This is a genomic window from Streptomyces sp. NPDC001153, assembly GCF_053598315.1.
Genome location: NZ_JBSFJZ010000022.1, coordinates 1 through 56,823, shown reverse-complemented (window position 1 = coordinate 56,823; position 56,823 = coordinate 1). Strand labels below are relative to the sequence as shown.

The window sequence follows — 56,823 nt, the reverse complement described above, 5'->3', positions numbered from 1 at the left end:
GGCCATGGACGTGTCCGCGAGCAGCCGTCCCTGCCCGATGACGACGAGGTGATCGGCGGTCAGCGCCATCTCGCTCATCAGATGACTCGACACGAACACCGTCCGCCCCTGCGCGGCCAGCGATTTCATCAGGTTCCGGATCCAGTGGATGCCCTCCGGGTCCAGCCCGTTGACCGGCTCGTCGAACATGAGGATCCGCGGATCCCCGAGCAGCGCCGCCGCGATCCCCAGCCGCTGCCCCATGCCGTACGAGAACCCCTTGGCCTTCTTGCGCGCCACGGCGGTGAGCCCGACGGTGTCCAGCACCTGCGCCACCCGGGACTCCGGGATGCCGTTGCTCTGCGCGAGACACAGCAGGTGGTTGTAGGCGCTGCGCCCACCGTGCACGGCCTTGGCGTCCAGCAGCGCGCCGATGTACGTCAGCGGGTCCTTCAGCTGCTGGTAGTGCCGGCCGTCGATCCGGACGTCGCCGGCGGTGGGGTGATCGAGCCCGAGGATCATCCGCATGGTCGTCGACTTCCCGGCGCCGTTGGGCCCGAGGAACCCGGTCACCATCCCGGGCCGCACGGCGAAGGTGAGCCCGTCGACCGCCACCTTCTCGCCGTACCGCTTGGTCAGTCCCTCCAGCTCGATCATGCGGCCACGCTAGAACGGCACGAAGCCCCCTGCCACCGGAGTGGCAGGGGGCTTCCCCAAGCTCGGTGAACGTACGCGTTCCAGCAGCGCACGCCCAGGCGTTACCGGGTCTGCTGCGCCGGCACCCCACGAGAGATGGGCTCGTCGTCGGCCGTCGTGCCGGCGGCGGCCACAGCCGCACCGGTCAGCGTCGCCAGCATCTCGCGGACGTTCGTCAGCTGGGCGTTGATCGAGTCGCGGCGGTTGGTCAGCGCGGCGAGCTCGCGCTCGGATTCCGAGCGGATGCGGTCGGCCTTGGCGTTGGCGTCGGCCACGATGTCCTCGGCCTGGCGCTGGGCGGTCTCCACCGTCTGGCGGGCGCGGCGCTCGGCGTCGGTGCGCAGCTTCTCCGCCTCCAGGCGCAGCTGCTCGGCGCGGTGTTCGATCTCCGCCAGCCGCTTCTCGGCCTTCTGCTGACGCGAGGCCAGGTCGCGCTCGGACTGCTCGCGGCGCTTGGCGAGGTTCGTCTCGAAGTCGGCGGCGGCCTGCGCGGCCTTGGCGCGGGTCTCCTCGAAGAGGGCGTCCGCCTCCTCGCGCTTGGACTGCGCGTCCTTCTGCGCCTCGGTACGCAGCTGGGCGGCGTCGCCCTTCGCCTTCTCGACGATCCGGATGCCCTCGTCCTCGGCCTTGGCCTTGCGCTCGGCGGCGTAGGACTCGGCGTCGTTGCGGACCTGCTGGGCCGCGGACTCGGCGAGGTCGCGGTGCTGTTCGGCCGCCCGCCGGGCCTCCTCACGCAGCTCCTTGGCCTCTTCCTCGGCCAGGCGCAGGATCTTCTCGACCCGGGCACCGAGACCCGCGTACGACGGCTCGGCGTCGGTGACCTGGGCCTGGGCGTTCTGCGTCTCGAGGTGGAGCTCCTCGATGCGCTTCTCCAGGGCGGTGATGCGGGCGAGAGCGCTGTCACGGTCGGAGACGAGCTTGGAGATACGTTCGTCCACCTGAGCGCGGTCGTACCCACGCCGCACAAGCTCGAAGCCGTAGGGGGAAGTGTCGCTCATGGGGTTCCTGTCAATGAGACCGGTGAGGTGATAAGGGGAATCCTAGGGGCCGAAGCGGTGTGTCATCGAGCGGATACGGTTTTGATCTGGAGAATGGCACCTCTTTTGGGTGGCTGACCGCAGGAGGGCTTGCCAAGGAGTCGGGCAAAGCCCCCAGACGTTACCGGAACGCACCGCTCGCACTAGCCGTCTGACGACTTGCCACCCGATCGGGGGGCGCCCACCGTCGCGCCCGCCTTGACCGAGCCCTCCTTGCCGGACGACGGTGCCTCGAAGGACTCGAGCGCCTCCAGGACGTCCTGGACCCGGGAGATCTCGGCGTTGATGTCCTCGCGCCGGCGCACCAGGATCTCCAGCTCGCGCTTGCCCTCCTCGACCGTGCGCCGGGCCTCGCGGATCGCCTCGGCCTTGAGCTCCTCGGCCTCCTTGACGAGGCTGGCCTTCTTCTGCTCGGCCTCCTTGAGCAGCCCCTCCGCCTTCTTGACGGCGGCGATACGCACCTTGCCCGCCTCGGAGTTGGCGTCCGACACCAGCTCCTTGGCCTTCGCCTCCGCCTTGGCCAGCTGCTCCTCGGCGGCCTTGATGAGCGCGTCGCAGCGGTCGCCGGTGGACTTCATCGTCTCGGCGGCCTCGCGCCGGGCCCGCTCGTGCAGCTCCTCGATCTCGGTCGTGATGCGGTCGCGCAGCTCCTCCGCGCGCTCCCGGATCGCGGTGGCGTCGCGGCGGGCGCCGACCAGCAGCTCGTCGGCGTCCGTGCGGGCCTTCTCCACCAGCGAGTTGCCCTCGATCGTGGACTCGGAGACGATCCGCTCGGCCTCGCTGCGGGCCGCGCCGACCATCGTGTCGGCCTGCGACTCCGCGTCCGCGGTGGTCTTCAGCGCCTGCTCCTGCGCCTCGCTGAGCAGCTTGTCGACCTCGGCCGTGGTCTCGGTGATGAGCGTGTCGACCTGCTCGGCCGCCTCCGAACGCCGCTTGTTGGCGTCCTTGCGGGCCTCGTCCATGGTCCGCTCGGCCTCCTCGCGGGCGGAGTTGACCAGCCGTTCGGCCGTGGCTTCCGCGTCCGCCTTGAGCTGCTCGGCCTCCGCCCGCACCCGCTCGGCGTGCGCCTGTGCCGAGCCGACCGTCTCCGCGGCCTCCGCGCGCAGCCGCTCGGCCTCGCCGGTGGCGTCCCCGAGGAGTTGCTCGGCCGCCGCCAGGGCCTCCGCGCGCACCCGCTCGGCCTCGGCCGCGGTCTCCGTCTGGAGCCGGTCCGCCTCGGCGACCGTCTCGTTCTGCAGGCGCTCGGCCTCGTTGCGGGCCTCGGTGATGAGGGTGTCCGCCTGGGTCGCCGCGTCGGAGCGGATCCGGTTGGCGTCCTCGCGGGCGTCCGCCCGGGTCCGGGCGGCCGCCTGGTCGGCCTCGGCGAGCGCGTCCGAGGCCTCGGTGCGCACCCGCTGGGCGTACTCGCCGGCGTCCGCGCGCAGCCGCTCGGCCTCCGCCATCGCCTCCACGACCGTACGCTCGGCCAGCGCCTTGGCGGCCTCCGACTCCTCGTTCGCCTCGCGACGTACGCGGCTCGCGTCCTCGCTCGCCCGCTCCCGCTCGGCGTAGGCGTCGGCGCGGACCCGGTCCGCCTCCTCCTCGGCCTCCCGGCGCGTACGGTCCGCCGCGTGCTCGGCGGCCGAACGCAGCCCGGTGATCTCCTCCTGCGCCTGCTCGTGCAGCCCGGCGACGGAGTCCCGCACCTGCTGGGCGTGCTGCTCGGCGGCCGACACCATCTCGGTGGCCCGCCGGTCGGCCTCCTCGACCAGCCGGACCGCCTCGGCCTGTGCGTCCTCGACCCGCTTGCGGGCGGAGGCCAGCAGCTCCTCGCTCTGCTCGCGGGCCCGAAGCCGCTCCTGGTCGGCCTCTTCGCGGGCGGACCCGAGGGTCTCCTCGGCCTCACGGCGGCGCCGGGCGGCCTCCTCCTGAGCGGCGGCCAGCGTCTCGGACGCCTCCGTGCCGAGCCGTTCGGCGGCGGCCTGCGCCTCCGCGCGCACCCGGTCGGCGGTGTCCTGGGCCTCCGCCTTCAGCCGCTCGGCCTCGGCGGCGGCCTCGGAGCGCAGCCGTACGGCGACGGCCTCGCCCTCGGCACGCGAGGCGGACGCGTCGGACGCGGCCTCGTTGCGCAGCCGGTCGGCCTCGGCCTCGGCCTGCTGCTGGAGGGTACGGATGCGTTCGGCGGCCTCGGCGCGCAGCCGCTCGGTCTCCTCGGCGGCCTCGCGGCGGATCCGGGCGGCCTCCCCGCGGGCGTCCGTGAGCGCCTGCTCGGCCGACTCCAGCCGGTCCTGCGCCTCGGTCTGCAGCCGCGTCAGCTCCTCGGCGGCCTCGGCGCGGCGGGCCTCGACGGCGCGCTCGGTCTCCGCGCGCAGCTCGCGCGCGGCGGTCTCGGCGTCCGCCCTGACCGCCTCGGCCTGCTCCTCGGCCTCCGCCCGCAGCCGTTCGGCCTCCTTGCGGGCCCGGTCCAGGGTCTCCTCGGCCTGCCGGCGCAGGCTGGTCGCCCGCTCGATCGCCTCGGTGCGGACCTTCTCGCTGTCGGTGGTCGCCTTCTGCCGCAGCTCGTCGGCGTCCACCTTCGCCTTGGCCAGCAGCTCCTCGGCGGACCTGGCGGCCTCCTCGATCTGCGCGACCGCCTCCCGGCGGGCCTCCGCGCGGATCGACTCGCCCTCGGCGACCGCGTCGGCGCGCAGCTGCTCGGCCTCGCCGCGCAGCCGGCGGGCCTCCTCCTGCAGCTCGACCGTCTTGGCGCGGTACTCCTTGGTGTCGTCCTTCGCCGCGCCCTTGAGCTGCTCGGCGATGTCGTGCGCCTCGGCGCGCAGCCGGTCGGCCTCGGTCTCGGCCTCCGTGCGGATCCGCTCGGCCTCCTCGGCGGCGGCCCTGGTGGTCCGCTTGGCTTCCTCGGACGCCTTGTTCAGCACGTCCTCGGCGGTCCTGGCCGCCTTGGACAGCTGGGTCGCCGTCTCCTCGGCGGTGATCGAGCTGGCCTTCTCGGCGGCCTCGGCGAGGATCTTCTCGGCCTCGGCACGGGCGTCCGCCACCAGCTGCTCGGCCTCGGACCTGGTGGTCTCGGCCTCCTTGGTGGCCTCCTCGACCAGCCGGGCGACCTGCTCCTTCGCGGTGCGCGTGCGTGCCTCGCCCGCGGCCTCGGCGCTGGAGAGGGTCTTGGCGGCGGCCTCCTTGGCCTCCGTGACCAGCTTCTCGGCCTCGGTCTGCGCCTTGCGCAGGGCCTCCTCGGCCGCCGCCATCCGCTCCTCGGCGGCCCGGCTCAGCTCGGTGGCCTGCCGGCGGGCGGCGTCCGACTCGCCGACCGCGTCGGTGCGCAGCTGCTCGGCGTGGTCGGTGGCCTCCTGAGCCTGCTGGGAGGCGGCGTTCAGCAGGCGTTCGGCGTCGGTGCGGGCGCGGCGCAGGGTCTCCTGGGCCTCCGCGCGGGCCGTCTCGGCGTCGCTCTGGAGCCGCTCGCGGGCCTCCCGGGTCAGCCGCTCGGCCTCCGCGCGGGCGGCGGCCAGCGCCTGCTCGGCCTCGGCGCGGGACTCGTCGAGGAGACGGCGGGCCTGCTGTTCGGTGCGGGCGCGCAGCTGCTCGGCCCAGGCCACGTTCTCGTTGACGTGCGACTCGACGGTGGCGCGGCGCTCGGCCAGCTCCTGGTCGAGCTGCTGGCGCCGGGTCACCGCCTCCTGGTGCAGCTCCGCCTGGAGCCTGGCGGCCTGCTCGGCGTGCTCCTGCAGGATCCGCTGGGTCTGCGCGCGCGCCTCGGCGGCCATCCGCTCCGCGTCCTGGCGCAGCTGGTCGGCCTGCATCTGGGCATTGCGGAGCAACTGCTCGGCCTGATAGCCGATGTCACCGCCGTCGAAGGCGGGCCTGGTCATCAGGGTGCGGCGCGCCTCGTGCAGCTTGGCGCGCAGCACCTCGACCTGGTAGCCGAGGTCCTCGGCGTGCTGGATCGCCTTTTCCCGCTCGGTCTTCAGCCGCTTCATCTCGGCCTCGAACCGAGAGAGGTGGTCGACGTCAGCCGCCGGCTCTCGCTCCTGGCTCTCGTAGCCCCGCACTGCGCGGTCCCATCCGTCCCCTGGTCAGCTTCTCCAACGAGCTCCGTCCATCCGCCGAACGGGGCCCCCGGGGAATGGTGTCAGATCAACGGCGGAGCACGGGCTGCTGCCCCGACGCTCGTCCCCCGAAACCCGGACCCCGGCTCGGTCCTGCCGTCAAAGGCAGGACCCGGTCATCCCGGTTTGAGGGACGACCGCCCCCAACCCTACCGGCCCTTATGTACGGGGGTCAGTGCTCGGGCGACTCAACAGGGGCCGAAGTGACCAGTTCCGTGAGGACGCCATGGCAATCCTTGGGGTGCAGGAAGGTGATCCGCGACCCCATGGAACCACGCCGTGGCTCGTCGTACAGGACGCGTACGCCCTTGTCGCGGATGTCGGCGGCGTCCCCGTCCACGTCCGCCGTGCCGAAGGCGATGTGGTGGACGCCCTCCCCGTTCTTCGCGAGCCACTTGCCGACCGCGGAGTCCTCGCGGGTCGGCTCCAGCAGCTGGAGGTAGGAGGCGCCGCCGTCCGAGGTCTCGTTGATCTTGAGCATGGCCTCGCGCACGCCCTGCTCCTCGTTGACCTCGGTGTGGAACACCTCGAAGCCGTACGTGGCCCGGTAGAACTCGACGGTCGCGTCGAGGTCGTGGCAGGCGATCCCGATGTGGTCGATTCGCGTCAGCATGGATTCAGTGCAGCGCTCATCGGGTGGTTACGCAACGTGCGCGCGATCACACCGACGGCCCGATGACGGCACGGAGTGCCACTCAGTACATTCGAAGTAAACCCTCGTTCACTCCTCGGCCTGGGCAGGCCGGTAAGGGGATCGCAGCTCATGCCTTCTGGAACGAACAGCTCGGTGATCGTCGCGGGTGCACGCACCCCCATGGGACGACTGCTCGGCTCCCTCAAGTCCTTCTCCGGAGCCGATCTGGGCGGCTTCGCGATCAAGGCCGCCCTCGACCGTGCGGGGATCGGCGGCGACCAGGTGCAGTACGTGATCATGGGCCAGGTGCTCCAGGCCGGCGCCGGCCAGATCCCGGCCCGCCAGGCCGCCGTGAAGGCCGGCATCCCGATGAACGTCCCGGCGCTCACCATCAACAAGGTGTGCCTCTCCGGCCTCGACGCCATCGCCCTGGCCGACCAGCTGATCCGCGCCGGCGAGTTCGACATCGTCGTGGCGGGCGGCCAGGAGTCCATGACCAACGCCCCGCACCTGCTGCCGAAGTCCCGCGAGGGCTTCAAGTACGGCGCGGTCCAGATGATCGACGCCATGGCCTACGACGGCCTCACCGACGCCTTCGAGGGCATCGCCATGGGCGAGTCCACGGAGAAGCACAACACCCGCCTCGGCATCGGCCGCGCCGAGCAGGACGAGATCGCCGCGCTGTCCCACCAGCGGGCCGCCGCCGCGCAGAAGAACGGCCTGTTCGAGGCCGAGATCACCCCGGTGGAGATCCCGCAGCGCAAGGGCGACCCGGTCCTGTTCAGCAAGGACGAGGGCATCCGCGGCGACACCACCGCGGAGTCCCTGGGCAAGCTGCGCCCGGCCTTCAGCAAGGACGGCACGATCACCGCGGGGTCGAGCTCCCAGATCTCGGACGGCGCGGCCGCCGTGGTCGTGATGAGCAAGGCCAAGGCCGAGGAGCTGGGCCTGACCTGGCTCGCCGAGATCGGCGCGCACGGCAATGTGGCCGGACCGGACAACAGCCTGCAGTCCCAGCCGTCCAACGCCATCCTGCACGCCCTGAAGAAGGACGGCCTGGAGGTCTCCGACCTCGACCTCATCGAGATCAACGAGGCCTTCGCCGCCGTCGCCGTGCAGTCAATGAAGGACCTCGGCGTGTCCACGGAAAAGGTGAACGTCAACGGCGGCGCGATCGCGCTGGGCCACCCGATCGGCATGTCCGGCGCCCGTCTCGTCCTCCACCTGGCGCTGGAGCTCAAGCGGCGCGGAGGCGGCGTCGGCGCGGCCGCGCTGTGCGGTGGCGGCGGCCAGGGTGACGCGCTGATCGTGCGGGTACCGAAGGCGTAAGCATCCTCGTTGTGCGTGTCTGTACGTCTGTGAACTGAACGGAGCTGTTTGATGCAGGACGTCTCCTCTCTGGTGGCCCAGGCCAGGGAAGGCCGGCCGCGGGCCGTGGCCCGGCTGATCTCCCTCGTGGAGGGGGCGTCCCCGCAGCTCAGGGAGGTCATGGCGGCCCTGGCCCCGCTGACCGGCAACGCCTATGTGGTCGGTCTGACGGGCTCCCCGGGCGTCGGCAAGTCGACCTCCACCTCCGCGCTGGTCACGGCGTACCGCAAGCAGGGCAGGCGGGTCGGCGTCCTGGCCGTCGACCCGTCCTCGCCGTTCTCGGGCGGCGCCCTGCTCGGCGACCGCGTCCGCATGTCGGACCACGCCTCCGACCCGGGCGTCTACATCCGCTCGATGGCGACCCGCGGCCACCTGGGCGGCCTGGCCTGGGCCGCCCCGCAGGCGATCCGCGTCCTGGACGCGGCGGGCTGTGACGTGATCCTGGTGGAGACGGTCGGCGTCGGCCAGTCGGAGGTCGAGATCGCCTCCCAGGCCGATACGAGCGTGGTGCTGCTGGCCCCGGGCATGGGCGACGGCATCCAGGCGGCCAAGGCGGGCATCCTGGAGATCGGCGACGTGTACGTCGTCAACAAGGCGGACCGGGACGGCGCCGACGCCACCGCCCGCGAACTGAACCACATGCTGGGCCTCGGCGAGTCCCGCGGCCCCGGCGACTGGCGCCCGCCGATCGTGAAGACGGTCGCGGCCCGCGCCGAGGGCGTCGACGAGGTCGTGGAGGCCCTGGAGAAGCACCGCGCGTGGATGGAGGAGCGCGGTGTCCTCGCGGAGCGCCGGAAGGCCCGGGCGGCCCGCGAGGTGGAGACCATCGCGGTGACGGCCCTGCGCGAACGCATCGGCGACCTCCACGGCGACCGCCGCCTCAGCGCGCTCGCGGAGCGCATCGTCGCGGGCGAGCTGGACCCCTACCGCGCGGCGGACGAGCTGGTCGCGGGCCTGACACAGGGGTGAACGGGTCGCCGAGCCCGACGCCGGCACCGCTGGTTCGAGGGGCATGGATACAGGCCCGCACCCCTGAGAGCGGCAATTCCGTCAGCGCCGGGCCGCGCGACCCACCCCCCGCCCAGCTGTGCCACCCGCACCCGTCAGGGGCGCCCCCGCTGCCCTCTCAGATGCTCGGCGATCGGCTTCAGGGCCTTGTCCAGTTCCGTCAACGCCTCCGGCGACAGCAGATCGATGAAGTGCCGCCGCACGGAGGCGACATGATGTGGCGCCACCTTCTTCATCGTGTCCATGCCATGCTCGGTCAGCACGGCGTACAGCCCCCGCCGGTCGGACTCGCAGTTCTCACGGCGCACCAGGTTCGCGTTCTCCATCCGCGTGATCTGGTGCGACAGCCGGCTCTTGGACTGAAGAGTCGCGGAGGCGAGGTCGCTCATCCGCATCCGGTGGTCCTCCGACTCGGACAGATTCACGAGAATCTCGTAGTCGTTCATAGTCAGGCCGAACGGCTGCAGATCCTTCTCCAGCTGGTACGTCAACAGCCTGTTGACCTCCAGGTGGGTGCGCCAGGCGCACTGCTCCGCATCGGTCAGCCAGCGCGTGGCCGTCTCGGTCTCCATGAATGAAGTCTACCTAAAAAGTTGAATTCCGAACTACATTGGATGGTGTGACAGTGCGCACGCGTTCGATGTCACCCTCCGCAGACTACCGCTCACAGCCCGAAGCGGCGCTGGAGGTCTCCGAGCTGTCCGGGAAGACGCGGTCCAGCAGATGGTTGCTGACCGTGTCCGCCCGGTGCCGCTCCGCCACCTCCGGGCACCCCTGGTTCGGACGGAACGACACCCGTCGCCGCCTCCTCCATGAGGGACTCCGTCGACTGCAGCAGGACCGTCCCGGCGCCCACGAACTCGAACTGGTGCTCCTCCCCGGATACCCCGCCGAGGCCCGTCATCGCACGTAGACCGCCCAGCACACCCGTCAGATACCCGTGGTCGTAGTGATGACACGGCGACGGGCAGTCGGCCCACCCGACGAGCGCCTGCGGGTCGACCCGGATCGGGGGTTCCATGAACACCACCGGACCGTTAGATGCGGCGACAAACTTTCCGGTTCCGATAAGGGTCAGAAAACCCGGCACGATCGATTGCTTGAGCGCGAGACTTGGCTGAAAAGCGAGCAGGTTGCCCGCGCGAATGGTCAAGTTCCCGTCGTCCAGGTCGTAGGAGTTGACGTCGAAGGCCCGGTCGGCGAGCAGCATCTTGCCCGAGCCCTCCGCCACGACCCAGTCGCTCGCGTGCAGTGGCGAATGGAACGAGGTACGGACAAGTCGGTCGAGTCGCCCGTGCCCGATGCCGTTGAACTCGATCGCCCCGTAGTAGGCGATCATCTTCCCCTTCTGCAGGAACCACTGCCCGCTCTTGAGCTCGACGCAGAACGTGTACTTGTTCACGTTGTCGTCGGCGGGCAGCGTCATCGGGTCGTACACCACCGGGCCGCCGGGGGTGCCGTACGTGCTTCCGTAGGCGCTCACAGCTTCTCCTCCGACGCCTGGACGTACACCGTGCCGTTGCCGCTCAGCTCCAGCTGGAAGGCCTCTCCGGAGCCACGGCCCACCATCTCGCGCCAGCCCAGCGCGGCGGACAGCTTGTTGCGGACCTCGCCGTGGTGGGCGACGTAGGCCTGCGGGTCGACGTGGACCGGGCGCTGGGGGGTGATCGGGATCTCGAAGACGCCGCCGTGCGCCATCACCGCGACGGAGCCCTGCCCCTGGAGGGTGGTGGTGAACAGGCCCTGCCCGGTGACCTGGCCGCGGACCAGGCCCATCACCCCGCCCTGCGAGCCCATGAACATCGTGCCCTGCCGGAGCGTGCCCTCGAAGGCCAGCAGGCGGTCGGCCTCCACGTAGAGGGTGTCGCCGGAGAGGTTGATGACGTGGACGTGGTGGCCGCCGTGCCCGAAGAAGACCGTGCCGCTGCCCTCGACGGTCATCAGCGGGGTCGCCTCGCCCGTCACCCGGCGCCCGATCATGGACATCAGCCCGCCCTGGCCGCCCTGGATGTTCGGAGTGAAGGACACGTCCCCCTTGTAGGCGAGCATCGCCCCGCGCTGACTGAACAGCCGCTGCCCGGGCAGCACGGTCGCCTCGACCATCTTGGAGTTGATCTCCCGGAACGCCATGGCTACAGATCCCCCGCGATCGTGTTCCGCTCGCTCGGCTGCACGTACACCAGTCCGTCGCCCTCGAAGCGGATCTGGAAGGCCTCGCCGCCGCCCTCCCCGAAGAACGTGCGGAACGTCACGCCGGACTGGAAGGACTGCCGGACATTGCCCTGGTGGGCGATGTAGGCACCCGGATCGACGATCAGCGGGTACTGCGGGCTGACCCGGAGCACGACCGCCGGCCCGTCGGACATGATCGCCGCCTGTCCGTGCCCCTCGACGGTCGTCGTGAACAGGCCGTTGCCCTGCGAGGCGCCGCGCAGCCCGGTGAACGTCGTGCCCGTGCGCAGGCCCGCGTCCGTCACGAGCAGGTTGCTCGACTCCACGTACAGCTTGTCGCCCTGGAGGCTCACGAGGTTGATCTCGGTCGCCCGGTCCGCGAACCAGCAGGTGCCGTGCCCCTTCACCTCCATCACCGTCATCTGCTCGCCGGTGAGCCGCCGGGTCACCATCCCGCGCAGCCCCTCGCCCCCACCCGTGAGCTTCTTGAAACTCATCTGCCCGTCGTACGCGACCATCGAGCCGTTCTTCGCCTTCACGGCGTCCCCGGTCATGTCGACGGCGAGCACCTTGCTGCCTTGCAGTCGGAACATCGCCACGCAGCGAAAGTAGCGGCGCCGCGGGTGGACGGAACAGAGCCCGTGGGTGGACACGCACCCTGAGCGGACCCCTAGGGCCGTCGTTTGCCACAATGGGGGACGCTTGTGCCTCCGTTCACAAACTGTGGACGTCTCTCCCACCGAAGGTGACCAGTGGACCTCAAGACAGCCTCCGCCATCCGCCGCCTCCGCCTCATCTCCGTGCCGGAGGGCATTTCCTGGATCGTTCTCGCGACCTGCACGGTCATCAAGTACACGGTCGACTCCGGAGTGAACGTCGCCCCGGTGCTGGGCCCGATCCACGGCGTGCTGTTCATCCTCTACGTGATCTTCTGGGCCGACGCCTGGAACCGCACCAAGTGGAACAAGGGCAAGGCAGCCCTCTACTTCGCCTACTCGATCATCCCGTTCGGCGGCTTCATCATCGAGCGTGCGCTGCGCCGCGAGGCCGAGGACGCCGTCATCGCGGCCCGCGCCCGCAAGGAAGGAGTCGTGAACGCATGATCGTCGCCTTCTCCGTGACACCCCTCGGCGTCGGCGAGGACGTGGGGGAGTACGTCGCCGAGGCCGTCCGCGTCGTCCGTGAGTCGGGGCTGCCCAACCGCACCGACGCCATGTTCACGTCCATCGAGGGCGAGTCGTGGGACGAGGTCATGGACGTCGTCAAGCGTGCCGTCGCCGCCGTGGAGAAGCGCGCCCCACGCGTGTCGCTCGTCCTCAAGGCCGACATCCGCCCCGGCGTGACCGACGGGCTCACCTCCAAGGTCGAGACCGTCGAACGGCACCTGGCGGGGTAGTCGGCCCCCTTTTGAGCGGTCGTCGGCGGAGGTGTACGTTCCCCTCCTGATCATCCGAGCGATCGCTCGACTTCACCCGTTCTGGCCTGGGGGAACACCATGCGTCTCTACAGAGAGACACACATACGCGCCGATCTCGACGAACTGTGGGCGCGCACCCAGGACCCCGTCACGCGCCTGCGCTGGGACCTCCGCTTCACGTCGATCGACCCCCTGCCGGCCGTGGAGGGCGAGCCGCGGCGCTTCACCTGCACCTGGCGCGTGCTGCCGCTCCTCACCGTTCCCGGCACCGGGGTCGCCGCCGGCGAGAAGGACCGCCCCGACGGCACGCGCGTGTGCGCCCTGCGCTTCTCCTCCTCGCACCCGCTCTCCCCGGTCGCCGAGGCGAGCGCCTACTGGCGTTACATGCCCGACGCGCAGGGCGTGCGCCTGCTCACCGGGTACGAGTACCGCGCCCGCGGGGGCGCCTTCGGGACGGTCGCGGACCGCCTGGTGCTCCGGCCGCTGACCGGCTGGGCGACGGGGTGGTCCTTCGACCGGCTCCGGCTCTGGCTGGAGCGTGGGATCACCCCCGAGCGTGCCCTGGTCAACTGGATCGTCGAGCTGGCGGTCCGCGCGGTCGTCCTCACGGTGTGCCTGACCGGACTGGGGCTGCAGTCGCTGCTGCGGCTCTTCGGGACCTTCGCCGACACCGTGGCGTATCTGTGCCCGCTGCTCCTGGTGGTCGCCGGGTCCCTCGCGGTCTTCAAGGCGCCGCTGGCGGGGACACCCGCCGCCCGGCGGTGTCTGCGCGCGCCGGTCACCCAGGCACGCGCGCCCCGGGTGCTGCGCCGGCTCGAGGCGTATGGATGAGGGTGCGGGCGACCGGGAACGAGAGGCGACCGAAACCCGAGACGGGGCTGCCCGGAATATGACCGGCCGGTAGGGTCTGATGACGTGCCGAAGCCACTCAGCCTCCCGTTCGACCCCATCGCCCGCGCCGACGAGCTCTGGAAGCAGCGCTGGGGAAACGTGCCGTCCATGGCCGCGATCACCTCGATCATGCGGGCCCAGCAGATCCTGCTCGCCGAGGTGGACGCGGTGGTCAAGCCGTACGGACTGACGTTCGCGCGGTACGAGGCACTGGTGCTGCTCACCTTCTCCAAGGCCGGCGAGCTGCCCATGTCCAAGATCGGCGAGCGCCTGATGGTGCATCCCACCTCCGTGACGAACACCGTCGACCGGCTGGTGAGGTCCGGGCTGGTCGCCAAGCGTCCCAATCCCAACGACGGCCGCGGCACCCTCGCCGTCATCACCGACAAGGGCCGCGAGGTGGTCGACGCGGCCACCCGCGACCTGATGGCGATGGACTTCGGGCTCGGCGTGTACGACGCGGAGGAGTGCGCGGAGATCTTCGCGATGCTCCGCCCGCTGCGCATCGCGGCACACGACTTCGACGAGGACTGAGCCCGGGGACCGGGCCGGGGACCGACCCCGGACAAGATCTCCCGGAACGGGTGGCTACGCTCGACTCCATGAAGAAGAGCGTGCTGACCCGCTACCGCGTCATGGCCTACACCACCGGTGTCCTGCTGGTGCTGCTGTGCCTGAGCATGATCGCGAAGTACGGGCTGGACATCAGCGGTGCCGCCGACGTCACCAGGGTCGTCGCCATCGCCCACGGCTGGCTGTACGTCGTCTATCTCGTCGTCGCCTTCGACCTGGGGTCCAAGACGAAGATGCCGATCGGCAAGCAGCTGTGGGTGCTGCTCGCGGGGACGATCCCGACGGCCGCCTTCTTCGTCGAGCGGCGGATCAGCCGCGAGCTGGAGGCCACGGTGGCCGACCAGGCCCCGGCCGTCGCCAAGGTGTAACGCGTCTCACCGCCGTACGGACACCGTGCGGCGGTCAGCCATCGACATTTACTAGGACGTCCAAGTAAATTCGATGGTATGGACGCTCACGCCATCGAGGAGGGCCGCCGGCGCTGGCAGGCCCGCTACGACGCAGCGCGCAAGCGCGACGCAGACTTCACCACGCTCTCCGGCGATCCCGTGGAGCCGGTGTACGGGCCCCGACCGGGCGACACGTACGAGGGATTCGAGCGGATCGGCTGGCCCGGGGAGTACCCCTTCACGCGCGGGCTCCATCCGACCGGCTACCGCGGGCGTACCTGGACGATCCGGCAGTTCGCCGGGTTCGGCAACGCCGAGCAGACCAACGAGCGCTACAAGATGATCCTGGCCGCCGGTGGCGGCGGCCTGTCCGTCGCCTTCGACATGCCGACGCTCATGGGCCGCGACTCCGACGACCCCCGCTCGCTCGGCGAGGTCGGGCACTGCGGGGTCGCCATCGACTCGGCCGCCGACATGGAGGTCCTGTTCAAGGACATCCCGCTGGGCGATGTGACGACGTCGATGACCATCAGCGGCCCGGCCGTGCCCGTCTTCTGCATGTACCTGGTCGCCGCGGAGCGGCAGGGCGTGGACCCGTCGGTGCTCAACGGCACGCTCCAGACCGACATCTTCAAGGAGTACATCGCGCAGAAGGAGTGGCTCTTCCAGCCCGAGCCGCATCTGCGTCTGATCGGCGACCTCATGGAGTACTGCGCGGCCGGTATTCCCGCCTACAAGCCGCTGTCCGTGTCCGGCTACCACATCCGTGAGGCCGGGGCCACGGCCGCGCAGGAGCTGGCGTACACCCTGGCCGACGGCTTCGGGTACGTCGAACTGGGGCTCAGCCGCGGCCTGGACGTGGACGTCTTCGCGCCCGGCCTGTCCTTCTTCTTCGACGCGCACGTCGACTTCTTCGAGGAGATCGCCAAGTTCCGTGCGGCGCGCCGGATCTGGGCGCGCTGGATGCGGGACGTGTACGGCGCGAAGAGCGACAAGGCGCAGTGGCTGCGGTTCCACACCCAGACCGCCGGTGTGTCGCTGACGGCCCAGCAGCCGTACAACAACGTCGTCCGTACGGCCGTGGAGGCGCTGGCGGCCGTTCTCGGTGGCACCAACTCCCTGCACACCAACGCGCTGGACGAGACCCTCGCGCTGCCCAGCGAGCAGGCCGCGGAGATCGCGCTGCGCACCCAGCAGGTGCTGATGGAGGAGACCGGGGTCGCCAACGTGGCGGATCCGCTGGGCGGTTCCTGGTACGTCGAGCAGCTGACGGACCGGATCGAGGCCGACGCGGAGAAGATCTTCGAGCAGATCAAGGAGCGGGGCCTGAGGGCCCATCCGGACGGGCGGCACCCGATCGGGCCGGTCACCTCCGGGATCCTGCGCGGGATCGAGGACGGCTGGTTCACCGGGGAGATCGCCGAGTCCGCCTTCCGCTACCAGCAGGCCCTGGAGAAGGGCGACAAGAAGGTCGTCGGCGTCAATGTCCACACCGGGTCCGTCACCGGGGATCTGGAGATCCTGCGGGTCAGCCACGAGGTGGAGCGGGAGCAGGTGCGGGTGCTCGCCGACCGGAAGGCCGGGCGCGACGAGGCCGCGGTGCGGTCCGCGCTGGACGCGATGCTGGGCGCGGCCCGGGACGGGTCCAACATGATCGAGCCGATGCTGGACGCGGTGCGCGCGGAGGCCACCCTGGGGGAGATCTGCGGGGTGCTGCGGGACGAGTGGGGGGTGTACACCGAGCCGGCGGGCTTCTGAGCGGGCTCAGGCGGACGAGGTCAGGCCCAGGAGCAGCACGCGCGTGAAGTCGCGCACCCACCCCTCGTCCGCCGGTTTGCCGCTCACCAGGGTGCGGTGGACCACCGCGCCCGCCACCATGTCGAAAATGAGGTCGACCGTGCGGGCGGCTTCCTCCGGGCCGGGCTCGGGCGGGAGTTCGCCACGTGCCTGAGCCCGTGCCCGGCCCGCCAGGACCAGCCGCTTCTGGCGTTCCACGACCGATGCGCGGATGCGCTCGCGCAGCGCGTCGTCCCGGGTGGACTCGGCGACCACCGCCATCAGGCCGCTCTTGGCCTCCGGACGGGCCAGGATGGCCGCGAACTGCAGGACCACGCCCTCGATGTCGGCGGCCAGGCTGCCGCGGTCGGGCAGCTCCAGCTCGTCGAAGAGTTCCGCCACCGCGTCGCACACCAGCTCGGGCTTGCCGGCCCAGCGGCGGTACAGCGTCGTCTTCGCGACTCCGGCCCGCGTCGCCACGTCTCCCAGGGTGAGCTTGGACCAGCCCAGCTCCACCAGCGCCTCCCGGGTCGCGGCCAGGATCGCGGTGTCCGCGGCGGCGTTGCGGGGGCGCCCCGTGCGGCTGGCGGGAGTGCGGCTCTGCATCCCTTGACCATAACCGGCGGGATCTGTGCGGTCGTGAGGGAGATCACCGGCGGGTGGTGTCGCGCGGGGTCCGCATGGCATTACGCTACGAGTCGTAGCGAAAGCTCGTGAGGGCTCGTGACGGACGTACACGAGGCGTGCGCGGGCGGTGCCCACGGGGGCGTGGGGTGGGGACCCGGCGCCCACTGCACACGGTTTTTCATTTCGACGCGGTAACGGGGGAGGATAGACGCATGCAGCCACGGAACATGTCCATGAGCGGCGTCGTCGACCTCGCCGCGGTGAAGGCGGCCCAGGAGGCCAAGGCCAAGGCCGAGCAGACGCGCGCCGAGGTCGCCCGGCAGGGTGGTACGGGTGCCGTCGCCCCGGCCGATCTCGTCATCGACGTCGATGAGGCGGGCTTCGAGAGGGACGTCCTCCAGCGGTCCGCCGAAGTGCCCGTAGTGATCGACTTCTGGGCCGAGTGGTGTCAGCCCTGCAAGCAGCTGAGCCCGGTCCTGGAGCGGCTGGCCGTCGAGTACGACGGGCGCATCCTCCTCGCGAAGATCGACGTCGACGCCAACCAGATGCTGATGCAGCAGTTCGGGGTGCAGGGCATCCCGGCCGTGTTCGCCGTCGTGGCGGGACAGGCGCTGCCGCTGTTCCAGGGGGCGGCCGGCGAGCAGCAGATCCGGCAGACGCTGGACCAGCTGGTGCAGGTCGCCGAGCAGCGGTTCGGCATCACCGGCCTGACCGTCGATGCGGACGCGCAGCCCGGCGGTGCGGCCGTACAGGAGCAGGTGGGGCCGCACGAGGTGGCGCTGAACGCCGCCGCCGAGGCGCTGGACGCGGGCGACCTGGGCGGCGCCATCCAGGCCTACACGAACGTGCTGGCCGACGACCCGGCCCACCCCGAGGCCAAACTGGGGCTCGCGCAGGCCGAGTTGCTGCAGCGGGTGCAGGGCTTCGACCCGCAGAAGGTCCGCCGGGAGGCCGCCGAGAAGCCGAAGGACGTCGACGCGCAGATCGCCGCCGCCGATCTGGACCTGGTGGGCGGGCATGTCGAGGACGCCTTCGGGCGGCTGATCGAGACCGTGCAGCGCACGGTCGGTGACGACCGGGACACGGTACGCCGACGGCTGCTGGAGCTGTTCGAGGTCGTGGGGCCCGAGGACCCGCGGGTGGTGGGCGCCCGAAGGGCCCTCGCCCGGGCCTTGTTCTGACCAGTCGCTAAACGCCACGGCTTGTGATGCCGGGGTGAAAGGTTTGCCGACGAGTCGTCACGGTGACAGTGCTTTACCAAATCTTGGTAATCGCACCGTCTGTTACTCGGAGTAAGTCGAGGCCGTTGATCTGTCTGGTTTCGTCCAGAGATCAACGGCTTTGCTTTGCCCTTGGATGCCACCCAGCGTCGCGCTCCGAGATCGGTCGGTCGTCCTCCGGTTATCCGGCCGTTACTAGCCAGTAACGAACCCCCTTGTGCCCGGGCCGAGAATGCACCACGATCGGCGACGCTCGGTCCATTCCCGCACCCCGGCAGCCGGTCGGGTCACGGGAGAATCTGGGTCCCCACCGAGCAGAGCCGGCGGCAGTGGCGCCGGCTCTTGGGCAGGGGGGTCTTCGCCCACCCGGCGAAGCCTGTCCAGCAAGGTTGTGCGTGATGCGTGTCAGGCGCGACCAGTGGTTGTCGCTCGGGGGTGATCGCCGGTGATTCGGGCGCGGTTCGCGCCACCGAGCGCGGGCGCTCTCCTTCCCGAGGACGTAGCACTTCTCCCATCCCTGCCTGGCCGAGCCGCCGACGGTGGCGAGTCCGGGCCAGGAGATGTACGTCCGAGAAGGAGGAAATATGGAGTCCCAGGTGCGTGGCGGGACCAGATGGAAGCGGTTCGCTGTGGTCATGGTGCCCAGCGTGGCCGCCACGGCGTGCATAGGTGTCGCCCTCGCGCAGGGCGCTCTCGCCGCGTCGTTCAGTGTGTCGGGTCAGTCGTTCAAGGTGACGGCGGACAAGCTGGTCGGTCAGGGCTTCGAGCAGTACGGAGCGATCGACAGCGGGTACACCCTCAGCGGACAGAAGACGGCGCACCCGGTTGCGGTCTCGGCCTTCAAGTCGGCCACGATCAACAACATGTGCCAGTCCGTCGTCACGCCGGACATCCCGGTGTTCGGCTCGGTGAGCCTGATCCTGAAGGCGGGCGCGGACAAGCCGGTCGAGGCTGACAACCTCTACATCGACGTCTCCGACCTCAACGCCGACGCCACCTTCAACAACATCGACATCGGTGTGGCCGGCAAGGACGCCAGCAAGGGTCCGGGCATGAAGGGCGGCGGCGAGCAGGCCAACCCGTACGGGTTCGCCCAGCAGGCCGACTCGGCCACGCTGACGGACGTGAAGCAGACGGCCTGGGCGACCACGGCCGGAACCTTCAAGCTCAGCGGCTTGCACATGTCGCTGCAGACGGGTACGCACGAGTGCTACTGAGCACGCGTTGATGGGCGGGGGAGCCGGTGGCGCCCCCGCCCGTCCACTCTCCGGCCGTGTTTCACACGCGGCACACATCACCACCACAGCAACGCCGCACCAGGGAGCTGTTTTCCATGAGCGCCGAGACCTCTGCCGCCGCGCCCGGCCAGTTCACCCGCCGGAGGCTGCAGTTCCGCGCCTGGCGGGGCACCCGTCCGTTCTGGGCCGGACTGTTCACCATGCTCGGCGGATTTCTCATCCTGTACTTTCCGTACGCACACCTGCAGCTGGGCCACCTCACGATGACGATGGGGACGCCGGGCGGCTCCAGTTCCCTGATCATCGGCGCGCTGCTCATGGTCCTCGGCATCACCCTCTGGTTCCAGCTGCACACCCGGGTCTTCGCGGGTGTCGCGGCGATTCTGCTGGCGCTGGTGTCCATTCCGCTGTCCAACATCGGCGGCTTCATCGTCGGCTTCCTGTTCTCGCTGATCGGCGGAGCGATGGCCGTGGCCTGGGCGCCGGGCGCTCCGCCGCAGCCGCAGCCGCCGGCCGAGGCGGCCCCGGGCGAGGGCGGTGCCCCGGACACCGCGGAGCCGCCGCTGCAGTACCCGGACGCGGTGGAGTCGAACGACCTGTCAGGAACGAGCCCGGCCAACGGGGCGAACGGGAGGCACAGTGCCGGCTGACGAGGTGACCCGCGGGACCGATGTGGACGGGTCCCGCGCGAGAACCGGGCCCCGCCACGCGGCCCCCAGGAAGCCGCTGTTCACCAGGTTCCACATGCCGGCCGGCAAGGCGATCGCCTCCGTGGCGATGCCGACGGCGGTGCTGATGGGCATGGGCTTCACGTCCACGCTGGCCCTCGCGGCCGGCAACGGCGGCAGCCCGTCCCCGTCGACGACGGCCAAGAGCCTGACGGCGGACGAGTACAAGAACTGCGTCAAGGCGCTGCACGGCTCCAAGGACCCCTCGTCCTCGCCCTCGCCGTCCGCCTCGAAGAGCGCGGCCACGGCCACGCCGTCGCCCTCGGCGAGCACCGGCGCGAAGGACTCGAAGTCCGGCGGCACGGGCACCTCCTCTTCGCCGGATTCAGGTTCCGGCGACCAGGCCACGCCCAAGCCGACCGCGACCTCCGGCTCGTCCGGTTCCGGCTCGGACGCGGGCTCCGGCTCGTCGGGTTCGTCCTCGCCCTCCGGCGGTGCCACGGCCTCGCCCACCCCGTCGGCCTCCAAGAGCAGCGGCGGTCTGCTGGGCACCCTCGGCGACACGCTCGGCGGGATCCTCGGCGGCGGCAGCTCGGACTCGGGCAGCTCCTCCGCGAGCCCCACGCCGTCGGCGAGCGCGTCCTCGGGATCCTCGTCCCCCTCGGGTACGTCGTCGTCCGGGTCCAAGGTCACCGGCACCGTGGGCGGCACCGTCGCCAAGGCCACCAAGACGGTCGGCGACACGGTGAAGAGGACCACCGACACGGTCTCCAAGACGGCCGGGGACGTCACCAAGACGGTCCAGGGCGCGGCCGCGTCGGCCACGCCGAGCCCGTCGGCGAGCTCCTCCGCCTCGGCGCAAAACTGCCCGGCGGCCACGACCGACCAGGGCGGCGTCGACAACAAGGTGCCGGTGGCGGACGACCCCTGGTACCTCAGCGCCAGCTCGCTGCTGCTCAAGGGCGCCGACTACCAGGGCATCGTGGAGGTGAAGACGGCGTCCGGCACCACCAAGAAGGTGCTGAAGTACGTCATCTCCGACGGCACGGACATCGGCGACCTGCACCAGACGGTGAACGACAAGCTCTCCGGCAAGACCTACCACGTGCAGGCGGCCCAGGGCTCGACGTCCACCATCCGGGGCGGCGCCACGACGATGTACACCGAGAGCATCTCGGGCAACCTGTTCGGTCTGATCCCGATGACCTTCACGCCCGACAGCCCGCCCCCGCTGAACCTGCCGCTGATCTACTTCACCAACGTCAAGGTGGTCCAGGCGGCACAGTTCGGCGGCAACCTGCACGTGCCCGGCATGCATGTGTACACGACCGGCTGACCGGTCCTGCAAAGCCCGTTCGGGAGCCGCACACAGCTGAGGGCGCCCCCTGGTCCAGGGGGCGCCCTCAGCGCCGTACAAGGCCCTTGTGGGGCTTGTCAGTTGTTCTGGGTGCCACCGAGGTGGTGGACGCGCAGCATGTTCGTGGTGCCGGGGACGCCGGGGGGCGAGCCGGCGGTGATGATGACCGTGTCGCCCGCGTCGAAGCGGTCCAGCCGGGCGACCTCCTGGTCCACCAGGTCGACCATCTCGTCCGTGGTGTTCACGAACGGCACGACGTGCGGCTCCACGCCCCAGCTGAGGGTGAGCTGGTTGCGGGTGCCCTCGTCCGTGGTGAAGGCGATGATCGGCTGGACCGCGCGGTAGCGGGACAGGCGGCGCGCGGTGTCACCGGACTGGGTGAAGGCGATCAGGCCCCGGCCGCCGAGGAAGTCGGCGATCTCGCAGGCCGCGCGGGCCACCGAACCGCCCTGGGTGCGCGGCTTCTTGCCCGGCACCAGCGGCTGCAGGCCCTTGGAGAGCAGCTCCTGCTCGGCCGCCTGGACGATCTTCGACATGGTCTTGACCGTCTCGACCGGGTACGCGCCCACGCTGGACTCGGCCGACAGCATGACCGCGTCGGCGCCGTCGAGGATCGCGTTGGCCACGTCGGAGGCCTCGGCGCGGGTCGGACGGGAGTTGGTGATCATCGACTCCATCATCTGGGTCGCGACGATCACCGGCTTGGCGTTGCGCCGGCACAGCTCGATCAGGCGCTTCTGCACCATGGGGACCTTCTCGAGCGGGTACTCGACGGCGAGGTCACCGCGGGCGACCATCACACCGTCGAACGCCATCACGACGTCCTCCATGTTCTCCACCGCCTGCGGCTTCTCCACCTTGGCGATGACCGGGACCCGGCGGCCCTCCTCGTCCATGACGCGGTGCACGTCGTGGACGTCCTTGGCGTCCCGCACGAAGGACAGGGCGACCAGGTCGCAGCCCATGCGGAGGGCGAAGCGCAGGTCCTCGACGTCCTTCTCGCTCAGCGCGGGCACGTTGACGGCCGCGCCGGGCAGGTTGATGCCCTTGTGGTCGGAGACGACACCGCCCTCGATGACGATCGTCTTCACCCGGGGGCCCTCGACGTCCAGGACCTTCAGCTCGACGTTGCCGTCGTTGATCAGGATCTGGTCGCCGCGCGAGACGTCGCCCGGCAGTCCCTTGTACGTCGTACCGCAGATGTGCTTGTCGCCGGGCACGTCCTCGATCGTGATGACGAACTCGTCACCGCGCTCGAGCTCGACCGGGCCCTCGGCGAAGGTCTCCAGGCGGATCTTCGGGCCCTGCAGGTCGGCGAGGACGCCGATGGGCCGGCCGGTCTCCTTGGACGCGGCCCGGACGCGGTCGTACCGCGCCTGGTGCTCGGCGTGGGAGCCGTGGCTGAAGTTGAACCGGGCCACATTCATGCCCGCCTCGATCATGGCGACGAGCATCTCGTGGGAGTCGACCGCGGGGCCGAGAGTACAGACGATTTTCGAACGGCGCATGGGGCGATCCTATCGGTTTGTTTCGCTACGGAATATTCCGTCTGGCGGAAGATACAAATGAGTGCCGCACCGCTCAGGTGCTGCTATTCAGTTGTTCTTTCCGACCAGTGCGTAGGTCTGCGTCGCGATCTCCAGTTCTTCATCCGTCGGAACCACGGCGACTGCGACACGCGCACCCTTCGGCGAGATGATCCTGGCCCGGTCCGCTCGCACGGCGTTCAGCTCCGGGTCGACCGCCAGGCCCAGGGACTCCAGGCCCGTGATCGCCGCCTCCCGCACGGGCGCCGCGTTCTCGCCGACCCCCGCCGTGAACGCGACGGCGTCCACCTCCCCGAGCACGGCGTAATAGGCGCCGATGTACTTCTTGAGCCGGTGAATGTAAATGTCGAACGCGAGAGCGGCCGCTTCGTCACCCTCGTCGATCCGGCGGCGGATCTCCCGCATGTCGTTGTCCCCGCACAGACCGAACAGGCCGCTCCTCTTGTTGAGAAGAGTGTCGATCTCGTCCATGGACATTTCGCCAACCCGGGCCAAATGGAAGATGACGGCCGGATCCACATCACCGGAGCGCGTACCCATCACCAGCCCCTCCAAAGGAGTGAGCCCCATGGAGGTGTCCACGCACCGGCCCCCGGCCACCGCGGACGCCGAGGCGCCGTTGCCCAGGTGCAGCACGATGACGTTGACCTCGGACGGGTCCTTGCCCAGCAGCCGCGCGGTCTCCCGGGAGACGTAGGCGTGCGAGGTGCCGTGGAAGCCGTAGCGGCGGATGCGGTGCCGGTCGGCGATCTTCGGGTCGATCGCGTAGCGCGCCGCCGACTCCGGCATCGTCGTGTGGAACGCGGTGTCGAAGACGGCGACCTGGGGCAGGTCGGGGCGCAGCCCCCGGGCGGTGCGGATGCCGGTCAGGTTGGCCGGGTTGTGCAGCGGGGCGACCGGGATCAGCCGCTCGATCTCGCTGAGCACCTCGTCGTCGATGACGGTCGGCTCGGTGAAGAACATGCCGCCGTGCACCACCCGGTGCCCGATCGCGGCCAGCTCCGGCGAGTCCAGGCCCAGGCCGTCCCGGCTCAGCTCCTCGGCGACCGCCTTGAGGGCGGCGTCGTGGTCGGCGATCGGCCCGGTGTGCTCGCGGGTGTCGCCGGTGGTGAGGCAGGTGTGCTTGAACCGGGAGGTCTGCTCGCCGATGCGCTCCACCAGACCGACGGCGAGCCGGCCGGCGTCGCGCATGTCGAGCAGCTGGTACTTCACCGACGAGGAGCCGGAGTTGAGGACGAGGACGCGAGTCGCCGCGCGGGTTGCTGTCACGGTGATTGTGGGCTCTCTGTGGTCAGTTGGCGGGCGTCTGGGCCTGGATCGCCGTGATGGCGACGGTGTTGACGATGTCCTGGACGAGCGCGCCCCGGGACAGGTCGTTGACCGGCTTGCGCAGACCCTGCAGGACCGGTCCGACGGCGATCGCGCCGGCCGAACGCTGCACGGCCTTGTAGGTGTTGTTGCCGGTGTTGAGGTCGGGGAAGATCAGCACACTGGCCTGCCCGGCGACCTCGGAGCCGGGCAGCTTGGTCGCGGCGACGGACGGCTCCACGGCCGCGTCGTACTGGATCGGGCCCTCGATCTTCAGGTCGGGCCGCCGGCTGCGCGCCAGCTCGGTCGCCTCGCGCACCTTCTCGACGTCGGCGCCCGAACCGGAGGTGCCGGTGGAGTACGACAGCATCGCGATCCTCGGCTCCACGCCGAACCGCGCGGCCGTACCGGCGGACTGGATGGCGATGTCCGCGAGCTGCTCGGCGTTCGGGTCCGGGTTGACCGCGCAGTCGCCGTAGACCAGTACCTTGTCGGCGAGGCACATGAAGAAGACGGACGAGACGATCGAGGAGTCCGGCCTCGTCTTGATGATCTCGAAGGCCGGCCGGATGGTGGCCGCCGTGGAGTGCACCGACCCGGAGACCATGCCGTCGGCCAGGCCCTCCTGGACCATCAGGGTGCCGAAGTAGTTGACGTCCGAGACGACGTCGTAGGCCAGCTCGACGGTCACGCCCCTGTGGGCCCGGAGCTGGGCGTACTTCTCGGCGAAGGCGTCGCGCAGCTCGGAGGTGGCCGGGTCGATCAGCTGGGTGTCGCCGAGGTCCACCCCGAGGTCGGCGGCCTTCTTGCGGATCTGGTCCTCAGGCCCGAGCAGGGTGAGGTCGCAGACCCCGCGGCGCAGCAGCACCTCGGCCGCGTGCAGGACCCGCTCCTCGGTGCCCTCCGGCAGCACGACCCGGCGCCTGTCGGAGCGGGCCTGCTCGAGCAGCTTGTGCTCGAACATCATCGGGGTGACCCGGTCGCTGCTGGGGGCGCTCACGCGCGCGGCCAGCTCGGCGGTGTCGGCGTACCGCTCGAACAGGCCCAGCGCCCGCTCCGCCTTGCGCGGGGTGGCCGCGTTCAGCTTGCCCTCCAGGGAGAACAGCCGCTCGGCGGTGGGGAAGCTGTTGCCGGTCACGGAGAGGACCGGGGTGCCGGGGGCGAGGCGGGCGGCGAGGGTGAGGATCTCCTCGCTCGGCACCTCGTTCAGGGTGAGCAGCACGCCGGCTATCGGCGGGGTGCCGGCGCTGTGCGCGGCCAGCGAGCCGACGACCAGGTCGGCGCGGTCGCCCGGGGTCATGACCAGGCAGCCCGGGGTCAGGGCGCCGAGCAGGTTGGGCAGCATGGCGCCGCCGAAGACGAAGCCGAGGACGTCCCGGGCGAGCCCGGAGTCGTCGCCGAGCAGCACCTTGGCGTCGAGGACCTGCGCGATCTGGGAGACGGTCGGCGCGGACAGCGCGGGCTCGTCGGGGACGACGTAACAGGGCACCGGCAGCCGGTTCGCGAGCCGCTCGGCGATCTCGTCGCGGTCCTCGCGGGCCACCCGGTTGGTGACCATCGCCAGCACGTCGCAGCCCAGGCCGTCGTACGCCCGGTAGGCGTTGCGGGTCTCGGCGAGCACGGACTCGGTGGTCTGCCCGCGGCCGCCGACCACCGGGATCACGGAGGCACCGAACTCGTTGGCGAGGCGGGCGTTCAGGGACAGCTCGTCCGGGAGCTGGGTGCCGGCGAAGTCGGTGCCGAGGACAAGGACGACGTCGTAGTCACGCGCGACCAGGTGGAAGCGGTCGACCAGCGCGGAGACCAGCTCGTCGGTGCCCTGCTCGGCCTGGAGTGCGGACGCCTCGTGGTAGTCCATGCCGTAGACCGTCGCCGGGTCCTGCGAGAGGCGGTACCGCGCCCGCAGCAGCTCGAACAGCCGGTCGGGGCCGTCGTGCACGAGCGGACGGAACACGCCCACCCGGTCGACCTGCCGGGTCAGGAGCTCCATGACCCCCAGCTCCACGACCTGGCGGCCGTCACCGCGGTCGATCCCGGTCACGTACACGCTGCGCGTCACGCGTCCACTCCGTTCCTCGTGTTGCAGGACTTGTACGGCGGCATAAAAATCGCCCACCAAGGTGAGCAGAACCCTCTTGACAATACCTCTGTCGCCGGATAAGGCGCCCGTCAAGTGGCTCAGTGCCCCGGCGGACGTGGAACAATCGACTCTGGCTCACCGGCACCGACAGCGAGCAGGAGACACAGCACGATGCGCATCGGAGTTCTCACCGCAGGCGGCGACTGCCCCGGCCTGAACGCCGTGATCCGGTCGGTCGTGCACCGGGCGGTTGCGCAGTACGGCGACGAGGTCATCGGCTTCGAGGACGGCTACCGGGGTCTGCTCGACCGGCACTACCGCAGCCTCGACCTGGACGCGGTCGGCGGCATCCTGGCCCGCGGCGGCACCATCCTCGGCTCCTCCCGGCTGGAGCGTGACCGGCTGCGCGAGGCCTGCGACAAGGCCACCGACATGGTCGAGGAGTTCGGCATCGACGCGCTGATCCCGATCGGCGGCGAGGGCACGCTGACCGCGGCCCGCATGCTGTCCGACGCGGGCCTCCCGGTCGTCGGCGTCCCCAAGACGATCGACAACGACATCTCCTCCACCGACCGCACCTTCGGCTTCGACACCGCCGTCGGCGTCGCCACCGAGGCGATGGACCGGCTGAAGACCACCGCCGAGTCCCACCAGCGCGTGATGGTCGTCGAGGTCATGGGCCGGCACGCCGGCTGGATCGCCCTGGAGTCCGGCATGGCCGCCGGCGCCCACGGCATCTGCCTGCCCGAGCGCCCCTTCGATCCCGCCCACCTGGTCAAGATGGTCGAGGAGCGCTTCGCCCGCGGCAAGAAGTTCGCCGTCATCTGCGTCGCCGAGGGCGCCCACCCCGCCGAGGGCACCATGGACTACGGCAAGGGCGAGATCGACCAGTACGGCCACGAGCGCTTCCAGGGCATCGGCACCGCGCTGGCGTACGAGCTGGAGCGGCGCCTCGGCAAGGAGGCCAAGCCGGTCATCCTCGGCCACGTGCAGCGCGGCGGCGTGCCCACCGCCTACGACCGCGTCCTCGCCACCCGCTTCGGCTGGCACGCCGTCGAGGCCGCGCACCGCGGCGAGTTCGGCAAGATGACCGCACTGCGCGGCACCGACATCGTGATGGTGCCGCTCGCGGAGGCGGTCACCGAGCTGAAGACGGTGCCGAAGGACCGCATGGACGAGGCGGAATCGGTCTTCTAGGCGGACCTGTCGGTCCCCTGGGCGGTCCTGTCGTCCACGCCCTTCCAGAAGTTCTCCACGATCCGGTCGAGGAACTCCCGGCCGGACTCGCTGGCGCTCGTGCTGCCGCCGCCCCAGCTCAGGGTGGCGGCCATGTGCCCCTGGTAGTCCTCGTAGAGCTGCTGCAGCACCCCTTCGAGGACACCCGTGTCCAGGGGCACGAGCTTGCGCACCGGTCGCACATAGGCCTGCCAGCGTGTGGTCACCGCGCTGTGCAGCAGGTCGGCGAGCTTCGCCTGGCGGCCGGTGACGGCGACGAAGTCGGGCAGGGCCAGATCCAGCGCCCGGGCGAGCGCGGCCGACTGCCGCTCGTTGCCCCGCCACTGCCCGCTGTCCTCCATGCGCAGGTAGGTGCGCAGGTCCATGTCGACGGCCCGGGCGAGGTCCTCGGGTGCGACGGCGCGGGAAATGCGATGCTCGCGCAGGGTCTGCGGCCGGCCGAGGAGTTCGCCCGGGGAACACCACAGCACGCCTGCCAGCGCGGTGAGTTCCGGGTGGCTGGGGGCCACGGAGCCGCGTTCCCAGGCGATCACCAGATCGGGTGTCACATAGGGCAGGCCGTACGAGGCCCGCATGCCGTAGGCGACGTGCTCGGGGCCCATACCGAGCGCGGCGCGCAGCCGGCGGGCCGCCGGGGCGTTGAAGGGGGGAGCTGAGGGTTGGCGCACCCAGCACAAGCTAGGGGCGCCGTGACGGCATGGCTACGGTCCGTTCGGACAGGATCACGGATTGTCGGAACGTACAGTTCCGGCCGTTCGGTATGTAACGGACGGACCACCCTTACGCCTCATCCCTTGACCGCCCCGCCCAGTGCGAAACCGCCGCCCAGGCGCCGCGCGACCAGGACGTACAGAAGGATCACCGGCGTCGAGTAGATGACGGAGAACGCGGCGAGCTGGCCGTAGGCCACCATGCCCCGGTTGCCGAAGAAGTCGTTGATGCTGACCGAGGCCGGCATCTGGTCCGGGGTGAGCAGCAGCATGAAGGGGACGAAGAAGTTCCCCCACATCATCACGAACGAGAACACCGTGACGACGGCGAGCCCCGGCCCCATCAGCGGCAGCACGATCCGGACCAGCGACTGCAGCGAGGACGCCCCGTCGGTCCAGGCCGCCTCCTCCAGCTCCCTCGGCACCCCGTCCATGAAGTTCTTCATGATCCAGATGGCGAAGGGGAGTTGGGAGGCGGCGAAGAACAGGATCGTGCCCTGCAGCGTGTCGATCAGGTTCACCCGGACGAACAGCGCGTACACCGGCACCATGATCGCGGTAATCGGCAGGCTCGTCGCGAACAGGATCGACAGCAGGAACGGCCGGTTGAGTCGGGAGCGGAAGCGGGAGAGCGGGTACGCGGCGAGGGCGGCGCATGCGACCGTCAGCGCGGTGGCGCCGCCGCACAGGATCAGGCTGTTGAGCAGCGGGGTGTAGGTGATGTCCGGGGTCAGGATCGCGTCGAAGTTGCCGAAGGTGAACCCGTCCGGGGCCTTCACCCTGAGGTCCGCGTGGGGATCCACGGACGACAGCACCACCCAGGCGAGGGGCAGCGCGAAGGCGACGGCCACGACCAGGAGCGAGACATCGGCGGCGAGCCGCCGCGAGGTGCGCCTGCGGGGCATTCCGTGCTCACACCTCCGTCCGCAGCAGCCGCAGATGGACGACCGAGAAGAGGGACCCGACGAGCAGCAGAAGCAGGGCGACCGCGGTGCCGTACCCGATCATGCTGTTCTGGAAGGCCTGTTCGTACATGAACAGCGGCAGGGTCTGGCTCTTGTTGCCGGGGCCGCCCCGGGTCATCACCCAGATCAGCCCGAAGACGGACAGCGTCTGCAGGGTGTTGAGCATCAGGTTGGTGCCGATGGACCGCCGGATCATCGGCAGGGTGATGTGCCACATCCGCCGCCATCCGCCAGCGCCGTCCACCTCGGCGGCCTCCGTGATCTCGGCGGGTATCTCGTCCAGCGCGGCGGAGTAGACGAGCATCGAGAACGCCGTACCGCGCCAGACGTTGGCGAAGGACACGGCGAGGATCGGCAGCGTGAACAGCCAGTTCTGGCGCGGCAGATGAAGCCAGTCCAGGATGGCGTTCAAGGTCCCCTCCCGCCGGAAGAAGGCGTACAGCAGGAAACCGGCGACGACTTCCGGCAGCACCCAGGCCGTGACGACGACCCCGCCGGTGAGGGTCCGCACGGGCTTGCTGGCCCGCCTCATCAGCGCGGCCAGAGCGAGCCCCAGGGTGTTCTGGCCGACCAGCGAGGACAGCACGGTGAAGACGAGGGTCAGCCATACGGCGTTCAGGAACTCGCTGTCCTGGAAAGCCCGGCGGAAGTTGTCGAACCCGACGAAGGAGGCGTGCGCCTGCCCCGTCAGCTGGAGGTCGGTGAAGGCGATGTAGACGCAGTAGGCGATGGGCCCGGCGAGGAAGAGCAGGATGAGGACGACGGCGGGGGTGAGCGGGAGTGCCCGGTTGAACCGGTGTCGGGGGTTCACCTCTGGACCACTTGGCCGCCGGTGACGTCCTTGAGGGAGGAGTCGTAGCTGGTTGCGGCCTTCTCCGCGGACGTATCACCGGTCGTGACGCTCTCCATCGCCTCCTGGATGGCGGTCGACACCTTCGGGTACGCGGGATAGGCGGGCCGGTAGTGGGTCGTGGCGACGAGATCGGTGAAGAACCTGATGCCGGGCTGGGCGGTGGCGTACGAGGGATCGGCGGCGACGTCCTTCCGCACCGAGATCCCCGAGTTGGCGATGTACCACTTCTTGGCGTTCGCCTCGGTCTGCATCGTCCTGATGAAGTCGAAGGCGAGGTCGGGGTGGCCGGCCTTCGCCGGGATCGCCCAGGTCCAGCCGCCGGACATGCTCACCTTGCCGGGCGCCTGACCGTGCTGGGTGGGCATGTACGCCAGCCCCAACTGCCTGGACCAGTCGGGCCATGCACGCCCGCTGCCCGGGAGCCAGGTCTGCGGCAGCCAGGAGCCGTCCAGGTCGATGCCGAGCTTGCCCTGGGGGAGCAGCTCGCCCACGACGGTGGTGGCGAAGTTGGGATCGAGGGCGTCGGAGACGTCGGGGCCGAGCTTCTCCTTGTAGACGGTCTCGACGAACTTGAGCGAGTCCGTGAATCCCCGGCTCCCGGCGATCCACTTCTTGCTGCCGCTGTCGTACAGGGGATCGGTCCTGCCGTCGCCCGTGCCGTAGAGCAGCATCTCCATGGTCTGCATGGTGGATCGCTCGCCGGCGGGCTTGCCGGTGTAGACGTTGAGCGGGGTGACGCCGGGGACCTTCTGCTTGATGGTGCGGGCGGCGGCGAGGATGTCGTCCCAGTTCCTCGGCTGCCAGTTCAGCGGCAGCCCGGCCCGCTTGAAGATCCGCTTGTCGAACCACAGTCCGCGGGTGTCGGTCCCGTCCGGAACGCCGTACGTCTTCCCGTCCTGGCCCCTCGCGGCCGCCTTCGCGGTGTCGATGAACTGACCCCAGTCGGCCCACTTGGCGAGATACGGATCCAGGGGTTCGAGGTACCCGCTGGTGATGTCGGAGTTGATGAGGAAGGTGTCCTCGTAGACGAGGTCCGGCGCGGTCCTCGGCGACCGCAGCATCTGCTGCAGCTTGGTGTAGTAGTCGGCGTCCGGGGCCTTGATGGGCACGAACTCGACCTTCTTCCCCGGGTACTTCCTCTCGAAGTCCTTCTTGATCCCGGCGAGGTAGGTGTCCATCACCTTCACAGAGTTGTCCGTGGACTGCTTGTAGGACACCTTGAGCGTGTTCGGACCGCTTCCCGAGCCGTTGCCGCACGCGGTGAGGGCGGTGGCGGCGAGGGCGGCGGTGAGGAGGGCGGAGAGGGCGGCGGTGGGGCGCACGGGCATGACCTCCTGAGGGCGCACTGCTGAGTGGCCAGGTGGTTGCCGTGTGAAGGTAAGAGGAGTGGTCTAGTCAGGTCAATGAGTGTGCGCGGGATTGGCAGTCGGCGGCGTCCTTGGGGGCCTTGGCCCGGGTGAACGCTTCGGCCGCCTCCAGATAGCTGGTGCGGGCCTGCTCCCACCGGAGTGCGCGCTGCTGGGCCATGGCCAGGTTCTGCAGCGTCTGCCCGGCGCGGTACCAGTCCTCGATGTCCTTGAGGAGCGCCGCCGCGTCGGCATAGGCCTGCCTGGCGTCGGCCGGCCGCTGTCCCCTCTCCAGCGCGTGGCCCAGGTTGTTGAGGGCCATGCCCTCGCCGTGGAGGTCATGCGCTTCGCGGGACAGGGCGAGGGCGCGGGTGTGCGCGGCGATGGCGTCGTCTCCCCGTCGTGTCGACAGCAGTACGACGCCGAGGTTGTTCCAGCAGGCGGCTTCTCGACGCCGGTCCCCGACGTCCCGGCACAGATCGCGGGCGTGCTCGAGTGCCTCGATCGCCTCGGCCGTACGGTCGCCCTGCTGCAGCGCGATGCCCAAGTTGTTCCACGCGAGCGCCTCGCGGCGACGGTTTCCGATCTCGCTGAAGAGCGCGCGGGCGCGGCCGTGGGCCTCGATCGCCTCCGGTATGCGATCGACCTCTCGGTACGCGTTTCCGAGGCTGTCCCAGGCGGTGCCCTCGCTGTGCGGGTCCGCGGTCTGCCGTGCGGTTTCCAGAGCGATGTGCGAGACATTGATCCATTCGTCGAAATAGCGGCGCAGGTTCAGATAGGCCGACAGGGCCTCGGCCAGCTCCACCGCACGGCGGGCGTGCCGCTGTTCCCGTGCCCACCCGACGGCTTCAACCAGTCCGGTCCGCTCGGCGTCCAGCCATGCCAGTGCCGCCGCTCTGTCGGTGAACCGCTGCGGTTCCGGTTGTCCCGGCAGCCATCGAAGGCGGTCGTCGGCCGCCGTCACACCGGCGTGGAAGAAGCTCAGCAGCCGCGCACGCGCCGCCTCGCCTTCCTCCCGCAGAGCGGGCTCCGCCGCGTCCATGCCGGCGACGAAGGCACGCACAAGGTCGTGGAGCCGCCACCGCGGACCGGAAGCCGACGGAACGCCTGTGACCAGCCCGGCTGCCTCCAGGTCCTCCAGGAGCTTCGTGGCGGTGTCCCGTTCGTTGCCGGTGAGCGCGGCAACCGATTCCCCGCTCACGTCCGCACCGGGGGCGAGGGCGAGCAGCCGCAGGGCGCCGGCCTGCTCGGGCCGCAGACGCCGGTACGACGCCTGCAGAACGGGACGTACGGCCAGCGGGCGAAGATACTGATCCGGGCCTTCGGTGCCGTCGTCCAGGGCGCGGGTCGGATCCACGGCGCCCTTGATCTCGGCCGCCAGGGAGGCGATGTCGCGATGGCGGCGGTGGCACAGCGTCGCAGCGGCGATGTGCAGGGCGAGCGGCAGGTGGCCGCACAGGGCCACGAGTTCACGCAGTGCGACGGGCTCCCGCCCGGGACGGTCGTCCTGTGGGTCGGTGATGTGCAGAGCGTTGGTCACCAGCGCTGCCGACTCGTCCTCGTGCAGCGGCTCCAGGCCTATCGTCCTGAGGCGCAGGGAGCGCGGCCGGTCCCGTGTCGTGATCAGAACCGCGTGGGAACCGGACTTCGGGACGAGGGGCACGAGCTGCAGCGGGGTCGAGGCGTTGTCGAGGACGAGCAGCGTACGGGCCTGGCGCTGGGCCAGGTGCGCCTGGTACCGGCTCAGCAGCAGGGGCGACGACCCGTCCCACTGCTCCGTCATCGGCAGGTCGGCGCCGCGGGCACCGAGCGCGTCGAGGAGCGGGAGAACGGCCTGCTCCGGTGTGAGCGGCGTGTCGTCGTAACCGCGTAGATCGATGAAGTGCGCCCCGCCCGGAAACCAGCCACGCGAGCATGCCTCGTGCGCGGCCTCCAGCGTCAGGGCCGTCTTGCCGATGCCGCCCATGCCGGTGACGGCGACGTGGGCCGGAGGCCGCGAGTTCGTGTCGTCGGGTGTGGGCGCGAGACCTCCGAGTATCGCGTCCAGAACCGCGACCCGGCCGGTGAAGCCGACGGGGCGGGCCGGGAGGGTGGCGTCGGGGTGCGGGAACGGGCCGTGGGCGCCGGCGTCACCGCTCTCCGGTCTGCTTCCCGATGACGCCCGCGTGGAAGACAGCGCCGCGGAAGTCGATGTGGTCGCCGCCGTACCGTCCTTGGGGACCCTCCTCGGAGTCGCCGGAACCGCCGCCCCGCGGCCGGTACTTGCGTAGCACCGCCACGGCCACGTCCGCCGCCTGCGTGGCCGCCCGCTCCTGCGAGCCGCTCCCGTCGGCCGAGGCCTTGCCCGCGTCGGCGTGGTCGCTGATGCCCCGGACGACGAGGGCCTGCCGGCCCTCCAGATGGGCCGCATGCGCCGCTCCCGCGCCCTCCGTCTCGAACGCGGCGGCGTCGTTGTAGTGCTCCCGGACATGCCGGGCGAGCTCGGACCCGGCGTCGGCGAGGACGACGTCCGCCGTGGCGATCGGCTTGAAGTGCGCCCGCACGCCGGGCAGGTCCCGCACCGCGGCACGTGCCGCCGAGAGCAGACTGTGGGAGCCGTACCAGGCCTCGGGGCGGATCAGCAGCCCCTCCGGTGTCTGCTTGCCGCCGTGGATGCCGTACACCTTCGTGCCCACCACTACGTCGCCGAGCCCGATGTCCTCCTTGAGGCCGCCCGCCACACCGACGAACAGGACAGCCTCGGGGCGCAGCCAGCCGATGAGCGACGCGGTGAGCGCGGCGGTGTTCCTGGCGCCCTCGCCCAGCTCGGCGGCGGCCACCTGCCAGGGAGTGCCGGGCAGCTGCCCCACTTCCACGATGGTTCCGTTGTCGGGGTGGGTCCGGCCCTCCCGTTCCTCGATGTGTGCGCGCACGGCGGTGTACTCCAGCGCGAGTGCGGTCAGGACCAGAACAGTGGGCTTCGTCTCCGGCACACCCTTAAGGTAATGCCCGGGGAAGGGGAGAGCGTGGCTGAACGGGACGTCACGGTGGGGCAGTTGCTGCTCGCCGAGTACCAGACGCTCAAGGACGAGCAGAAGACACGGATCGGGTTCCGGGACAATCTCTTGTACGTCACCCTAACCGTGGTGGCCGCCGTGATCGCCGCCGCCGCCCAGGCCGGGCAGCCGGCGATGCTGCTGGCGCTGTCACCGGTGTGCGTCGTGCTCGGGTGGACGTATCTCGTCAACGACCACAAGATCTCGGCGATCGGCGCCTATGTGCGGGCGGAGTTGGGGCCCCGGCTGGCCGAGTTGGCCCGGGCCGAGGGCGGTGAGGTCTTCGCGTGGGAGGTCGCACACCGCACGGACGCGCGGCGCGTCGCCCGGAAGGCCGTGCAGTGCGTGGTGGACCTCCTGGCCTTCTGCGTCGTGCCGTTGAGTGCGCTCGTCGTGTACTGGGTGGGCGGCGACGTCTCGCCCGGTCTGGTCGTCCTGTCCGTGCTGGAGGCGGTCGCGGTCGTGGGGCTCGGGGCGTGCATCGTCCGGTACGCCCTGCCGTTCGGGGCGGGGAGTGTGGTCGGGTGAGCGATCACATCGACTTCCGGGGCGGCGAGTTCCACGGGCCGGTCGTCGGCAAGGCGGAGTACAAGCAGCAGGCACCGCCGCCCACCGCGCTGGACGCGTTGCCACCTAGGGCGGCCGGATTCACGGACCGGAAGGAGGAGTTGGGCCGCCTGCGCGCTGCCCTCGATCCTGCATGCTCCGGCATCGAGCAGGCCGTCCTCGTCACCGCGGTGTCCGGACTCGGCGGCATCGGCAAGACTGCGCTGGCGGTACAGGCGGCGTACGCGGCGCAGGACGCGGGATGGTTTCCCGGTGGCGTGCTCTTCGTGGACCTCCACGGGTACGACGACGCGCCTGTTACCGCCGGCCAGGCACTCCAGTCCACGTTGAGGGCCCTGGGGGTGCAGCCCGAGCATATTCCGGCGACGGTGGACGAACGGGCCGGGCTGTACAGGTCCGTTCTGGCCGAGCGGGAGGCAGTGCTCATCCTCGCCGACAACGCCTCCTCACCGGATCAGGTACGGCCGCTGCTGCCGGGGGGCGCGCGGCACCGGATGCTGGTCACCTCGCGGGACCGGTTGCCCCAACTGGGGGCACAGCTCCTGCCGCTGGATCAGCTCCCGTCGCAGGCGGCGTATGAACTCCTCGATCGCGCGCTGCGGATCGCTGATCCGAGTGACCACCGCGTCGTGGAGGAAGCGGCGGCGGCAACACGGCTTGTGGGGCTGTGCGGACATCTGCCGTTGGCCTTACAGATCGCGGCGGCGCTGCTTGCGGAGGATGCGGGGATGCCGATCGCGGAACTCGGCGACGAAATGGCCGCGTCGTACGACCGACTGGCTGCTCTTGATGACGGTAACCGCAGCGTGCGCGCTGCTTTCGAGCTCTCGTACCGTCGGCTCCCGGCCGACCGGGCGCGTCTGCTGCGTCTGCTCGCCGTAGCGCCGGGACCGGAAGTGAGCGAGGAGGTGGCTGTCGTACTGGCAGGAGCGGAGGTGTCGCCGCTCCGTGGCCTGAAGGCATTGGCCCGCGCGCATCTGGTGGAGCGGGGGAGCGGACGTGGGCGATGGCGCATGCACGACTTGGTGCGTGCGTTTGGAGCGGGTGTGTCGACTCGGCATTCGTTGTTCCGGGAGGAGGCTGACGCGGCGCGGGCGCGGGTGCTGGAGTTCTACTACACCTGGGCACGAGAGGCCGATGCCCGTTTGCGGTGGCTGCCAGGGAAGCCGGAACCGGACCGGTTCACGGACCGAGGGCAGGCACTGGCATGGTTCGACGAAGAACGTACGGGCCTGGTGGCGGCGGTGCAATGGGCGCAAGAGGGGCGATTCGCTCACATCGCAGCGCAACTGGGTGAATGCTTGATGGAGTACTTGGACTGGCGACGGCATTTTGACGACTGGGTCGCTGTGGCGACTACCACTCTGCAGGTTGCACGACTCACTGGTAGTCCCGTTGACGAGGGCAACGCGTGGAACAGCCTTGGTCTTGCCTTGCGGAAAGTAGGCCGGTTACCAGAGGCGATCGACGCCCACATCCAAGCCCGCGATCTGTATCACGACTCAGAGGACCAGCATCGTCAGGCCATCGCTTGGGGCAATCTTGGTCTGGCCTTGCAGGATGCAGGTCAGTTACGGGAGGCGATCGACGCCCACGCTCGTGCGTGCGAGTTGTTCGTTATCACTGAAGACCGCACCCATGAAGGCACAGCATGGAGCAACCTCGGCGTCGCCCTATGGGCGTTGGGCCTCACGCAGCAATCGATCGAAGCCTTGGTGCTGGCCCGCGACCTGCACCGGGCAACCGGAGACCGCGTGCGTGAGGGCAACGCTTGGAACAACCTCGGACTCGCGTACTTACAGGCCGATCGAACCCATGAGGCCATTGAGGCCTACGGCGAGGCGGTGGGCATCTTCCGAGAGAACGAGAACTGGTACGGGCAGGGCAAGAGCCTCCACAATCTCGCCCTCGCCCACACAGCGGCAGACAGCCTTGCCGATGCCCGCATCTGTTGGCTTCGGGCTGCCGACGCGTATGTCCGCGGCAACGCTCCTGACAAAGCCGCCGAAGCCCGTGTTCGAGCTGCATCCCTCACCGCCCCTGCACCACCCACCGATACACCAGCTCCGGCCTCCCCACCTGCCCGTACAGCGGGCTCCGGGCGGCCCTTCCCGCCTCCACCAGGTGCTCCAGGTACCGTCGCGCGGTGATCCGGGAGATGCCGACCGTCTCGGCCAGTCCGGCCGCGGTCAGGCCCTCGGGAGCCTCGCGCAGTGCTCCCGTCACCCGTTCCAGCGTCGGGCCGCTCAGGCCCTTCGGCAGTGCGGCGGGCGACGGGGCCCGCAGGGCCGCCAGGGCGCGGTCGACCTCGTCCTGGCCGCTCGCCTCGCCCGCCGCCGCACGGAACTCGGCGTAGCGGACCAGGCGGTCCCGGAGCGTGGCGAAGGTGAAGGGTTTCAGGACGTACTGGACGACGCCCAGGGAGACGCCCTCGCGGACCACCGCCAGGTCCCGGGCCGACGTGACCGCTATGACGTCCGCGTGATGGCCGGCCGCGCGCAGGGAGCGGGCCAGCTGCAGCCCGTGCCCATCCGGCAGGTGCAGGTCCAGCAGGAGCAGGTCCACGGGGGTACGGTCCAGGAGGCGCCGTGCCTCCGCGCCGGTGTGCGCCTTGCCGACCGCGACGAATCCCGGCACCCGGCCGACGTACAGCACGTGCGCGTCGGCGGCCACCGGGTCGTCCTCGACGACCAGGACGCGGATGGGCTGCTGCTCGTTCGTCATCTGCTGCCACCCGCGGGGGTACGCAGCGGCAACCGCACCTCGAACACCGCTCCGCCCCCGCTCTCCTCGTCGGACTCCGCCACCGTCAACGTGCCCTCGTGGCGGGTCACCGCCTGCCGGACCAGGGCCAGCCCGAGGCCCCGTCCGCCCGGTCCGGCCGGCTTCGTCGAGAACCCCCGCTGGAATACCAGGTCGGCATGGTCCGGGTCGACGCCGGGGCCCGTGTCGGACACCCTGAGGACCACCTCGGTGTCCGAGGCGTACGCCGTCACCGTCACCCGTGCCCGGACGCTGCCCTGCGCCGCGTCCACCGCGTTGTCGATCAGGTTGCCGAGGATGGTCACGAGGTCGCGGGCGGACAGGTCGGCCGGGAGCAGGCCGTCGTCCAGGCGGCTGTCCTCGGACACCACCAGTTCCACGCCCCGCTCGTTGGCCTGGGCCGTCTTGCCGAGCAGCAGGGCGGCGAGCACCGGTTCGCCGACCGCCGCGACCACCTGGTCGGTCAGCGCCTGGGCCAGCTCCAGTTCCGCCGTGGCGAACTCCACCGCCTCCTCGGCCCGGCCCAGCTCGATGAGCGACACCACCGTGTGCAGGCGGTTGGCGGCCTCGTGCGCCTGTGAGCGCAGTGCCTGGGTGAAGCCCCGCTCCGAGTCCAACTCGCCCATCAAGGACTGGAGTTCCGTCACGTCGCGCAGCGTGACCACCGTTCCCCGGCGCTCTCCGCCCGACACCGGGGAGGTGTTCACCACCAGTACCCGGGCCGCCGTCAGGTGCACCTCGTCCACCCGGGGTTCGGAGGACAGCAGCGCGCCGGTCAGCGGGGCCGGCAGACCGAGGTCGGCCACCGAGCGGCCGATCAGCTCCGTGTCCGGAGCGCCCAGGCCCAGCAGCTCCCGTCCGCCGTCGTTGATCAGGGCCACCCTGTACTGCCCGTCCAGCATCAGCAGGCCCTCGCGGACCGCGTGCAGCGCCGCCTGGTGGTAGTCGTGCATCCGGCTGAGCTCGGTGGCGTTCATGCCGTGGGTGTGGCGGCGCAGGCGGGCGTTGATCACGTAGGTGCCGACCGCGCCGAGCAGCAGGGTCGCGCCGGCGACGCCGAGCAGGGCCGTGACCTGCCCCTGGACCCGGGCGCTGATCGCCTCGACCTTGATGCCGGCGCTGACCAGGCCGATGACGTGGCCGTTCTCCTCGATCGGGGTGACCGCGCGGACGGAGGGGCCGAGGGTGCCGGTGTAGGTCTCGGTGAAGGTGTGGCCGTGCACGGCGGGGCCGATACGGCCGAGGAAGCGTTTGCCGATCTGCTTCCGGTCGGGGTGGGTCCAGCGGATGCCGTCCGGGTTCATGATCGTGACGAAGTCGACGTCCGCGTCCCGCATGACCATGAGCGCGTACGGTTCCAGCGCCGCCGTGGGACGGGTGGTGTGGATGGCCGAGCGCACCGAGGGGGCGTCCGCGATCGAGCGGGCCACCGCGGTGACCTGGCGGACCGCCGCGTCCTCGGCCTGCCGCTGGTCGCCGACGTAGGTGAAGAGCGCGTACCCGGCCACCACCACCGCTATCAGCACGGCCTGCATGGCGAACAGCTGGCCCGCGAGACTGCGAGGCCGGGGGAGGGACGGGAAGCGCATGTCAGCAGTGTGCCTCTCCGGTTAAGCGTGAACTAAATGAACGGAAGGGTGACCGCCCTCACAGGCCGGGAGATAGTCACGGCATTCCCCAAGCAACGCCCGGACGTGAGCCGCACGCCGGTTGTTCACCGACGAAGACGTCAAGGAGGGCAGTCGTGGCCGCCACAACCCCCGATACGGCACCTGCCGCACCCCGCGTGAAGCGGGACCGGACCCACTACCTGTACATCGCCGTCATCGTGGCGGTCGCGCTCGGCATCGCCGTGGGCCTCATCTGGCCCGACGCCGCCGTCCAGCTGAAGCCGCTCGGTACCGGCTTTGTGAACCTGATCAAGATGATGATCTCGCCGATCATCTTCTGCACGATCGTGCTCGGGATCGGGTCCGTACGGAAGGCCGCCAAGGTCGGCGCCGTCGGCGGTATCGCCCTCGGCTACTTCCTCGTGATGTCGCTCGTCGCCCTCGCGATCGGGCTCGTCGTCGGCAACGTGCTGCACCCGGGTGACGGGCTGCACCTGACGAACGCGATCAAGCAGACCGGCCACGCCCAGGTGTCCGCGGACGCGCTGCCGCCCGTCGACTTCGTGCTGTCGATCATCCCGACCTCCTTCGTCTCCGCCTTCACCGAGGGCCAGGTCCTGCAGACGCTGCTGGTGGCTCTGCTCGCCGGGTTCGCGCTGCAGGCCATGGGCCCGGTCGGGCAGCCGGTGCTGCGCGGCATCGAGCACATCCAGCGGCTCGTCTTCCGCATCCTGTCGATGGTCATGTGGGCCGCGCCGGTCGGCGCCTTCGGTGCGATCGCAGCCGTCACCGGTTCGGCCGGTCTCGACGCGCTGAAGAGCCTCGCCGTGCTGATGCTCGGCTTCTACGTCACCTGCGTGCTGTTCGTCTTCGTGGTGCTCGGCGCGATCCTGCGCCTCGTCGCGGGCCTGAACGTCTTCTCACTGTTCAAGTACCTGGCGCGGGAGTTCCTGCTGATCCTGTCCACCTCCTCCTCCGAGTCCGCGCTGCCGCGGCTGATCGCGAAGATGGAGCACCTGGGCGTCAGCAAGCCGGTCGTCGGCATCACCGTGCCGACCGGTTACTCCTTCAACCTCGACGGCACGATGATCTACATGACCATGGCGTCGCTGTACATCGCGGACGCCCTGGGCACGCCGATGTCCCTCGGCGAGCAGATCCCGCTGCTGCTCTTCCTGCTGCTGGCGTCCAAGGGCGCGGCGGGGGTCAGCGGTGCCGGTCTCGCCACCCTGGCCGGCGGCCTGCAGTCGCACAAGCCCGCGCTGGTCGACGGGGTCGGGCTGATCGTCGGTATCGACCGGTTCATGAGCGAGGCCCGTGCGCTGACGAACTTCGCGGGCAACGCGGTCGCCACGGTGCTGGTGGGCACGTGGACGAAGGAGATCGACAAGGCGCGGGTGCGGCAGGTGCTCGCCGGTGAGCTGCCGTTCGACGAGACCACGCTGATGGACGAGGGCCAGGGGACCGTCACCGAGGTTCCCGGGCCGAGGGAGGGGGAGCTGGCCAAGGCCTGATCCCGAGAAGGAACTCCGGATGCCCGGCCCCGCCTGAACCCGGGCCGGGCATCCGGGAACCACCGCCGGGCGGCTGGGGCTCCCCCGTACCCCGGCCGCCCGGCCTTTGTCATGTCCTCTCACTCACCCTGGCCACCAGCTCGGTGGCCGTCGAGGCGGGTACGCCCGCCGCGGTCAGCACCGTGACCGTGGCCGAGCGGCCCGCCTCCTGTGCTGCCAGGAGGCCGTCGTTCACCGCCTCCATCACCGCCATGATCATCTGTTCGTGCACGTACGCCAGCGCCGGTGCCGGCAGCGGTGAGCTGAACACCCCCTGATCCAGGCCTTGCCGGAGCAGTGCGACCTTGCCCGCGCGCAGCGGGGCGAGGCGTTCGCGGATGCCCTGGACGGTGACCGTGCGCTGGGCCAGGGCGATCAGCAGCCGGTAGCGGTCGGCGATCTGCCCGATGGCGAGCACCGAGCGGGCCACCGCCTCCGCCGGGTCCGTCACCCCGTCGCGGGCGCGGGCGTCCGCGTCCGCCAGCGCCGCCACGGCCTCGTCGACGAGGGTGCTGATCAGCGCCTCACGGCTGGGGAAATGGCCGTACACCGTCCGTCGTACGACTCCCGCGGCGCGCGCGATCTGGTCCATGGAGGCGTCGGGATCGCGCAGCAGTTCGGCGAGGGCGACGTCGAGGATGCGGCGCCGGTTGGCGTCGGCGCGGCTGGTGTTACCCGTGGTCATGGCCGTCATTGTGCCTTCCCCGGCCGACTTGCACAGTGTTGTGCAGAGGCGTACCTTGCACATGGTTGTGCAATTGCACGCTGCTGTGCAAGTCCACTCCGCACCTCACGTTCTCGTCGCGCATCCGAGGAAGGCGACCCCTGCCATGCGACTCGTCATGACCGAACCGGTCGAGAAGATGGAGCGCCCGTACGCCCGGCGCTGGTGGGCACTGCTCGTGCTCTGCCTGAGCCTGCTGATCATCGTGATGGCGAACACCGCCCTCACGGTCGCCGCGCCCGACATGACGAAGGACCTCGGGCTCTCCAGCGCCGACCTGCAGTGGGTGATCGACGGCTACACCGTCCCCTACGCGGCGCTGATGCTGCTGCTCGGCGCCATCGGCGACAAGTACAGCCGGCGCGGCGCGCTCGTCCTCGGGCTCCTCGTCTTCGGCGCCGGTGCCGTCTTCGGCTACCTCGCCGACAGCGCGGCGACCGTCATCGCGGCCCGCGCCGTGATGGGCGTCGGCGCGGCGCTGATCATGCCCGCCACCCTCTCCCTGCTCGCCGCGACCTTCCCGCGCGCCGAGCGGGCCAAGGCGATCACGCTGTGGACCGCCACCGCCGGCCTCGCCATCGCCGCCGGTCCCGTGGTCGCGGGCGCCCTGCTGCGCGACCACGGCTGGTCCTCGACCTTCCTGATCAACGTGCCCATCGCGGCCGTCGCGATCGTCGCCGCCCTCGTCCTGGTCCCGCCCTCCAGGGCCGGTCACCACGACCGCATCGACTACGTCGGCGGACTGCTGTCGGTGATCTGGACCGGCTCGCTCGTCTACATGATCATCGAGGGCCCGCACTTCGGCTGGGGCGTGAAGGCCGTCACGGCGGCCGTCGTCGCGGGCGCCGGCCTGGTCGCCTTCGTCCTCTGGGAACTGCGCCATCCGCGTCCGATCCTGGACGTCCGCCGCTTCACCACCCGCCGCTTCGCCGGCTCCAACCTGGCCGTCGCCCTGTTCTTCCTGGCCGTCTTCGGCGCCTTCTACTACCTCACCCAGCACCTGCAGTTCGTCCTCGGCTACGACGCCCTGGAGACCGGCGTACGCATGCTGCCGCTGGCCGGCGCCGTCTTCGTCGGCTCGGCGCTGACCGGCTGGCTCACCCCGCGCGTCGGCATGAAGTGGACCGTCACCGCGGGCATGGTCGGCGGCACGACCGCGCTGGCCCTGCTGACCCGGGTGGACGCGGCCTCGACGTACGGCGACTTCCTGGCGCCCCTGATCATCCTCGGCCTCGCCATCGGCCTCGCCCTCTCGCCCTGCACCGACGCCATCATGGGCGCCTTCCCGGAGTCCGAGCTGGGCGTCGGCGGCGCGGTCAACGACACCTCGCTGGAGCTCGGCGGCTCCCTCGGCATCGCCATCCTCGGCTCGCTGCTCGCCACGTCGTACGGCGACCATCTGAGCGACGCCACCGCGGGCAGCAGGCTCCCGGCGAGCGCCCTGGACACCGCGCGGGACTCGGTCGGCGCCGGGTACGCCGTCGCCCAGGGCATCGGCGGGAAGGCGCACGCGCTGGCCGCGCAGGCGGCCCACGCCAAGGACCCCCAGCAGGCCGCACAGCTCAAGCAGCAGGCCGCCGAACTCGCCTCCGGCGCCCGGCAGATGGCGGACGCGGTCGGCTCCTCCTTCTCCGACGCCGTCGCGCACACCAGCCTGGTCGGCGCGGTGATCCTCGGCCTCGGCACGGTCCTCGTGGGCATCCTGCTGCCGCGCCGTGAAGCCGCCGCGCCGGAGGTGAAGGCCGAGGAGAGGGAGCTGGTGCACAGCTCGGCCGACTGACGGTTTCCCGCCTCCATCCGCTAACGTGCCGCTCCGGACCGACCGGAACGGCACGTTCGTGCCTGGCGTCAGTACGTGTGAGTCAGTACCTGTATGGAGGCACGGGGGATATGAAGATCGACTGGGACCGGCGGACCTGCGCGCGCAAGGGGCACGTGACCTACGCGCCCGACGACCCCCGGCTGCGGCTGCGGCTGCACGCCGAGACCGCGCTCGGGGAGGTCTGGCGCTGCCTGCGCTGCGGCGACTTCGTGCTCGGTGAGCCGCACGGCTCGGGCCCGGCCGGGGACGCCCCGCTGGTGCCGCGCGGCAAGGTCCTGCGGGACCTGTTCATCCTGCGCTTCCTGGCGGTCGAGCGGGCGGTGCGCGGGGTGTTCATCGTGCTGGTCGCGGTCGCGGTGTGGAAGTTCAGCAACAGCCAGGACGCGGTACGGAAGCTCTTCAACAAGAACCTGGACGTCTTCCGCCCGGTGTTCCGCCACTTCCACTACGACCTCGACCACTCACCGGTCGTCGGCTCGATCCAGAAGGCGTTCGGCTACAAGCACTCCACGCTGCTGCTGGTCGCCGCCCTGCTGCTCGCCTACGCGCTGATCGAGCTGGTCGAGGCGGTCGGCCTCTGGTACGCCAAGCGCTGGGCGGAGTACCTGACGGTCGTCGCCACCGCCGCCTTCCTCCCCCTGGAGATCTACGAACTCACCGAGAAGGTCAGCTACCTGAAGATCGTCACCCTCGTCCTCAACATTCTCGCGGTCCTCTACATCGCCCTGGCCAAGCGCCTGTTCGGCCTGCGCGGCGGCCGCCGCAGGTTCGAGGAGGAGCGCCACAGCGCCTCCCTGATGGAGGTGGAGGAGTCGGCGGGGGTGACCGTATGAGTCCGCCACCGTGCGAGCAGCCAGTGGTGTTCCCGGGTTCCGAGGGCGAGACCGGTGTCGTCGCCGGCAGCCTGTCCGACTTCCTGCGGGTCCTGGCCGACGGCCAGGGCCCCCGCGAGGCCCTGTCGCCGGACGAGGAGTGGACGGCCCGGCCGAACGACGCGCCGGCGGGTATCGCCGTCCGGCACGCCACCAACCCCCGTCGCCCGGCCTCGGAGATCGTCGCCGCGGCCGGGGCGGAGTTTCCGTTCTTCGCCGGGGACCTCGGCGGGCCCTGGCGCTGAGCGGCGATCACGGGACGCGGGGTCTCACCGGGCCCGTGCGGCCTCCGTCAGCCGTGTCAGCTCCTCCTGCGTCAGCGCCAGGTCCGCGGCGCCCGCCGAGTCCCGGATCGTCTGCGGGCGGCTCGCGCCCGGGATCGGGAGGACCGTCGGGGAGAGCGACAGCAGCCAGGCCAGACAGACCTGCTGGGGGCTCACCCCGCGCTCCCGGGCCACCTCGTGGAACGCCAGGTGGCGTGCACCGGTGATCTGGCCCGACGGGCCGTCCAGGGAGCTGCGGGAGATTCCGCCGAGGGGGCTCCACGGCAGGAACGCCAGGCCCAGTTCGGCGCACAGGCGCAGCTCGGGGTCGCTGTCACGGGTGTCGGGGGAGTAGCGGTTCTGTACGGAGACCAGGCGGTCGCCGAGGATCGCGCGGGCCCGGTGGATCTGGTCCGACGTCACGTTCGACAGGCCCGCCAGGCGGATCTTGCCCTCCTCGAGCAGCTCGCGCAGGGCGCCGACGGACTCCTCGAAGGGCACGGCGGGGTCGGGCTTGTGGAGCTGGTAGAGGCCGATCGCCTCGACGCCGAGCCGCCGCAGGGAGGCCTCCGCGGCCGCCTTGAGGTGCCGGGGCGTGCCCGTCACCGTCCAGCTGCCGTCGGCCGGCCGGCCCCGGCCGCCCTTGGTGGCCACCAGGACGCCCTCCGTGCCGCCGCCGTAGGCCGCGAGGGCGCGGGCGAGGAGGAGCTCGTTGTGGCCGGGCTCCTGGCCCGGCAGATGGTAGGAGTCGGCGGTGTCCAGCAGCGTCACGCCCGCGTCGAGGGCCGCGTGCACCGTGGCCAGCGCCCGCTTCTCGTCCGGTCGGCCCTCGATGGACAGCGGCATGGCGCCGAGGCCGACCGCGCTCACCTTCAGGTCACCCCATGCGTGGTATCGCACGTCAGTTCTCCTTTCCCAGGGTCTCGGCCACGGCGGCCGGCAGCCACTCCCGTACGTCCCGGAAGGCGAAGCCGAGCCTCGTGGCGCGGGAGTTGTCCATGCCGTAGTGGCGGTCGAAGGCGAAGGGCGAGCGGTCGCCGGGCGGCTCGGTCACCTTGAACACGGGGCGCGGGCAGCCGAGTCGGGCCGCCACCGCCGTGCACAGGTCCTCGACCGTCAGCTCTCCGTGCGAGGCGGCGTTGACCGGCCCCGTGAAGTCCTCGCCCGCCGCCCAGAACACGAAGTCGGCGATCTCCTCGACGTGGATGTACGTCGCCGGGCGGGTCACGGGCGGTACGGCGACGGGGGACCCGGTGCGGATGCGGTCGGCGTAGTGCTGGAGGCGGCCGGTGAAGTCGTCCTCGCCGCCCAGCACATGGGCCACCCGGACGGAGACGAACGGGACGTCCCCGTCGGCCGAGAACACCGCCTCCGCCTGCCGCTTGCCCTCGCCGTAGTGTCCCTCCAGGAACTCCGGGTCGTCCCAGGGCAGTTCCAGGTCCACGGTGACCGTGCGCGGGTCCACCGCACCTTCCGGGACCGGCCCCGGCGAGTCCTCGCGCTCGTACACCTCCACCGTCGAGGTCATCAGATAGCGCCCGGTGCGGCCCGCGAAGACCCGGCGGGCCGTCTCCGCCTGGCGCGGGGTGTAGCAGACCTGGTCGACGACGACGTCGTAGGTCCGGCCGGCCAGGGCCCCGGCCAGCGCCCGCTCGTCGTTCCGGTCGGCCACCAGGTGGACCGCGCCCGGCGGCGGGGCCGAGGAGCCGCGGTTGAGGACCGTGACCCGGTCACCCGCCGCCAGCGAGCGGGCGATCAGCCGCTTGCCGAAATAGCGGTTGCCGCCGATGACCAGTACCTCTCGTGCCCTTGTCATGATCATAATTTTCGGGTTCCGGCACGGCACTCTGAAGGGGGAGACATGGGAGATCAGGCCGCGTCACCGAAAGAACAGCGGCAGTCACGCGCCTTCGCCGTCGAAACACCGGTGGCCTTCGACGCGGTGGACCGGAGGATCCTCGAACTGCTCCAGACCGACGGGCGGATCAAGCTCAGCGAGCTGGGCCGGCGGGTCAGTCTGAGCCCGGCGGCGGTGGCCGAGCGGGTGCGCCGGCTGGAGGCGGCGGGCGTGGTCGAGGGGTACGGCGCCCGGGTCGTACCCGCCCGCCTCGGTTACGGCATCCAGGCCTTCATCCGGGTGAACCCGCACGGCGGCTACACCCTCAAGCACCCGAGGACCCTGGAGCTGATCGCGCGCCCGGAGGTCACCGAGGTGCACCACGTCGTCGGCGAGGACTGCTGGATCCTCAAGGTGGCCGTCACCGGCACCGCGCACCTGGAGGAGATCCTGGAGCTGACCTCGGCGCTGGGCCGTACGACTACGTCGATCGTGCTGTCCTCGCCGGTGCGGTGCACACCCCTCCTGCCCCCGGCCTTGCCTTGACGCCGACGTCAACGCCTACGGTCGTGGACATGCGAATCGGCGAGCTGGCCGCACGGGCCGGAACCACCACCCGCGCCCTGCGCTACTACGAGGCACGGGGGCTGCTGCCCGCCCGGCGCGACGACAGGGGACACCGCACCTACGACGAGGGCGACCTCCGGCTGCTCCGGCAGATCCGGACGCTGCAGGACTTCGGGTTCGACCTGGAGGAGACGCGGCCGTTCGTGGAGTGCCTGCGCGCCGGGCACCCGGAGGGCGACTCCTGCCCGGCCTCGCTCCTGGTCTACCGGCGCAAGCTGGACGAGCTGGACGCGCTCATCGGGCAGCTGACGGCGGTGCGGGAGACGGTCGCGGGGCAGTTGCGGCGGGCGGAGCGGGCGCGAGACACGCTGGCCGCCGAGGCGCTGGTTCCGGGGGGTCCGGAACCCGTGTGCGAGCTGGGAGGGCTTTCGCGATGAGCTTGGTGAGCGGACTGGCCGAGGTGACGGACGCGGATTTCCAGGCGGAGGTGATCGGCGCCGGCCTACCGGTCCTGGTGCAGTTCACGGCCGACTGGTGCGGTCCGTGCCGGCAGCTCGCGCCGGTGCTGAGGGACATCGCCTTCGAGGAGGGCGACCGGCTGAAGATCGTGCAGCTCGACGTCGACCGCAATCCGGAGACGACGGTCGCCTACGGGGTGCTGTCCACGCCGACGCTGATGGTCTTCCGGGACGGTGAGCCGGTGCGGTCGATGGTCGGGGCGCGGCCCAAGCGGCGGCTGCTGGAGGAGCTGGCCGACGTGCTGTGAAGCAGAGCCGCCCACGAAAAAATCCCCTGAGCAATTGCGCTCGGGGGATTTCTCTGCGTATATTTAATGGTTCGTGACTTCTTTTCGAGCAAGTCACGGAGAAGTTCACTGAGCAGAGTATATCCGGGCGGGAGCGGAATTGTCAAACACCGAATTTCCGGACGATGAATTGCGGCGCGAGCAGGAATTCATCGACGGACTGTACGCGCGCGTGGACGTACTGCGCGGCGAGGCCGAGACCTCGGTCACGGACGCGCTCGCCCAGGGCGACAAGCCCATGCAGGCGCGGCTGGAGCGGGACATCCTGGTCGCCGAGCGCTCGGGGCTGCTCGCCGCGCTGAACGTCGTCGACGGCTCGCTCTGCTTCGGCCGGATCGACCTCACCGACGGCACCGCCCACCACATCGGCCGGATCGGGCTGCGCGAGGACGACGCCGAGCGCACCCCCGTCCTCATCGACTGGCGGGCCGACGTCGCCCGCCCCTTCTACCTGGCCACCGGGCACACCCCGATGGGCCTGCGCCGCCGCCGGCACATCAGCACCGAGGGCCGGACCGTGACCTCCCTGCACGACGAGATCCTCGACCTCGGCGACGCCACCCGCACCGGGTACGAGGACCACAGCGGCGACGACGTGCTGCTGGCCGCGCTGAACTCGGCGCGCACCGGCCGCATGAGCGACATCGTGCAGACCATCCAGGCCGAGCAGGACGAGATCATCCGGGCGCCGTACCGCGGGGTGCTGGTGGTCGAGGGCGGGCCGGGTACGGGGAAGACGGCGGTCGCGCTGCACCGCGCCGCCTATCTCCTGTACGAGTACCGCGAGCTGCTGGCCCGCCGGGCCGTGCTGATCGTCGGCCCCAACCCGGCCTTCCTCGGCTACATCGGCGAGGTGCTGCCCTCCCTCGGCGAGACCGGAGTGCTGCTCGCCACCGTCGGCGAGCTGTTCCCGGGCGTGAAGGCCACCGCGACCGACACCCCCGAGGCGGCCGCCGTGAAGGGCCGCGCCGACATGGCCGACGTGCTCGCCGCCGTCGTACGCGACCGGCAGGCCCTGCCCGACCCGGTGATCGCGATCGAGCACGACCGGGAGGTGCTGATGCTCGACGACGGCCTGGTGAGCGTCGCCCGTGAGCGCACCCGCGCGGCCAAACTGCCGCACAACGCCGCCCGCGAGTACTTCGAGGGCCACATCCTCAACACCCTCACCGAGCTGTACGCCGAACGCGTCGGCACCGACCCGTACGACGGCAGCAGCCTGCTCGACGCCTCCGACATCACCCAGATCCGCGACGAACTCGCCGAGAACCCCGAGGTCTGGTCCGCGATCGACCAGCTGTGGCCCCGGGTCACCCCGCAGCGGCTCGTCGCCGACTTCCTCGCGGAGCCGGACGGCTACCTGCCGCAGGCGGACGCGGACGCGATCCGCCGCCCGGTGACCCGCACCTGGACCGTCGCCGACGTCCCCCTCCTGGACGAGGCGGCCGAACTCCTCGGCGAGGACGAGCGCTCGGCACGGGCCCGTGCCGAGCGCGAACGAGAGACCCAGATCGCCTACGCCCAGGGCGTGCTGGACGTGTCGTACGCCTCCCGGACCTACGAGTTCGAGGACAAGGAGGACGGTGACCCGGACGGGTCGGAGGTGCTGTCGGCGCACGACATCATCGACGCCGAGCGGTTCGCCGAGCGGCAGGAGGAGGCGGACCACCGCAGCGCCGCCGAGCGCGCCGCGGCCGACCGGACCTGGGCGTTCGGGCACATCATCGTGGACGAGGCGCAGGAGCTGTCGCCGATGGCCTGGCGGCTGCTGATGCGGCGCAGCCCGACCCGCTCGATGACCCTGGTCGGCGACCCCGCCCAGACCGCCGAGGCGGCCGGTGTCGGCTCCTGGGCGGACATCCTCGCCCCCTATGTCGAGGACCGCTGGGAGCACACCCGGCTCGGTGTCAACTACCGCACCCCGGCCGAGATCATGGAGCTGGCCGCCGCCGTCGTCCGCGCCGAGAACCCGGACTTCGAGCCGCCGAGCTCGGTCCGGTCGACCGGGGTACGGCCCTGGGCGCGGCGGGCGGACGGAGACCTGCCCGAGGCCGTGGCCAAGGCGGTCGCCGAACTCACCCCGGCCGAGGGCCGCCTCGCGGTCATCGCCCCGCGCGAGCTGCACCGCTTGCTGGCCGGCCGGCTGGACGGCGTCACGGCGGGCGCCGAGCCCGACCTGACCCGCACGGTCGTGCTGCTCGACCCCCGCCAGGCCAAGGGCCTCGAATTCGACTCGGTCCTGGTGGTGGAGCCGGGCGGCTACGGCACCAGCGACCTCTACGTCGCGCTGACCCGGGCCACCCAGCGGCTCGGGGTGCTGTACACGGGCGAGCTGCCCCGGGCGCTGGCCGCGGGCGTCACCGGGGACTAGGCGAACCGCCGGTGGGCGACGGCGGCGGGTAGCTCGGGTGCAGCGAGGAGGACAGCGGCTGCAGCGACGCGCACAGCGCGGTCGGGAAGGCCGGTTCCCTGCGCTGCACGGCCCGGCACCCGCCGGCCGCGCTCTCGAAGAACGGCTTCCAGCCGGAGTGCTCGGCCCGGAAGAAGTACCGGTCGCCGAGGCGGGAGGTGCAGGCGGGGTCCTTGGTGTCGTCGCCGCACGCCGGTCCCGTGCGCCAGGAGAAGTCCAGCACCAGCCACTTTCCGTCGCAGTGCTCGGCGTCCCGGTAGGAGTGCATGGGGGCGTCGACGGCGATCATCGCCTGCTCGTAGGAGGCGGTGGTGCAGCCGGTGGCCGGCGGATGGCAGCCGAGTTCCCCGCACAGCCGCAGCACGGGCGGCTTGGCGCCGTCGGCGGTGAAGACGATGTCGTTGTCGACCACCAGCTCCCGCTCGCCCAGCGGCTTGGGCAGCTGTACCCGGACCGTGGCCGTCGTCTCCCTGGTGCACCCGGAACGCCTGTCCCCGGACGGGGAGCTGAAGGTGATCTGCACATGTACGGTGCCCGGCACCGTGCCGTACTCGGCGTCGGTGTCCACCGCCTTGAGATCCCGCACGCACGGGTGCTCGCCGCTGGGCACGCGCGCGTCCAGACTCAGCGTGCGGTGGTCGGCGCCGATCCGGGCACCGGTGACTCCGGACGGGCCGAAGGTGGTCCACGGGATCGGCCCGGTCCGAGTGGGCGAGGCCCCTCCGGCCACCCGGGTGCCGCAGCCGCCCAGCAGCAGGACGGCCACGGCGCACAGCAAAGCGGTCACTGATCTCCAAAGTCGCACGCGCCTCAATCCCCCCGTGGTGCACCTGAGTTGACCTGGGGGCACTATATGGCGCGCGTCGCCCGGTCAGGCCGGCCGGAGCCAGAGGGTGGCCAGTGGCGGCAGGGTCAGCCGGATGCTCGCCGGGCGGCCGTGCCATCCCTGGGGCTCCGGTTTGATGATGTCGGGGTTGGTGACATCGCCGCCGCCGTACCGCGCCGCGTCCGTGTTCAGCGACTCGTGCCAGGCGGGCACGTCCTCGGGGACACCGAGCCGGTAGTCGTGGCGGACCACCGGGGACATGTGGGACACCGCGAGGAGCGGGTTGCCGTCGGCGTCCAGGCGCAGGAAGGCGAAGACGTTGTCGTCCGCCGCGTCCCCGGTGATCCACTGGAAGCCCGCCGGGTCGGTGTCCCGCTGCCACAGGGCCGGGGCCGCCCGGTACAGCGCGTTCAGGTCCCGTACGAGATCCCGTACACCCCGGTGGTCGGCCCCGGCGCCGTAGGACGGGTCGAGCAGCCACCAGTCGGGGCCGTGCGCCTCGGACCACTCGGCACCCTGGGCGAACTCCTGCCCCATGAAGAGCAGTTGCTTGCCGGGGTGGGCCCACATGAAGCCCAGGTAGGCGCGGTGGTTCGCGCGCTGCTGCCACCAGTCGCCCGGCATCTTCGACACCAGGGACCGCTTGCCGTGCACGACCTCGTCGTGGGAGATGGGCAGCACGTAGTTCTCGCTGTACGCGTACACCATCGAGAAGGTCATCTCGTGGTGGTGGTACTTGCGGTGCACCGGCTCGTGGCCCATGTACTGCAGCGAGTCGTGCATCCAGCCCATGTTCCACTTCAGGCCGAAGCCGAGCCCGCCGAAGCCGCTCGGGCCCTTGTGGTGGGTGGGGCGGGTGACGCCGTCCCAGGCCGTCGACTCCTCGGCGATGGTCACCACCCCCGGGCAGCGCCGGTAGACGGTGGCGTTCATCTCCTGCAGGAAGGCCACCGCGTCCAGGTTCTCCCGGCCGCCGTGCTCGTTCGGCGTCCACTGGCCCGGCTCGCGCGAGTAGTCCAGGTAGAGCATGGAGGCGACGGCGTCCACGCGCAGGCCGTCGATGTGGAACTCCTCGCACCAGTACACGGCGTTCGCCACCAGGAAGTTGCGCACCTCCTTGCGGCCGAAGTCGAACTCCAGGGTGCCCCAGTCCGGGTGGGCGGCCCGCAGCGGATCGTGGTGCTCGTACAGCGGGCGCCCGTCGAACTCGGCCAGCGCCCAGTCGTCGCGCGGGAAGTGCGCCGGCACCCAGTCCATCAGCACGCCGATGCCGGCCTGGTGCAGCCGGTCCACCAGGTACCTGAAGTCGTCCGGGGTGCCGAGCCGGGCCGTCGGGGCGTAGAACCCGGTGACCTGGTAGCCCCAGGAGCCGCCGAAGGGGTGCTCGGCGACCGGCATCAGCTCCACATGCGTGAAGCCCATCTCCCGTACATAGGCGGGCAGTTGATCGGCCAGCTGCCGGTAGGTCAGGCCGGGGCGCCAGGAGGGCAGATGGACCTCGTAGACGGAGAAGGGCGCCTCGTGCACGGGCGTGTCGGCCCGGTGCGCCATCCACTCCGCGTCGCCCCACTCGTGCGCGGAGACGTCCACGATCGACGCCGTGGCGGGCGGGGCCTCCGTACGGCGGGCCAGCGGATCGGCGCGCAGGGTGCGCGAACCGTCCGGGCGGGTGATCTCGAACTTGTACACCTCGCCCGCGCCGATCCCCGGCACGAACAGCTCCCACACCCCGGAGGAGCCCAGCGAACGCATCGGGAAGCCCGTGCCGTCCCAGAAGTCGAAGCCGCCCGCGAGCCGCACGCCCCGCGCGTTGGGCGCCCACACCGCGAACCGGGTGCCGGACACCCCCTGATGGGTGGTCACATGCGCGCCGAGCGCCCGCCACAGCTGCTCGTGCCGGCCCTCGCCGATCAGGTGCAGGTCCAGCTCGCCGAGGGTGGGCAGGAACCGGTAGGGGTCCTCGGTGTCCAGGACGCTCCCCTCGTACGCCACCAGCAGCCGGTAGTCCGGTACGCCCGCGAGCGGCAGCAGCCCCGAGAAGAACCCGTCGCCGTCGTCGTGCAGCTCGGCCCGCAGCTCGCCGGTGACGACCGTGACGGACAGCGCGTACGGCCTGAAGACCCGGAAGGCCACGCCTCCGGGCACCGGGTGCGCGCCCAGCACCGCGTGCGGGTCATGGTGGGTGCCGTGCAGCAGCCGCTCACGGTCGGCGGGCCGGACACCGGCCGCCGGCCGCTCGTGGGCCGGCACCTTCTGCCTGGGAACGGTCTTCTCCCCGGCCCTGGTGTGCTTCTTGCCCTTCGGGGTCACGGACGAGCCTCCTGGTCTTCATGCGGCGAGGCGACGGATCGCCGAGAGCGGTACGGGCAGCCAGTCGGGGCGGTGCCGGGCCTCGTAGACGATCTCGTAGACCGCCTTGTCGGTCTCATAGGCCCGCAGCAGCACCGGATCGGTGCGCGGATCGCGGCCGGCCGCCTCCGCGTACCCGCAGCAGTAGGCGGCCCGGCACACGCGCGCCCAGTCCGGCGCGGGCGGGGTCACGGAGTGGGCCGCGTAGTCGAAGGAGCGGAGCATCCCCGCGATGTCCCGCACCGGCGGCTGCGGCATCCGCCGTTCGGCCGGCGGCCGGGCCGGCTCGCCCTCGAAGTCGATCAGCGACCACTCCCCGGACGGGGAGCGCAGGCACTGGCCCAGGTGCAGATCGCCGTGGATCCGCTGCGCGGTCCAGGTGCGGCCCTCGGTGGCGAGGTTGGCCAGCGCCGCGTAGGCCGAGCGCAGTCCGCCCTCGTACGGCCGCAGGACGGGCACGGCCTGGACGGCCGCCGCCAGCCGCTCGGTCATCCCGTCGGCCAGCGACTGCAGCTGCACATGACCGAGGGTGACCGTCGGCAGGGCGCGGGCGAGCGCGATGTGCACCTCGGCGGTGGCCCGGCCCAGCGCCCGCGCCTCGGCGGCGAAGTCCTCGCCCTTGGCCAGCTCGCGCAGCGCCAGCTCCCAGCCGTCGCTCGCCCCGCTGACGAAAGGCTGGAGCACCGCCAGGACGTACGAGTCCGTCCCCAGTTCGGCGTGCAGCCAGGCCGTCGGCGCCGGCACCCGGGGGCAGCCCTCGCGGGCCAGTGCCAGGGGTATCTCCAGGTCGGGGTTGACGCCGGGCACCACCCGGCGCAGCAGTTTCAGGATGAACGTATCGCCGTAGACCACCGAGGAGTTGGACTGTTCGGCGGTCATCAGCCGGGCCACGAGACCCTCGCGTATCTCCTGGCGCGGGTCCCGCTCGAAACACAGCCCGCCGATGCGGGCCCGGGTGCGCAGGGCCTCCAGAAGCACTTCGGCGGGCCGTGGGTCGTACAGGGCCTCGTACACCGTGCGTCCGGCGAGCGGCCCCTCCTCCACATGTCCGATCAGCGCGGGCGCCAGCCGGGGCGGCAGCGCCTCGCGCACGCCTATGAGGAGCTGGTAGCAGTCGCCCGGGTGGGGCTCGGCGCCCGGCGTGGACGGCTGGTGGACGCGCAGCAGCAGGTGGTAGAGGCCCAGCCGGCCGTCGGGCGGCAGCAGTTCGGTGACGGCCACGGGGGTGAACCCGGTGACCGCACGCCCCTTGCCGGCGAACCAGCGCTGCCTCGGCAGCCACTCGCGCAACAAGGGGTCGAGCGAGGCGAGGAGTGCAGTGGTGGTGCTGGAAGAGGTGACCGTTTCCGCCATGGGCGTCACGTCCTTTCCCCGGGTCGTCGGGGTGTTACTGATGCGGTGCCCCTCGTGGGGCGGAGGAAACCGCCCCACGAGGGCCCTCTACGCCGCGTCGCGCCGCAGCCGGAACCAGTAGAAGCCGTGCCCCGCGAGGGTGAGCAGGTACGGCAGTTCGCCGATCGCCGGGAAGCGGACCCCGCCGAACAGCTCGACCGGGTGCCGCCCGCCGAACCGGCTCAGGTCCAGCTCCGTGGGCTGCGCGAAGCGGGAGAAGTTGTGGACGCAGAGCACGAGGTCGTCCTCGTACTCGCGCAGGAAGGCGAGCACGGCCGGGTTGGTGGACTGCAGTTCGTTGTAGGACCCCAGTCCGAAGGCAGGATTCTGCTTGCGGATCTCGATCATGCGGCGGGTCCAGTGCAGCAGCGAGGAGGGCGAGGACATCGACGCCTCGACGTTGGTGACCTGGTAGCCGTAGACCGGGTCCATGATCGTCGGCAGGAACAGCCGTCCCGGGTCACAGGACGAGAAACCCGCGTTGCGGTCGGGGGTCCACTGCATCGGGGTGCGCACGGCGTCGCGGTCGCCGAGCCAGATGTTGTCGCCCATGCCGATCTCGTCGCCGTAGTACAGGATCGGCGAGCCGGGCAGGGACAGCAGCAGGGCGGTGAACAGCTCGATCTGGTTGCGGTCGTTGTCGAGCAGGGGGGCGAGGCGCCGCCGGATCCCGATGTTGGCGCGCATCCGCGGGTCCTTGGCGTACTCGGCCCACATGTAGTCGCGCTCTTCGTCGGTGACCATCTCCAGGGTCAGCTCGTCGTGGTTGCGCAGGAAGACGCCCCACTGGCAGCCGGAGGGGATGGCCGGCGTCTTGGCGAGGATCTCGGAGACGGGGTAGCGGGACTCGCGGCGCACGGCCATGAAGATGCGCGGCATGACGGGGAAGTGGAACGCCATGTGGCACTCGTCGCCGCCGGAGGCGTAGTCCCCGAAGTAGTCGACGACGTCCTCCGGCCACTGGTTGGCCTCCGCCAGCAGCACCTTGTCCGGGTACTGGGTGTCGATCTCCTTGCGCACCCGCCTGAGGAACTCGTGGGTCGCGGGCAGGTTCTCGCAGTTGGTGCCCTCCTGCTGGTACAGGTACGGCACGGCGTCCAGGCGGAACCCGTCGATGCCGAGATCCAGCCAGAACTTCAGCGCGGAGATCATCTCCTCCTGCACCGCCGGGTTCTCGTAGTTGAGGTCCGGCTGGTGCGAGAAGAAGCGGTGCCAGTAGTACTGCTTGCGTACCGGGTCGTACGTCCAGTTGGAGGCCTCGGTGTCGACGAAGATGATCCGGGCGTCCTGGAACTGCTTGTCGTCGTCGGCCCAGACGTAGTAGTCCCCGTACGGTCCGTCCGGATCCCGCCTCGACTCCTGGAACCACGGGTGCTGGTCGCTGGTGTGGTTCATGACGAAGTCGATGATGACGCGCATGCCGCGCTGGTGGGCGGCGTCCACGAACTCCACGAAGTCGGCGAGGTCACCGAACTCCGGCAGGACGGCGGTGTAGTCGGAGACGTCGTAACCGCCGTCTCTGAGCGGCGACTTGAAGAAGGGAGGCAGCCACAGGCAGTCGACCCCCAGCCACTGCAGATAGTCCAGCTTGGCCGTCAGACCCTTCAGGTCGCCGATGCCGTCGCCGTTGCTGTCCTGGAAGGAGCGGACCAGGACCTCGTAGAAGACGGCGCGTTTGAACCAATCCGGATCCCGGTCCCTCGCGGGCGTGTTCTCGAAGGTGTCCGGGACGGGCTCATTGACGATCATATTGTGGGTGACCCTCCGATCTGCGGGGTGGACGGTCGCAGGACGGTGCTGTGCTTGTCCGGGGACGCGACATCAGCGGCTTCCGCCGCGCGGCCCCCGGACCCCCGGCCGACGGTGAGCACATGCGCGCCCCCAGGCCCAAGGCGCACATAGTTGGCCCTGCCCCAGTAGTAGGTCTCGCCGGTGAGCTCGTCGCGCACCGGCACCGACTCGTGCCATTCCAGGCCGAGTTGCGGCATGTCCAACGAGACCGTCGCCTCCTGGGTGTGGTGCGGGTCGAGGTTGGCGACCACCAGAACCGTGTTCGACCCGCTCCGCTTCGAGTAGGCGATCACCGCGTCCTGGTCGGCGTGGTGGAAGTGCAGATCGCGCAGCTGGCGCAGGGCCGGATTCTGCCGACGGAGGGCGTTGAGGCGGGTGATGAGGGGCGCGATGGTACGGCCCTCGCGCGCGGCCGCCTCCCAGTCCCGTCGCTTGAGCTGGTACTTCTCCGAGTCCAGGT

General features: G+C 70.6%; 51 protein-coding genes (1 of these 51 only partly in view). 23 read left to right on the top strand and 28 right to left on the bottom strand.

Going from position 1 to position 56,823, the window contains the following annotated elements; genetic code table 11:
* From ACWDEN_RS24735 to mce, 4 genes are all read right to left on the bottom strand, one after another.
* Positions 1-636: the 5' portion of an ABC transporter ATP-binding protein gene (locus ACWDEN_RS24735; protein WP_351611914.1), read on the bottom strand. The gene continues 318 nt to the left of window position 1, outside the view; only the first 636 of its 954 coding nucleotides appear in the window; it begins with the start codon at positions 634-636; its stop codon lies beyond the left edge, outside the window.
* Positions 637-737: 101 nt separating this feature from the next.
* Positions 738-1,673, bottom strand: coding sequence for a coiled-coil domain-containing protein (locus ACWDEN_RS24730; RefSeq protein ID WP_351611916.1), 936 nt, complete (start codon positions 1,671-1,673; stop codon positions 738-740).
* Between the two features lie 182 nt (positions 1,674-1,855).
* Positions 1,856-5,737, bottom strand: coding sequence for a polarized growth protein Scy (gene scy, locus ACWDEN_RS24725; protein WP_351611918.1), 3,882 nt, complete (start codon positions 5,735-5,737; stop codon positions 1,856-1,858).
* Between the two features lie 229 nt (positions 5,738-5,966).
* Positions 5,967-6,407: a methylmalonyl-CoA epimerase gene (gene mce, locus ACWDEN_RS24720; RefSeq protein WP_055704832.1), complete on the bottom strand. Its 441-nt coding sequence runs from the start codon at positions 6,405-6,407 to the stop codon at positions 5,967-5,969.
* Between the two features lie 150 nt (positions 6,408-6,557).
* Here mce and ACWDEN_RS24715 point away from each other — a divergent pair, with 150 nt between their 5' ends.
* Together ACWDEN_RS24715 and meaB are read left to right on the top strand one after the other, a co-directional pair.
* Positions 6,558-7,757 (top strand): acetyl-CoA C-acetyltransferase, encoded by a 1,200-nt coding sequence (locus ACWDEN_RS24715; protein WP_351611921.1) that lies wholly within the window; start codon positions 6,558-6,560, stop codon positions 7,755-7,757.
* Between the two features lie 51 nt (positions 7,758-7,808).
* Positions 7,809-8,765, top strand: a complete 957-nt coding sequence (gene meaB / locus ACWDEN_RS24710; RefSeq protein WP_351611923.1) for a methylmalonyl Co-A mutase-associated GTPase MeaB — start codon at positions 7,809-7,811, stop codon at positions 8,763-8,765.
* Positions 8,766-8,899: 134 nt separating this feature from the next.
* Here meaB and ACWDEN_RS24705 read toward each other — a convergent pair whose 3' ends face one another.
* From ACWDEN_RS24705 to ACWDEN_RS24690, 4 genes are all read right to left on the bottom strand, one after another.
* The gene (locus ACWDEN_RS24705; RefSeq protein WP_351611926.1) at positions 8,900-9,376 is read right to left on the bottom strand and encodes a MarR family winged helix-turn-helix transcriptional regulator; all 477 of its coding nucleotides are present in this window, start codon (positions 9,374-9,376) and stop codon (positions 8,900-8,902) included.
* A gap of 92 nt (positions 9,377-9,468) precedes the next feature.
* Positions 9,469-10,230 carry an AIM24 family protein gene (locus ACWDEN_RS24700; protein WP_351612028.1) on the bottom strand — a complete coding sequence of 254 codons (762 nt, stop codon included), beginning with the start codon at positions 10,228-10,230 and terminating at the stop codon, positions 9,469-9,471.
* Between the two features lie 53 nt (positions 10,231-10,283).
* Positions 10,284-10,934, bottom strand: a complete 651-nt coding sequence (locus ACWDEN_RS24695) for an AIM24 family protein (protein WP_351611929.1) — start codon at positions 10,932-10,934, stop codon at positions 10,284-10,286.
* Between the two features lie 2 nt (positions 10,935-10,936).
* Positions 10,937-11,569 carry an AIM24 family protein gene (locus ACWDEN_RS24690; protein WP_228623656.1) on the bottom strand — a complete coding sequence of 211 codons (633 nt, stop codon included), beginning with the start codon at positions 11,567-11,569 and terminating at the stop codon, positions 10,937-10,939.
* A gap of 159 nt (positions 11,570-11,728) precedes the next feature.
* On the opposite strand from ACWDEN_RS24690, the gene ACWDEN_RS24685 reads away from it, so the two are divergent.
* The 6 genes from ACWDEN_RS24685 to ACWDEN_RS24660 all read left to right on the top strand — a co-directional run bounded on the left by ACWDEN_RS24685 (position 11,729) and on the right by ACWDEN_RS24660 (position 16,004).
* On the top strand, positions 11,729-12,079 hold the full coding sequence (locus ACWDEN_RS24685) for a DUF3817 domain-containing protein (protein ID WP_351611932.1): 351 nt from the start codon (positions 11,729-11,731) through the stop codon (positions 12,077-12,079).
* Entirely contained in the window at positions 12,076-12,372 is a 297-nt protein-coding gene (locus tag ACWDEN_RS24680) for an MTH1187 family thiamine-binding protein (RefSeq protein ID WP_351611935.1), read from the top strand. Before ACWDEN_RS24685 ends, ACWDEN_RS24680 begins: the two co-directional genes overlap by 4 nt.
* A 99-nt stretch (positions 12,373-12,471) precedes the next feature.
* Positions 12,472-13,224, top strand: coding sequence for a hypothetical protein (locus ACWDEN_RS24675; protein ID WP_351611938.1), 753 nt, complete (start codon positions 12,472-12,474; stop codon positions 13,222-13,224).
* 84 nt (positions 13,225-13,308) lie between these two features.
* Positions 13,309-13,818 (top strand): MarR family winged helix-turn-helix transcriptional regulator, encoded by a 510-nt coding sequence (locus tag ACWDEN_RS24670; RefSeq protein WP_351250160.1) that lies wholly within the window; start codon positions 13,309-13,311, stop codon positions 13,816-13,818.
* Positions 13,819-13,886: 68 nt separating this feature from the next.
* Positions 13,887-14,225, top strand: coding sequence for a DUF3817 domain-containing protein (locus ACWDEN_RS24665; protein WP_351611941.1), 339 nt, complete (start codon positions 13,887-13,889; stop codon positions 14,223-14,225).
* A 78-nt stretch (positions 14,226-14,303) separates the two neighbouring features.
* Positions 14,304-16,004: an acyl-CoA mutase large subunit family protein gene (locus ACWDEN_RS24660; RefSeq protein ID WP_351611944.1), complete on the top strand. Its 1,701-nt coding sequence runs from the start codon at positions 14,304-14,306 to the stop codon at positions 16,002-16,004.
* A 6-nt stretch (positions 16,005-16,010) separates the two neighbouring features.
* On the opposite strand, the gene ACWDEN_RS24655 is transcribed toward ACWDEN_RS24660, so the two are convergent.
* Positions 16,011-16,628, bottom strand: a complete 618-nt coding sequence (locus ACWDEN_RS24655; protein WP_351611946.1) for a TetR/AcrR family transcriptional regulator — start codon at positions 16,626-16,628, stop codon at positions 16,011-16,013.
* A gap of 233 nt (positions 16,629-16,861) precedes the next feature.
* On the opposite strand from ACWDEN_RS24655, the gene ACWDEN_RS24650 reads away from it, so the two are divergent.
* From ACWDEN_RS24650 to ACWDEN_RS24635, 4 genes are all read left to right on the top strand, one after another.
* Complete coding sequence (locus ACWDEN_RS24650) at positions 16,862-17,830, top strand: tetratricopeptide repeat protein (protein ID WP_351611948.1); 969 nt, start codon at positions 16,862-16,864, stop codon at positions 17,828-17,830.
* A gap of 623 nt (positions 17,831-18,453) precedes the next feature.
* Complete coding sequence (locus tag ACWDEN_RS24645; protein WP_351216130.1) at positions 18,454-19,086, top strand: DUF6230 family protein; 633 nt, start codon at positions 18,454-18,456, stop codon at positions 19,084-19,086.
* Positions 19,087-19,202: 116 nt separating this feature from the next.
* Complete coding sequence (locus ACWDEN_RS24640) at positions 19,203-19,757, top strand: DUF6114 domain-containing protein (RefSeq protein WP_450860152.1); 555 nt, start codon at positions 19,203-19,205, stop codon at positions 19,755-19,757.
* Entirely contained in the window at positions 19,747-21,111 is a 1,365-nt protein-coding gene (locus ACWDEN_RS24635) for a hypothetical protein (protein ID WP_450860151.1), read from the top strand. The genes ACWDEN_RS24640 and ACWDEN_RS24635 overlap by 11 nt, the downstream gene beginning before the upstream one ends.
* 98 nt (positions 21,112-21,209) lie before the next feature.
* On the opposite strand, the gene pyk is transcribed toward ACWDEN_RS24635, so the two are convergent.
* The 3 genes from pyk to pta all read right to left on the bottom strand — a co-directional run bounded on the left by pyk (position 21,210) and on the right by pta (position 26,046).
* Positions 21,210-22,640: a pyruvate kinase gene (pyk, locus tag ACWDEN_RS24630; RefSeq protein WP_351611957.1), complete on the bottom strand. Its 1,431-nt coding sequence runs from the start codon at positions 22,638-22,640 to the stop codon at positions 21,210-21,212.
* A gap of 87 nt (positions 22,641-22,727) precedes the next feature.
* Positions 22,728-23,948: an acetate kinase gene (locus ACWDEN_RS24625; protein ID WP_450860150.1), complete on the bottom strand. Its 1,221-nt coding sequence runs from the start codon at positions 23,946-23,948 to the stop codon at positions 22,728-22,730.
* A gap of 22 nt (positions 23,949-23,970) precedes the next feature.
* Entirely contained in the window at positions 23,971-26,046 is a 2,076-nt protein-coding gene (pta, locus tag ACWDEN_RS24620) for a phosphate acetyltransferase (protein WP_351611963.1), read from the bottom strand.
* A 192-nt stretch (positions 26,047-26,238) separates the two neighbouring features.
* On the opposite strand from pta, the gene ACWDEN_RS24615 reads away from it, so the two are divergent.
* Positions 26,239-27,264: an ATP-dependent 6-phosphofructokinase gene (locus ACWDEN_RS24615; protein ID WP_351611966.1), complete on the top strand. Its 1,026-nt coding sequence runs from the start codon at positions 26,239-26,241 to the stop codon at positions 27,262-27,264.
* Here the strand turns inward: ACWDEN_RS24615 and ACWDEN_RS24610 are convergent.
* The 6 genes from ACWDEN_RS24610 to ACWDEN_RS24585 all read right to left on the bottom strand — a co-directional run bounded on the left by ACWDEN_RS24610 (position 27,261) and on the right by ACWDEN_RS24585 (position 34,149).
* Positions 27,261-27,971, bottom strand: a complete 711-nt coding sequence (locus ACWDEN_RS24610) for an XRE family transcriptional regulator (protein ID WP_450860149.1) — start codon at positions 27,969-27,971, stop codon at positions 27,261-27,263. The genes ACWDEN_RS24615 and ACWDEN_RS24610 overlap by 4 nt on opposite strands.
* A 119-nt stretch (positions 27,972-28,090) precedes the next feature.
* Entirely contained in the window at positions 28,091-28,918 is an 828-nt protein-coding gene (locus ACWDEN_RS24605; protein WP_351611971.1) for a carbohydrate ABC transporter permease, read from the bottom strand.
* A gap of 7 nt (positions 28,919-28,925) precedes the next feature.
* Positions 28,926-29,789, bottom strand: a complete 864-nt coding sequence (locus ACWDEN_RS24600; protein WP_351611973.1) for a carbohydrate ABC transporter permease — start codon at positions 29,787-29,789, stop codon at positions 28,926-28,928.
* The gene (locus ACWDEN_RS24595; protein WP_351611976.1) at positions 29,786-31,159 is read right to left on the bottom strand and encodes an extracellular solute-binding protein; all 1,374 of its coding nucleotides are present in this window, start codon (positions 31,157-31,159) and stop codon (positions 29,786-29,788) included. The genes ACWDEN_RS24600 and ACWDEN_RS24595 overlap by 4 nt, the downstream gene beginning before the upstream one ends.
* Before the next feature lie 67 nt (positions 31,160-31,226).
* Positions 31,227-33,215: a tetratricopeptide repeat protein gene (locus ACWDEN_RS24590; RefSeq protein ID WP_450860189.1), complete on the bottom strand. Its 1,989-nt coding sequence runs from the start codon at positions 33,213-33,215 to the stop codon at positions 31,227-31,229.
* A gap of 91 nt (positions 33,216-33,306) precedes the next feature.
* Positions 33,307-34,149, bottom strand: coding sequence for a 5'-methylthioadenosine/S-adenosylhomocysteine nucleosidase family protein (locus tag ACWDEN_RS24585; protein WP_450860148.1), 843 nt, complete (start codon positions 34,147-34,149; stop codon positions 33,307-33,309).
* 33 nt (positions 34,150-34,182) lie between these two features.
* Between ACWDEN_RS24585 and ACWDEN_RS24580 the strand changes: the two genes are divergently transcribed.
* Both ACWDEN_RS24580 and ACWDEN_RS24575 read left to right on the top strand, forming a co-directional pair.
* Positions 34,183-34,740: a hypothetical protein gene (locus ACWDEN_RS24580; RefSeq protein ID WP_351611982.1), complete on the top strand. Its 558-nt coding sequence runs from the start codon at positions 34,183-34,185 to the stop codon at positions 34,738-34,740.
* The gene (locus ACWDEN_RS24575) at positions 34,737-36,929 is read left to right on the top strand and encodes a tetratricopeptide repeat protein (protein ID WP_351611984.1); all 2,193 of its coding nucleotides are present in this window, start codon (positions 34,737-34,739) and stop codon (positions 36,927-36,929) included. The genes ACWDEN_RS24580 and ACWDEN_RS24575 overlap by 4 nt, the downstream gene beginning before the upstream one ends.
* Here ACWDEN_RS24575 and ACWDEN_RS24570 read toward each other — a convergent pair.
* Positions 36,811-37,503 (bottom strand): response regulator, encoded by a 693-nt coding sequence (locus tag ACWDEN_RS24570; protein ID WP_351611986.1) that lies wholly within the window; start codon positions 37,501-37,503, stop codon positions 36,811-36,813. The two genes, ACWDEN_RS24575 and ACWDEN_RS24570, sit on opposite strands and share 119 nt — an antisense overlap.
* On the bottom strand, positions 37,500-39,131 hold the full coding sequence (locus ACWDEN_RS24565) for a sensor histidine kinase (protein WP_450860147.1): 1,632 nt from the start codon (positions 39,129-39,131) through the stop codon (positions 37,500-37,502). Before ACWDEN_RS24565 ends, ACWDEN_RS24570 begins: the two co-directional genes overlap by 4 nt.
* Positions 39,132-39,286: 155 nt before the next feature.
* Between ACWDEN_RS24565 and ACWDEN_RS24560 the strand changes: the two genes are divergently transcribed.
* On the top strand, positions 39,287-40,666 hold the full coding sequence (locus ACWDEN_RS24560; RefSeq protein ID WP_351611992.1) for a cation:dicarboxylate symporter family transporter: 1,380 nt from the start codon (positions 39,287-39,289) through the stop codon (positions 40,664-40,666).
* 109 nt (positions 40,667-40,775) lie between these two features.
* Here ACWDEN_RS24560 and ACWDEN_RS24555 read toward each other — a convergent pair whose 3' ends face one another.
* Positions 40,776-41,399, bottom strand: a complete 624-nt coding sequence (locus ACWDEN_RS24555; protein ID WP_450860146.1) for a TetR/AcrR family transcriptional regulator — start codon at positions 41,397-41,399, stop codon at positions 40,776-40,778.
* A gap of 136 nt (positions 41,400-41,535) precedes the next feature.
* Here ACWDEN_RS24555 and ACWDEN_RS24550 point away from each other — a divergent pair, with 136 nt between their 5' ends.
* From ACWDEN_RS24550 to ACWDEN_RS24540, 3 genes are all read left to right on the top strand, one after another.
* Positions 41,536-43,209 carry an MFS transporter gene (locus ACWDEN_RS24550; RefSeq protein WP_351611998.1) on the top strand — a complete coding sequence of 558 codons (1,674 nt, stop codon included), beginning with the start codon at positions 41,536-41,538 and terminating at the stop codon, positions 43,207-43,209.
* Positions 43,210-43,319: 110 nt separating this feature from the next.
* On the top strand, positions 43,320-44,084 hold the full coding sequence (locus ACWDEN_RS24545) for a DUF2127 domain-containing protein (protein ID WP_351612001.1): 765 nt from the start codon (positions 43,320-43,322) through the stop codon (positions 44,082-44,084).
* The gene (locus ACWDEN_RS24540; protein WP_450860145.1) at positions 44,081-44,368 is read left to right on the top strand and encodes a hypothetical protein; all 288 of its coding nucleotides are present in this window, start codon (positions 44,081-44,083) and stop codon (positions 44,366-44,368) included. Before ACWDEN_RS24545 ends, ACWDEN_RS24540 begins: the two co-directional genes overlap by 4 nt.
* Positions 44,369-44,392: 24 nt before the next feature.
* On the opposite strand, the gene ACWDEN_RS24535 is transcribed toward ACWDEN_RS24540, so the two are convergent.
* Entirely contained in the window at positions 44,393-45,286 is an 894-nt protein-coding gene (locus ACWDEN_RS24535; RefSeq protein WP_450860144.1) for an aldo/keto reductase, read from the bottom strand.
* 1 nt (position 45,287) lies between these two features.
* Positions 45,288-46,202, bottom strand: coding sequence for an NAD-dependent epimerase/dehydratase family protein (locus ACWDEN_RS24530; protein WP_450860143.1), 915 nt, complete (start codon positions 46,200-46,202; stop codon positions 45,288-45,290).
* A gap of 45 nt (positions 46,203-46,247) precedes the next feature.
* On the opposite strand from ACWDEN_RS24530, the gene ACWDEN_RS24525 reads away from it, so the two are divergent.
* From ACWDEN_RS24525 to ACWDEN_RS24510, 4 genes are all read left to right on the top strand, one after another.
* A complete protein-coding gene (locus ACWDEN_RS24525; RefSeq protein WP_351612010.1) occupies positions 46,248-46,769 on the top strand; it encodes an Lrp/AsnC family transcriptional regulator in 522 nt (173 codons plus the stop codon).
* 29 nt (positions 46,770-46,798) lie between these two features.
* A complete protein-coding gene (locus ACWDEN_RS24520) occupies positions 46,799-47,227 on the top strand; it encodes a MerR family transcriptional regulator (RefSeq protein ID WP_351612013.1) in 429 nt (142 codons plus the stop codon).
* On the top strand, positions 47,224-47,556 hold the full coding sequence (locus ACWDEN_RS24515) for a thioredoxin family protein (RefSeq protein WP_351612016.1): 333 nt from the start codon (positions 47,224-47,226) through the stop codon (positions 47,554-47,556). The genes ACWDEN_RS24520 and ACWDEN_RS24515 overlap by 4 nt, the downstream gene beginning before the upstream one ends.
* Before the next feature lie 169 nt (positions 47,557-47,725).
* Positions 47,726-49,966 carry a HelD family protein gene (locus ACWDEN_RS24510; RefSeq protein WP_450860188.1) on the top strand — a complete coding sequence of 747 codons (2,241 nt, stop codon included), beginning with the start codon at positions 47,726-47,728 and terminating at the stop codon, positions 49,964-49,966.
* On the opposite strand, the gene ACWDEN_RS24505 is transcribed toward ACWDEN_RS24510, so the two are convergent.
* The 5 genes from ACWDEN_RS24505 to ACWDEN_RS24485 form a co-directional block, all read right to left on the bottom strand.
* On the bottom strand, positions 49,953-50,792 hold the full coding sequence (locus ACWDEN_RS24505; protein WP_450860142.1) for a hypothetical protein: 840 nt from the start codon (positions 50,790-50,792) through the stop codon (positions 49,953-49,955). The genes ACWDEN_RS24510 and ACWDEN_RS24505 overlap by 14 nt on opposite strands.
* 84 nt (positions 50,793-50,876) lie before the next feature.
* Positions 50,877-53,081 (bottom strand): 1,4-alpha-glucan branching enzyme, encoded by a 2,205-nt coding sequence (glgB, locus tag ACWDEN_RS24500; RefSeq protein ID WP_351612036.1) that lies wholly within the window; start codon positions 53,079-53,081, stop codon positions 50,877-50,879.
* Positions 53,082-53,159: 78 nt separating this feature from the next.
* Positions 53,160-54,533: a maltokinase N-terminal cap-like domain-containing protein gene (locus tag ACWDEN_RS24495; protein WP_450860141.1), complete on the bottom strand. Its 1,374-nt coding sequence runs from the start codon at positions 54,531-54,533 to the stop codon at positions 53,160-53,162.
* Positions 54,534-54,620: 87 nt separating this feature from the next.
* Entirely contained in the window at positions 54,621-56,321 is a 1,701-nt protein-coding gene (gene treS / locus ACWDEN_RS24490; RefSeq protein WP_450860140.1) for a maltose alpha-D-glucosyltransferase, read from the bottom strand.
* Positions 56,318-56,823, bottom strand: a 506-nt coding sequence (locus tag ACWDEN_RS24485; protein ID WP_450860139.1) for a DUF3459 domain-containing protein, incomplete at its 5' end; no start/stop codon positions are given. The genes treS and ACWDEN_RS24485, both read right to left, overlap by 4 nt.

What these genes read in the sequence shown, in the direction of transcription:
- ACWDEN_RS24550 (WP_351611998.1), top strand. Translation starts at nt 41,536, where the DNA reads ATGCGACTCGTCATGACCGAACCGGTCGAGAAGATGGAGCGCCCGTAC.
- ACWDEN_RS24675 (WP_351611938.1), top strand. Translation starts at nt 12,472, where the DNA reads ATGCGTCTCTACAGAGAGACACACATACGCGCCGATCTCGACGAACTG.
- ACWDEN_RS24730 (WP_351611916.1), bottom strand. Translation starts at nt 1,673, where the DNA reads ATGAGCGACACTTCCCCCTACGGCTTCGAGCTTGTGCGGCGTGGGTAC.
- pyk (WP_351611957.1), bottom strand. Translation starts at nt 22,640, where the DNA reads ATGCGCCGTTCGAAAATCGTCTGTACTCTCGGCCCCGCGGTCGACTCC.
- treS (WP_450860140.1), bottom strand. Translation starts at nt 56,321, where the DNA reads ATGATCGTCAATGAGCCCGTCCCGGACACCTTCGAGAACACGCCCGCG.
- ACWDEN_RS24700 (WP_351612028.1), bottom strand. Translation starts at nt 10,230, where the DNA reads ATGACGCTGCCCGCCGACGACAACGTGAACAAGTACACGTTCTGCGTC.
- ACWDEN_RS24605 (WP_351611971.1), bottom strand. Translation starts at nt 28,918, where the DNA reads ATGCCCCGCAGGCGCACCTCGCGGCGGCTCGCCGCCGATGTCTCGCTC.
- ACWDEN_RS24515 (WP_351612016.1), top strand. Translation starts at nt 47,224, where the DNA reads ATGAGCTTGGTGAGCGGACTGGCCGAGGTGACGGACGCGGATTTCCAG.
- ACWDEN_RS24665 (WP_351611941.1), top strand. Translation starts at nt 13,887, where the DNA reads ATGAAGAAGAGCGTGCTGACCCGCTACCGCGTCATGGCCTACACCACC.
- ACWDEN_RS24540 (WP_450860145.1), top strand. Translation starts at nt 44,081, where the DNA reads ATGAGTCCGCCACCGTGCGAGCAGCCAGTGGTGTTCCCGGGTTCCGAG.
- ACWDEN_RS24565 (WP_450860147.1), bottom strand. Translation starts at nt 39,131, where the DNA reads ATGCGCTTCCCGTCCCTCCCCCGGCCTCGCAGTCTCGCGGGCCAGCTG.
- ACWDEN_RS24695 (WP_351611929.1), bottom strand. Translation starts at nt 10,934, where the DNA reads ATGGCGTTCCGGGAGATCAACTCCAAGATGGTCGAGGCGACCGTGCTG.
- ACWDEN_RS24530 (WP_450860143.1), bottom strand. Translation starts at nt 46,202, where the DNA reads ATGACAAGGGCACGAGAGGTACTGGTCATCGGCGGCAACCGCTATTTC.
- ACWDEN_RS24690 (WP_228623656.1), bottom strand. Translation starts at nt 11,569, where the DNA reads ATGTTCCGACTGCAAGGCAGCAAGGTGCTCGCCGTCGACATGACCGGG.
- ACWDEN_RS24525 (WP_351612010.1), top strand. Translation starts at nt 46,248, where the DNA reads ATGGGAGATCAGGCCGCGTCACCGAAAGAACAGCGGCAGTCACGCGCC.
- ACWDEN_RS24645 (WP_351216130.1), top strand. Translation starts at nt 18,454, where the DNA reads ATGGAGTCCCAGGTGCGTGGCGGGACCAGATGGAAGCGGTTCGCTGTG.
- meaB (WP_351611923.1), top strand. Translation starts at nt 7,809, where the DNA reads ATGCAGGACGTCTCCTCTCTGGTGGCCCAGGCCAGGGAAGGCCGGCCG.
- ACWDEN_RS24520 (WP_351612013.1), top strand. Translation starts at nt 46,799, where the DNA reads ATGCGAATCGGCGAGCTGGCCGCACGGGCCGGAACCACCACCCGCGCC.
- ACWDEN_RS24495 (WP_450860141.1), bottom strand. Translation starts at nt 54,533, where the DNA reads ATGGCGGAAACGGTCACCTCTTCCAGCACCACCACTGCACTCCTCGCC.
- ACWDEN_RS24660 (WP_351611944.1), top strand. Translation starts at nt 14,304, where the DNA reads ATGGACGCTCACGCCATCGAGGAGGGCCGCCGGCGCTGGCAGGCCCGC.
- ACWDEN_RS24595 (WP_351611976.1), bottom strand. Translation starts at nt 31,159, where the DNA reads ATGCCCGTGCGCCCCACCGCCGCCCTCTCCGCCCTCCTCACCGCCGCC.
- ACWDEN_RS24640 (WP_450860152.1), top strand. Translation starts at nt 19,203, where the DNA reads ATGAGCGCCGAGACCTCTGCCGCCGCGCCCGGCCAGTTCACCCGCCGG.
- ACWDEN_RS24715 (WP_351611921.1), top strand. Translation starts at nt 6,558, where the DNA reads ATGCCTTCTGGAACGAACAGCTCGGTGATCGTCGCGGGTGCACGCACC.
- ACWDEN_RS24570 (WP_351611986.1), bottom strand. Translation starts at nt 37,503, where the DNA reads ATGACGAACGAGCAGCAGCCCATCCGCGTCCTGGTCGTCGAGGACGAC.
- ACWDEN_RS24680 (WP_351611935.1), top strand. Translation starts at nt 12,076, where the DNA reads ATGATCGTCGCCTTCTCCGTGACACCCCTCGGCGTCGGCGAGGACGTG.
- ACWDEN_RS24705 (WP_351611926.1), bottom strand. Translation starts at nt 9,376, where the DNA reads ATGGAGACCGAGACGGCCACGCGCTGGCTGACCGATGCGGAGCAGTGC.
- ACWDEN_RS24555 (WP_450860146.1), bottom strand. Translation starts at nt 41,399, where the DNA reads ATGACGGCCATGACCACGGGTAACACCAGCCGCGCCGACGCCAACCGG.
- ACWDEN_RS24545 (WP_351612001.1), top strand. Translation starts at nt 43,320, where the DNA reads ATGAAGATCGACTGGGACCGGCGGACCTGCGCGCGCAAGGGGCACGTG.
- ACWDEN_RS24615 (WP_351611966.1), top strand. Translation starts at nt 26,239, where the DNA reads ATGCGCATCGGAGTTCTCACCGCAGGCGGCGACTGCCCCGGCCTGAAC.
- mce (WP_055704832.1), bottom strand. Translation starts at nt 6,407, where the DNA reads ATGCTGACGCGAATCGACCACATCGGGATCGCCTGCCACGACCTCGAC.
- ACWDEN_RS24650 (WP_351611948.1), top strand. Translation starts at nt 16,862, where the DNA reads ATGCAGCCACGGAACATGTCCATGAGCGGCGTCGTCGACCTCGCCGCG.
- ACWDEN_RS24655 (WP_351611946.1), bottom strand. Translation starts at nt 16,628, where the DNA reads ATGCAGAGCCGCACTCCCGCCAGCCGCACGGGGCGCCCCCGCAACGCC.